Annotated in this window: 33 protein-coding genes; 11 read left to right on the plus strand and 22 right to left on the minus strand. The window is 61.0% G+C overall.

The genetic code is table 11. The annotated features are described in order from the left end of the window. The coding region (locus tag Q5Y75_RS26095) for a calcium-binding protein (protein WP_306203082.1) at positions 1-2,361 on the minus strand (2,361 nt) is incomplete at its 3' end. 368 nt (positions 2,362-2,729) lie between these two features. On the opposite strand from Q5Y75_RS26095, the gene Q5Y75_RS26100 reads away from it, so the two are divergent. Then, a complete protein-coding gene (locus Q5Y75_RS26100; RefSeq protein ID WP_306203083.1) occupies positions 2,730-3,404 on the plus strand; it encodes a class I SAM-dependent methyltransferase in 675 nt (224 codons plus the stop codon). 55 nt (positions 3,405-3,459) lie between these two features. On the opposite strand, the gene Q5Y75_RS26105 is transcribed toward Q5Y75_RS26100, so the two are convergent. The 4 genes from Q5Y75_RS26105 to Q5Y75_RS26120 form a co-directional block, all read right to left on the minus strand. Next, a complete protein-coding gene (locus Q5Y75_RS26105) occupies positions 3,460-5,397 on the minus strand; it encodes a calcium-binding protein (protein WP_306203085.1) in 1,938 nt (645 codons plus the stop codon). A gap of 242 nt (positions 5,398-5,639) precedes the next feature. Further along, the gene (locus tag Q5Y75_RS26110; protein ID WP_306203087.1) at positions 5,640-6,836 is read right to left on the minus strand and encodes a CAP domain-containing protein; all 1,197 of its coding nucleotides are present in this window, start codon (positions 6,834-6,836) and stop codon (positions 5,640-5,642) included. Positions 6,837-7,034: 198 nt separating this feature from the next. Further along, the gene (locus Q5Y75_RS26115; RefSeq protein WP_306203090.1) at positions 7,035-8,210 is read right to left on the minus strand and encodes a nucleotide sugar dehydrogenase; all 1,176 of its coding nucleotides are present in this window, start codon (positions 8,208-8,210) and stop codon (positions 7,035-7,037) included. 143 nt (positions 8,211-8,353) lie between these two features. After that, positions 8,354-9,682, minus strand: a complete 1,329-nt coding sequence (locus Q5Y75_RS26120; protein WP_306203092.1) for a capsule assembly Wzi family protein — start codon at positions 9,680-9,682, stop codon at positions 8,354-8,356. Between the two features lie 380 nt (positions 9,683-10,062). Between Q5Y75_RS26120 and Q5Y75_RS26125 the strand changes: the two genes are divergently transcribed. After that, complete coding sequence (locus tag Q5Y75_RS26125) at positions 10,063-11,106, plus strand: helix-turn-helix transcriptional regulator (RefSeq protein WP_306203094.1); 1,044 nt, start codon at positions 10,063-10,065, stop codon at positions 11,104-11,106. An 11-nt stretch (positions 11,107-11,117) separates the two neighbouring features. Here Q5Y75_RS26125 and Q5Y75_RS26130 read toward each other — a convergent pair whose 3' ends face one another. Next, a complete protein-coding gene (locus Q5Y75_RS26130; protein ID WP_306203096.1) occupies positions 11,118-13,763 on the minus strand; it encodes a Mur ligase family protein in 2,646 nt (881 codons plus the stop codon). A gap of 611 nt (positions 13,764-14,374) precedes the next feature. On the opposite strand from Q5Y75_RS26130, the gene Q5Y75_RS26135 reads away from it, so the two are divergent. After that, positions 14,375-17,824, plus strand: a complete 3,450-nt coding sequence (locus tag Q5Y75_RS26135; protein WP_306203098.1) for an SdrD B-like domain-containing protein — start codon at positions 14,375-14,377, stop codon at positions 17,822-17,824. Positions 17,825-18,310: 486 nt separating this feature from the next. Here Q5Y75_RS26135 and Q5Y75_RS26140 read toward each other — a convergent pair whose 3' ends face one another. Beyond that, positions 18,311-20,491: a calcium-binding protein gene (locus Q5Y75_RS26140; RefSeq protein WP_306203100.1), complete on the minus strand. Its 2,181-nt coding sequence runs from the start codon at positions 20,489-20,491 to the stop codon at positions 18,311-18,313. A gap of 255 nt (positions 20,492-20,746) precedes the next feature. On the opposite strand from Q5Y75_RS26140, the gene Q5Y75_RS26145 reads away from it, so the two are divergent. Then, on the plus strand, positions 20,747-21,097 hold the full coding sequence (locus Q5Y75_RS26145; RefSeq protein ID WP_306203101.1) for a hypothetical protein: 351 nt from the start codon (positions 20,747-20,749) through the stop codon (positions 21,095-21,097). A 128-nt stretch (positions 21,098-21,225) separates the two neighbouring features. After that, positions 21,226-21,891 carry a sulfotransferase gene (locus tag Q5Y75_RS26150; RefSeq protein ID WP_306203103.1) on the plus strand — a complete coding sequence of 222 codons (666 nt, stop codon included), beginning with the start codon at positions 21,226-21,228 and terminating at the stop codon, positions 21,889-21,891. A 2-nt stretch (positions 21,892-21,893) separates the two neighbouring features. Here Q5Y75_RS26150 and Q5Y75_RS26155 read toward each other — a convergent pair whose 3' ends face one another. The 12 genes from Q5Y75_RS26155 to Q5Y75_RS26210 all read right to left on the minus strand — a co-directional run bounded on the left by Q5Y75_RS26155 (position 21,894) and on the right by Q5Y75_RS26210 (position 35,942). Continuing rightward, positions 21,894-23,204: an HlyD family type I secretion periplasmic adaptor subunit gene (locus Q5Y75_RS26155; protein WP_306203105.1), complete on the minus strand. Its 1,311-nt coding sequence runs from the start codon at positions 23,202-23,204 to the stop codon at positions 21,894-21,896. Then, a complete protein-coding gene (locus Q5Y75_RS26160) occupies positions 23,201-24,940 on the minus strand; it encodes a type I secretion system permease/ATPase (RefSeq protein WP_306203107.1) in 1,740 nt (579 codons plus the stop codon). Before Q5Y75_RS26160 ends, Q5Y75_RS26155 begins: the two co-directional genes overlap by 4 nt. Before the next feature lie 319 nt (positions 24,941-25,259). Further along, on the minus strand, positions 25,260-27,134 hold the full coding sequence (locus Q5Y75_RS26165; protein ID WP_306203109.1) for a polysaccharide biosynthesis protein: 1,875 nt from the start codon (positions 27,132-27,134) through the stop codon (positions 25,260-25,262). Positions 27,135-27,346: 212 nt separating this feature from the next. Next, a complete protein-coding gene (gene galU, locus Q5Y75_RS26170) occupies positions 27,347-28,240 on the minus strand; it encodes a UTP--glucose-1-phosphate uridylyltransferase GalU (protein ID WP_306203111.1) in 894 nt (297 codons plus the stop codon). Between the two features lie 235 nt (positions 28,241-28,475). Further along, a complete protein-coding gene (locus Q5Y75_RS26175; protein WP_306203113.1) occupies positions 28,476-29,090 on the minus strand; it encodes a sugar transferase in 615 nt (204 codons plus the stop codon). Then, complete coding sequence (locus Q5Y75_RS26180) at positions 29,087-29,968, minus strand: NAD-dependent epimerase/dehydratase family protein (RefSeq protein WP_306203115.1); 882 nt, start codon at positions 29,966-29,968, stop codon at positions 29,087-29,089. The genes Q5Y75_RS26175 and Q5Y75_RS26180 overlap by 4 nt, the downstream gene beginning before the upstream one ends. A 44-nt stretch (positions 29,969-30,012) precedes the next feature. Continuing rightward, complete coding sequence (locus Q5Y75_RS26185; protein ID WP_306203117.1) at positions 30,013-31,266, minus strand: glycosyltransferase family 4 protein; 1,254 nt, start codon at positions 31,264-31,266, stop codon at positions 30,013-30,015. After that, complete coding sequence (rfbA, locus tag Q5Y75_RS26190; protein ID WP_306203119.1) at positions 31,263-32,135, minus strand: glucose-1-phosphate thymidylyltransferase RfbA; 873 nt, start codon at positions 32,133-32,135, stop codon at positions 31,263-31,265. The genes Q5Y75_RS26185 and rfbA overlap by 4 nt, the downstream gene beginning before the upstream one ends. Next, positions 32,132-32,983 carry a dTDP-4-dehydrorhamnose reductase gene (rfbD, locus tag Q5Y75_RS26195; protein WP_306203121.1) on the minus strand — a complete coding sequence of 284 codons (852 nt, stop codon included), beginning with the start codon at positions 32,981-32,983 and terminating at the stop codon, positions 32,132-32,134. The genes rfbA and rfbD overlap by 4 nt, the downstream gene beginning before the upstream one ends. A 118-nt stretch (positions 32,984-33,101) precedes the next feature. Continuing rightward, the gene (gene rfbB / locus Q5Y75_RS26200) at positions 33,102-34,154 is read right to left on the minus strand and encodes a dTDP-glucose 4,6-dehydratase (RefSeq protein WP_306203123.1); all 1,053 of its coding nucleotides are present in this window, start codon (positions 34,152-34,154) and stop codon (positions 33,102-33,104) included. Beyond that, positions 34,151-34,711, minus strand: a complete 561-nt coding sequence (gene rfbC / locus Q5Y75_RS26205; RefSeq protein ID WP_306203125.1) for a dTDP-4-dehydrorhamnose 3,5-epimerase — start codon at positions 34,709-34,711, stop codon at positions 34,151-34,153. The genes rfbB and rfbC overlap by 4 nt, the downstream gene beginning before the upstream one ends. Before the next feature lie 70 nt (positions 34,712-34,781). Next, positions 34,782-35,942, minus strand: coding sequence for a Gfo/Idh/MocA family protein (locus tag Q5Y75_RS26210; RefSeq protein ID WP_306203127.1), 1,161 nt, complete (start codon positions 35,940-35,942; stop codon positions 34,782-34,784). Positions 35,943-36,552: 610 nt separating this feature from the next. Here Q5Y75_RS26210 and Q5Y75_RS26215 point away from each other — a divergent pair. The 3 genes from Q5Y75_RS26215 (at position 36,553) to Q5Y75_RS26225 (ending at position 40,657) form a co-directional block, all read left to right on the plus strand. Then, a complete protein-coding gene (locus Q5Y75_RS26215) occupies positions 36,553-38,721 on the plus strand; it encodes a GumC family protein (protein ID WP_306203129.1) in 2,169 nt (722 codons plus the stop codon). 101 nt (positions 38,722-38,822) lie between these two features. Further along, the gene (locus Q5Y75_RS26220; protein WP_306203131.1) at positions 38,823-40,235 is read left to right on the plus strand and encodes a GMC oxidoreductase; all 1,413 of its coding nucleotides are present in this window, start codon (positions 38,823-38,825) and stop codon (positions 40,233-40,235) included. Further along, a complete protein-coding gene (locus Q5Y75_RS26225; protein WP_306203134.1) occupies positions 40,232-40,657 on the plus strand; it encodes a hypothetical protein in 426 nt (141 codons plus the stop codon). The genes Q5Y75_RS26220 and Q5Y75_RS26225 overlap by 4 nt, the downstream gene beginning before the upstream one ends. On the opposite strand, the gene Q5Y75_RS26230 is transcribed toward Q5Y75_RS26225, so the two are convergent. Further along, entirely contained in the window at positions 40,624-42,366 is a 1,743-nt protein-coding gene (locus tag Q5Y75_RS26230; RefSeq protein WP_306203136.1) for a hypothetical protein, read from the minus strand. The two genes, Q5Y75_RS26225 and Q5Y75_RS26230, sit on opposite strands and share 34 nt — an antisense overlap. Positions 42,367-42,961: 595 nt before the next feature. On the opposite strand from Q5Y75_RS26230, the gene Q5Y75_RS26235 reads away from it, so the two are divergent. Continuing rightward, the gene (locus Q5Y75_RS26235; protein ID WP_306203138.1) at positions 42,962-43,852 is read left to right on the plus strand and encodes a hypothetical protein; all 891 of its coding nucleotides are present in this window, start codon (positions 42,962-42,964) and stop codon (positions 43,850-43,852) included. Here Q5Y75_RS26235 and Q5Y75_RS26240 read toward each other — a convergent pair. Together Q5Y75_RS26240 and Q5Y75_RS26245 are read right to left on the minus strand one after the other, a co-directional pair. After that, complete coding sequence (locus Q5Y75_RS26240) at positions 43,763-44,851, minus strand: glycosyltransferase family 2 protein (protein ID WP_306203140.1); 1,089 nt, start codon at positions 44,849-44,851, stop codon at positions 43,763-43,765. The genes Q5Y75_RS26235 and Q5Y75_RS26240 overlap by 90 nt on opposite strands. Position 44,852: 1 nt before the next feature. Next, on the minus strand, positions 44,853-45,803 hold the full coding sequence (locus Q5Y75_RS26245) for a glycosyltransferase family 2 protein (RefSeq protein ID WP_306203142.1): 951 nt from the start codon (positions 45,801-45,803) through the stop codon (positions 44,853-44,855). Positions 45,804-46,507: 704 nt separating this feature from the next. On the opposite strand from Q5Y75_RS26245, the gene Q5Y75_RS26250 reads away from it, so the two are divergent. Beyond that, on the plus strand, positions 46,508-47,797 hold the full coding sequence (locus Q5Y75_RS26250) for a glycosyltransferase family 4 protein (protein ID WP_306203144.1): 1,290 nt from the start codon (positions 46,508-46,510) through the stop codon (positions 47,795-47,797). Between the two features lie 321 nt (positions 47,798-48,118). Continuing rightward, positions 48,119-49,039: family 16 glycosylhydrolase (locus Q5Y75_RS26255; protein ID WP_306203146.1), on the plus strand; the 921-nt coding region annotated here is incomplete at its 3' end.

The following is a 49,039-nucleotide window of genomic DNA, read 5'->3' on the forward strand; positions in this document are numbered from 1 at the left end:
GTGAGTGAAGGCCTCGCCCCGCCATGTGCCGGTGGCGGTGCCCGTGTTCAGATCCAGCGTCACCGCTTCGACCTGATTGCGGTCATAACGCAGCAGATCAAACCCGCCAGCGCCATTGACCGTGTCATTGCCGGCCATCAGGATCAGCGTGTCATCCCCGGCGCTGCCCCGCACGCTGTCATCCAGCATCGTGGCGCGCAGGCTGCCCAGATTCGCAACCCCGTTGATCGTGTCCTGCCCGCCATACCCGTCATCGCTGACAATGCCGGTCGCCAGATTGACGGTGATGCCATTATCGAGATCGGATCTGCGGAAATCGAGCCTGACATGTCCAGACCCGGCATTGATGTTGAAGCGATCATTGCCGCCCTCTCCGACGACGGCGATGAAGGCATTGGGGTTCGACCCCGGTGTGATGTTGAAGACGTCATTGTGAAAGCTGCCGCTGACATCAAGGCCCCAGTTGTTGATCGCCCTGGCAACATCGATGATCTGGGTTGTGCCGTTTGCCCCTTTGTTGACGAAGCCATTATTTGTGGCGCCGTTGATCAAGACGGTGATCCCGGCCTCCATATCCCAATGCTCCAGCCCGACGCCGCTGTCAGTTGTCAGGCTCGAGAGATTGATGGTGTCATTGCCGGCCCCGGCAAGCAGTGCATCATAGCCTTCGCTATTGCTGCCGGGGTTGAGGGAGTCATTGCCATCCCCGCCGCGCAACTGGTCCGACCCGGCACCGCCGAACAGCACGTCATTCCCGACACCGCCGTGCAGCTCATCATCGCGCCCGCCGCCGATCAGCGTGTCATTGCCCTCATCGCCGCGCAGCGTGTCGTCGCCCCCGCCGCCATTGAGCCTGTCATTGCCGCCCCGGCCCTCGAAGGCCTCGTCAGTGTCATTGCGTCCGATGATCGTGTCATTGCCTTGGCGCGAGCCGCGGACTTCCTCGAAATTGCTGATCGTGTGGGTAAAGGCCTCGCCGCGCCAGATGCCGGTTGCGGTGCCGGTTTGCAGATTCACATTGACCGCTTCGACCCCTGTTTGGTCATAGCGCAGCAGGTCGAAGCCGTCGCCGCCATTGGCGGTGTCATTGCCTGCCATCAGGATGACCCGGTCGCGGCCATTGCTGCCGGTGATGTTGTCATTCAGCATCGTGGCGCGGATTTCGTTCAGGTTTCCCCAGCCGTTGATCGTGTCCGACCCGCCATGGCCGTCCTGCGAGACGATACCGGTTTGCAGGTTAGCCACGACACCGGTGGTGGCATCCCACCAGGCTGAATCTATCCGGCCAGATATATCCGTTGAGTTGATATTGAACCTGTCATTACCACCGCGACCAGCGAGTGCAGTCCATCCGGTGGTTCCGGCCACGATGTTGAAGGTGTCGTTGTGATCTGTCCCCTGGAGGCCGAAGCCGCCTTCGCTGGCGGTCAGCGGGTTGTTCAGGTTGAGGATCGTGGTGGTGCCGTTGGCGCCCTTGTTGATGAAACCACTATTGGTGTTGCCGTTGAGGGTTGCGACCACCCCGGCATTGAGGTCATTCATGCCGATCTCGACATAGCTGTTCGCATTCGTGATGGCCGAGAAATCCACCGTGTCCTTGCCTGCGCCCGGCTCCAGGTAGTCATAATTGCTGTTGTTGCCGGGGTTCAGATAATCGTTTCCGTTCCCGCCAAAAAGCTCATCCGACCCGTTGCCGCCGCGCAGCGTGTCACTGCCATTGCCACCGCTCAGCGTGTCATCGCCCGCGAGCCCCACGATGCTGTCATTGCCGGCACCGCCATCGAAATCGTCGGCGCCGTTCGACCCGATGATGACGTCGTTTTCGCTGGAGGAGAAACTCAGCGCGCTCAGCAAGATATCCTTGTTGGGGCCAAAGGGGCTTGAGCCGGGGGGGATGTCATAGCTCTGCAGCGCATTGTCCACAAAATCGTTCCAGCCGCTCAGGGTGGTGATGTTGGGCAGTGGATCTCCCGCAATGACGAAGATATTGATGGCATCCACGGTGCCAAATGGGGGCCGGTTAACACCTTGATACTCAGATAGCAGGAAGATGGAGGTACGGGGAACATTCCCGGTGTCCAGCCAGTTGACCTGATATATCTGCTCGGCATCCGGTCCAATGTTATCACCTTGAACATTCTGGCCGTTCAAGCTGGCAGTGACGTTGTCAATTTCGATATCCACGAAAAGATCATCTGGTGCAGTCCCGCCGGGTTCCAACGGAAGGACAGAATAGCGCAACGAATTGACACCGTTTGCAGGTACGAATTCCAGCGTGGTACCGGCCTCGAAATCGATGTCCGTATCATTTGCATCTGCTGTGTTGAATACAGTGATGCCGGTTATGGAATAGGTTGTCATATCACGATCCCCCTTGGAACAAATCTGACTTTCCGGAGTCTGTACGGCCTCCGAAGCATTTGGTTTGAATGACTTTTGCCCTGGGCTGTCTTTGCGCAGCCTGAAATCAGCTCGACTAAACAAGACGGAATCTGCACCGTCAATGTCTTTGACGGCGGTTGATGCCGGCCCTGCCGGATGACCCTGGGCGCATCACGATCGTGGCTTGCGCGCAGAAAAAAGGGGCGCTCGGCATTATGCGTTCTGGCGCGCGCGGTGCAGACCGGTGGTATCCGGGAGTGGATCGCGTGCGCGAAATCGGTCATCATGCAGGCATACCGTTTACCTCTTAATTGATTTTTTAAAAATGTGACAAAGGAGTGCGCTCCATGGATGAACGAATGAATTGGGGGAACCTGACCTCGAATATTGAATTTCTGGATCAAACCGGACTTTTGGAGAGTCCTCGGCACATCCTTGAGATTGGATGTGGCCGCTGCCAGTTGATGCTCAAACTGAAGGCGGACGGGCATGACGTGGTTGCGATCGACGCCGATCAGGAGGTTGTGGATGCCGCTCCTGACGAGTTGGATGTGCGTCTGGCAGAAGGCAGCGAATTGCCATTCGATGATGACAGTTTCGATCTTGTGCTGAGTTTCGATGTCATCGAGCATATCCCCGATACCGATGCCCATCTGAAAGAGGTGCGCCGGGTGTTGAAATCCGGTGGGCATTACCTTTTGCAGACTCCCAACAAATGGACGAACATCCCTTTTGAGATGGTGCGCTGGTCAACCACCTACGGGGTGCGGCGGATGTTCGATTTCCTGAAACCTCCGCAGCATTGCGCGCTGCACAGCTATGGCCAGCTCAAGCGCCGCATGCGGGACAATGCCTTCTCGAGCCGGTTTTATGACATCCCGGTGGTCAACGAGTATTTCACCGAGAAGGTTCGCAAATATCTCGGGTCGGCAGGGGTTGCGGCGTTGAAGGTCCTCAACCCGGACAAGCTGCCGATCCCGATGCGGACGAATTTCTACGTGCAGGTGCAGCCGATGACATAGAAACGCCGCCCGCACTCGGATTGCATGGGCGGCGTTTGTCGGTGCTTTGAGGGGCTCAGAAGATGAAATCACCCTCATCAAGCGCACCCTCGGCCACGCCTACGAGTGTCATCGTGTTGCCCAGCCCATCGCTGATCACCGCCTCGGCGCCGCCTGACAGATGGCTGGTCTGCAGGTCTGCGAAATCACTGATCGCATCCACGCCGCTCAGGTCGATCCGGTCGCCGGGTCCGAAACCGATCACCTGATCGGTGCCGGTCGAGAAAACCAGCACATCCGCATCCACGCCGCCGTTCAACGTGTCATTGCCTGCACCGCCTTTCAGCACATCCGTTCCTGCGCCACCGAACAGAGCGTCATCTCCGTCACCGCCGCGCAGCGTATCCGCGCCGGTGCCGCCGAAGAGCCTGTCGTCGCCGTTTCCGCCTTTGAGGAAGTCATTGCCGTCGCCGCCCTCGGCCCGGTCCTCACCTTCGCCGCCGATCAGGGTATCGTTGCCGGCCTCGCCCCGGAGCGTATCATTGCCGGCGTCACCGGACAGGGAGTCCTCGCCCTCCCATCCGGCCAGTCGGTCATGGTCTGCGCCCCCCTTCAGGGTGTCGTTGCCCTTGCCACCCCAGAGAGTGTCTTCTCCGTCCTGGCCCAGCAGGGTGTCGTCGCCATTTCCGCCTTTGAGGAAGTCATTGCCGTCGCCGCCCTCGGCCCGGTCCTCACCTTCGCCGCCGATCAGGGTATCATCGCCCCCCTCGCCCCGGAGCGTATCATTGCCGGCGTCACCGGACAGGGAGTCCTCGCCCTCCCATCCGGCCAGTCGGTCATGGTCTGCGCCTCCCTTCAGGGTGTCGTTGCCCTTGCCACCCCAGAGAGTGTCTTCTCCGTCCTGGCCCAGCAGGGTGTCGTCGCCGTTTCCGCCTTTGAGGAAGTCATTGCCGTCGCCGCCCTCGGCCCGGTCCTCACCTTCGCCGCCGATCAGGGTATCATCGCCCCCCTCGCCCCGGAGCGTATCATTGCCGGCGTCGCCGGACAGGGAGTCCTCGCCCTCCCATCCGGCCAGTCGGTCATTGTCTGCGCCCCCCTTCAGGGTGTCGTTGCCCTTGCCACCCCAGAGAGTGTCTTCTCCGCCCTGGCCCAGCAGCGTGTCGTTGCCGCTGCCGCCGAACAGCGTGTCCTGGCTGTCACCACCTTCCAGCCTGTCATTTCCAGCCTTGCCTTCGAGCTCATCGCGCTGCCCGGTGCCCAGCAGAGTGTCTGCTCCGGCGGTGCCGGTGAACCGTGTTTGCGAGACCAGATCGCCAATGTCAAAAGTTCCGTCCGTCAGGTGGATACGTTCGATATCCCGGAGCGTGTCAGTGCCTTGTGAAGACCGGATGGTGAAAGCGTTGTTAAACTGGGTGACCGTGACATTCGCGCGCGACAGGCCATCGTAATGCACCGTGTCGATACCCGGGCCGCCGCCCAGGGTGTCATTTCCGGCACCGCCATTCAGCGTGTCGTTGCCGCTGCCGCCGAACAGCGTGTCATTGCCCGCATTGCCCCGGATCAGGTCATTGCCTCCATACCCGCTGATCATGTCATCGGAGTCGGACATCTCGAGCGTGTCATTGCCGGACAGGACGTCAGCGATGACGGCCTTGTCATCGCTCAAGGAGGTCGTCAGGGTGGCCCGATAGATGTCAGCGGCATCCAGGCTGACACCGGTCACAAACCAGACATCATAAATGTCGCCCAGGACGAGGACCACCTCACCGAGGAAGTTAATCTCGCCGCTGTCGGCCAGGGTGCCGGAGCCATCCAACCCGATATTCGAGCCAGCAAACACGACGGCTCTGGGGAAATCGCTGGTATATTCGACAAGCAGCAGGTCGTTGTAAGTGACGCCTTGGAACTCAAAACCCGAATTTTCCAGAAAGAGCGTATCCGTATGATCCCGGATTAGGGTGTTCAGATCGAAGTTATTAATGTCGAACGCAAAATAGGCCGTGAACTGGGCCATGAACTCTGTCTCCTGCTAATATACAATCCCCGGTGGATTCGAATGAAATCCGTATGTGTCTATCGTGGCAAAATCAGGGACTTTAAAGTCTGTTTTGACGTCAATTTTGCAGGAGTGGCGTATTTGCCGAAAAAAATGGCCCGGACACGGAATCCGGGCTGGTGCGGGTATCATCGCCAATGCCCTGGCGCAGGCCCGGGGCATTGGCGGTCAGGAATGTGCCGGGTCTGTCCCGCACTGCGTCAGAAAATGAAGTCTCCGGCATCCAGCGACCCTTCGGCCACGCCCACGAGCGTCATCGTGTTGCCCAGCCCGTCGCTGATCACCGCCCTGCTGCCGCCCGACAGGTGATTGGCCTGCAGATCGCCGAAGCCGGTGATCGACCCCACGCCGCTCAGGTCGATCCGGTCGCCGGGTCCGAAGCCGATCACCTGATCGGCACCGCCCGAGAAGACCAGAACATCCGCATCCGCGCCGCCGCGCAGCGTGTCGTTGCCCGCGCCGCCGAACAGGGTGTCGCTGCCGTTCCCGCCATAGAGAAGGTCGTTGCCATTGCCCCCCTTGAGATTGTCGCGGCCATCACTGCCGCCCAGCGTGTCATTGCCGCTGCCGCCAAAGATCGTGTCATTGCCACCATGTGCCCAGAGCGCATCGGCACCGTTGCCACCGCTAACCATGTCATTGCCGCTGCCGCCGAGGAGCACGTCTCTGCCGTTGCCGCCGCCGAGCTGATCGTCGCTGCCGCCGCCCTCAAGCTTGTCATTGCCGTCCCCGCCCCAAAGCGTGTCCCGGCCATCGCCCCCCTCCAGAGAGTCATTTCCGGTCTTGCCGTTCAGCGTATCGTTGCCGCCCTGGCCGACCAGGCGGTCGTTGCCGGCGCTGCCGGTGAGGGTGTTGGCACCGCCATTGCCGTAGAGCACCAGATCCTGCGGCGGCAGGGGGTCACTGCCACCGCCGCCGCCACCACCACCACTGCCGCCATTGTCGAGTTGCAGCGGCGCGCCGGTGCGGGCGAAGTTCTGGGTGACCATCACCGCGTCCCAACCGTTGTAGTTGCCGCGTTCGATGCCGATACCGATCACTTCGAAATTCGGGTTGAGGATATTGGCGCGATGCCCTGAGCTGTTCATCAGCCCCTCATGCAGGTCGGCCACGTCATCGGCGATGCCGGCGGCGCCGCGTTCGCTCTGCCAGGCGATATTTTCGCCCCAGGTCCAACTGCCGGAAAACTGAAACCCTGCATCCCGCATCCGATCGCCCGGGCTGGAACCGTCCTGTCCGGTATGCGAGAAGAAATCCTGCTCAAGCATGTCCTCGCTGTAATCTTCCGCCGCATCGTTGAGACGCAGTTCCAGTTTCAGGGGGGGTGCCCCCACTTTTGCGCGTTCCTGGTTGATCAGATCCAGCATCAACCGTTCGAATGAATCTGCCTGTGACATTTCAATGCTCCTCTGCCTGCCGGGGGGATGGCACGGGTCACCCGGCCGGCGCAATCGGGCCGGAATTTGCGGGAAATATCCCGCTCATATCAGGCGTGGGCTGGGCAGGAATTTGCCGCAAATGCGGCGTTTCTGCCCGGCGGCAGAGGATTGCGCACAGGAGTTGGAAAAAACGGCTGGAACGCGCCGTGACCCGGTTCAGTCGGCGCTGAACAGATCGCGGGTAAAGACCTTCTGCACCACATTGGTCAGTTCCGGCGCATGCCGGTTGGCGATGATCAGATCGGCCTCGGCCTTGAAGTGATTCAGGTCGCGGATCACGGTCGAGCCGAAGAAGTCGCGCTCTTTCAGCGCCGGTTCATAGACAATCACCTCGATCCCCTTGGCCTTGATCCGTTTCATGATCCCCTGCACCGAGCTTTGCCGGAAATTGTCCGAGCCGGTTTTCATCACCAGCCGGTAGATGCCGACCGTGCTTGGGGCGCGGGCGATGATCTGGTCGGCGATGAAATCCTTGCGGGTGCGGTTGGCGGCGACGATGGCCTGCATCAGGTTTTGCGGCACATTGGCGTAATTGGCCAAGAGCTGCTTGCTGTCCTTGGGCAGGCAATAGCCGCCATAGCCGAAGGAGGGGTTGTTGTAATGGGTGCCGATGCGCGGGTCCAGCCCGACCCCTTCGATGATCTGGCGCGGGTCCAGATCATGGGCCAGCGCATAGCTGTCCAGCTCGTTGAAATAGGCCACTCGCATGGCGAGATAGGTATTGGCGAACAGCTTGACCGCCTCGGCCTCGGACGGCGCAGTCAGCAGGATCGGCACCTCCTCGTCCAGCGCGCAATCGGCCAGAAGATCGGCAAAGCGCTGACCCCGCGCCGAGGGCTCGCCCACCACGATACGCGACGGGTGCAGGTTGTCATAAAGCGCGCGGCCCTCGCGCAAAAACTCGGGGCTGAACAGAATCCGGTCGGTGCCCAGCCGTTCGCTCAGATCACGGGTGAAGCCCACGGGAATGGTCGACTTGATCACGATCACCGCGTCCGAATTCAGCGCAAGCGCCTGTTCGATCACCGCCTCGACCGTGGACGTGTCGAAGAAATTGGTGGTCGGGTCGTAATTGGTCGGGGTCGCCACGATGATGTAATCGGCCCCCTCAAAGGCTTCGGCCGGATCGGTGGTGGCGCGCAGATCAAGCTCTTCCTCGGCCAGGTATTGTTCCAGTTCCGGGTCTATGATCGGGTTCTGGCGGGCATTGAGCATCGCCACCCGCTCGGTGCTGACATCCAGCGCCGTGACACTGTGTTTGCGCGACAGCAGGACCGCGTTTGACAGCCCGACATAGCCGATGCCAACAACGGCAATCTTTGACTTACCCATAACTAACTACCCCTCACACACTTTCTGGTCCGTCCTTGCGGCAAGTCAAAGCACAGACCGGCCCCGTCAACAAGACGCATCGCCCTTTCGGGCAGGCACTGTTGCGGCCTGTTCCACGGCGGGGCAGGGGCGGGGTCTCTGTTTCAGAACGCGACGGAAAGCCCGAGCCCGGCGCGCAGCCCTTCCTTCATGTCGGCGGTGTCCAGATCAAAGCCCTGATAGGCGACGATCCCGTCCACCCGCAGCCGGTCGAACTGCTTGCCGACCCCGATCGTGGCCAGCGTCCCGCTCTGGCGGTCGGTGCTGAGCCGGTGGTTGGGGTCTGAGTCCGCGTTGATCAGGTAATGTCCGACGCTCCAGTTGAGGTCGAAATCGGCAAAGTCGTGGCTGACATAAAGATTGGTGGATTGCCCTTCGGTATCGACCGCCGCGCCCAGCACCACGCCCTTGTTGGCGTAGGAATAGATATTGTTGTTATAGGCCGAGTTCGGCCCGCAGAACCCCGAACTGGACGTGTCGGTGCGGGTGTCCACGGTTTCCAGCGTGGCGATGGTGGGCACGCCGAAAAGCTGCGTGCTCAGCTCGGCCCCGGCCATGTAGAAGGTGCAGGAGGGCAGCCCGCCCGACTCGTCCTCGCCCGCGATCTGGCCATAAAAGCGCAGATTGCTGTCCTGAATATCGAACCCGTAGGACAGGCCCAGCCCGGCCAGCTGGTTGGCATCCGACGAGGGTCCCGAATTGGTATTCCCGATCAGCACGTCCCAGAAGGTGCCCAGGCTGCGCGAAAACCCTTCGCCACCCCATTGCGCGGTGCGGATGATCTCGATCTCCAGCCCTTTCACCGGTCGGATGGCCAGGCGCATCCCCATGAACAGCGCATCATCAGGCTGCCCGGAATCATCGGTGGTGCCGACAAGGAATTCGCCATCCCAGGGTCCCAGCCATTCCAGCACCGGCACGTCAAAGGCGGTGGGGGTGGTCTTGGCGATAGAGACCGCATGCATCGCGGGTGCGTTGCGCGACAGGAACAGCGAACTATAGCGCGATGGCCCCCAGTTGCGCAGCTTCTTGGCGACCCCGATCTCAGCGGTGTCCTGGGCAAAGCTATAGGCCAGCTCATAGCGCGGGATGGTGCTGTCGCGGCCATGCTGCAGCTCGGCGGCGGTGATGTCGAAATGGAACTGCCCGAAATCGCGCTGATAGCGGATTGCGGCGGAATTGAAGGCCAGATCGCCATAGCGCTCGCTCAGCCCGATGAAGGGATCGCTGATGGCGCCGCCGTAAAAGCTCAGCCCCGGCCCCTCCGGCCCCATTTCCTGCTGCGCCCGGGCCGGGTCTGCCGCAGCCCCCAGAACCGCCAGCGCCGCAGCGGCCCCCGCCAGCCAGCGGCGCGCCTGCCCGGTCTGTAAAAAGGACGGGGCGGTGGCGCTTTTGCGGCGCGACCGGGTGCTCAACACGCACGGCGTCATCATGGAATATGGCCTGTTTAGGTTGCTGCCTAGGGTTATGGAATCGTTAGATCATAGCCATCACAGAGAATCAATTCGGCGTGGGATCAGGGTCGGTTTGAGGCGGGAAAAGGCGGATAATCGCTAAAGTGGTTAGGGGGCCAAAAGTACAACCTCTAAATCAAAACAGTCATAGGGATTTCCCGGTCATTATCCACGTATTGGAAATTATGGCACAAGTTCCACTTTGAGAGAGAACCGTTTGCTTGTTCGGTTTCCGGCACCTTGTTAGGCTCGTGGGACGCTTTTAAGATAAGTTTTTTGTAGTGTGATTGGTTTAGGGGTGCTGGGGGGACATGTGTGCGGTTCATACCGATTTGGGAAGAGATGACTGTCGTGTAAAAATGGCGGAGCGGCTGGCCTGTACAGCCAATGTCAGCGCGGCGTGTCTGGGGATAGTGGACCTGTCCAGCCAGCATCTGGTGGATGTCTGGGTTGGGCGGGGAAAGGCCGGTTCGGATCTGCCACTGAGCGACACAGCGGCGTTGGTTTCTGATAAAGTGAAGACATTCCTGTCCCAGCGGCAGGCGCGCCCCGCGAGTACGCGTGCGCGCGCGCTCAGGGCTGCAAAGGGCGACAGCGAAACCTGGCTGCGCTCGCGCCGCTATCTGATCGGTATTGGCGCGCAGGTGGGGAATTTTGCGCCAATGGCCGCCTTCGTGAATGGTGCGATCGGCTCGGCGAGCCGGCCCGAATTGCAGCATCTGGCGCGGATTGGGCTGACCTATGCGGAGCAATTGCGCAATGAGCGGGCCGAGGTCGAAGCGGCAGGTGGCCTGAATGGCCTGCAAACCCAGATTCCCGACATCATCCTGGGCAGCCTGTCTTTTGGGGTTGCCGTGTCGGATGCCAGTGGTGGTCTGCGCTACATGACCAGCCTGGCCAGGACATGGCTGGAGGAGAATGACGAGCTGCATGTGGCGCATGACCGGCTGGCCGGTGGTTTGCCGCAGAACCAGAAAGCGCTCCAAGCCGCTTTGAGCGCGGCGACCGGGACACCGGGACAGGTCTCGGTGGTGCAGCTGGGCGGCGCGGAAAACCTGCCCAAGACGATCATTGTGATGCCGGTCAGCCAGTCGCCCGGTCTGGCGCTGGTGGTATTCGGCCATAGCCAGGGGGACCGGGCGTTGCGCGACCTGATGCTTGAGACGATGGGGCTGACCGTGGCCGAGCGGCAATTGGCCAAACAGCTTCTGGCGGGCAAATCCCTGGCGGCGGCGGCCGAGGAAAACAACCTCACGATCTCTACCGCGCGCAGCTATCTGAAACGGATCTTCGCCAAGACCGGTAGCCACCGGCAGAGCCAGTTCATCACGCTCTATCACCAGCTGATGCCACCGCTGCGAGTCGCAGCGCAGCCCCGGCCGGGTCCCGAGCGGCAACAGTGATGCTGCCGGGCTCAGCCCCTGGCGCCATGGTGTGTGCGCAGCCGATCCACATGGCCAAAAGCGTCCTGCGGCGCCATCATCAGCACCACCAGATCGTCGGGCCGGGCCGCGTGCATGACCTGTTCGACCAGCGCGTCGCTATCCGGCCCGGTCAGGATCTGGCCATCTGATGCGCCCCGCGCAATCAGCGTTTCCCGTGACAGCTGCCGCATCTCTTCTTCCGGGTCATCGCCGGTGAAATAACCGTATTTCCGGATCACCCTGAGATCGGGCAGCACCGCGATCCGGTCAAAACTCTCCAGCAGGTGCGCGGCGTTGTTCTCAAGCTTGTGTGGGCCGCTATTGCCCAGAATCTGCAGCGCCAGCAGCCGCCGGCCCGTCACCGGCAAGGCCCGCACCACCCGGCAGAGCTCGGCAACGGCGGTGTCGTTATGGGCATAATCCACCAGCACCGGGCAGGCGAAGCCGTCGATCATGTTGTAGCGGCCCGGGCTTTTTTCGCGCGTGTTGGCAAAGCTTGCCAGCGCCGTGCGGATCGCGTCGGCGGGCACGCTCTGCGCATCGGCCAGGGCAATGGCAAACATGGCATTCATCACGTTGAAATGCAGCAGCCCGCCCATCGTGGCCGGGATGTCCGCCACGTTCATCACCGGGACATGATGCGTCCCGCGCGCCATCACGATCCAGTCCGCATCGTCTTGCGTTGCCACAAAGACGCCATCACCGCCGCTCTCCAGATGGGCGGCCAGCGCCGGAGTGGTGGCCGCCATCGCCACCAGGATGCGGCGCGGCGCGGTGGTGGCTTCAAGGGCCTGCAGGCAGAGCGAGTCCTCGGCATTGACCACCACCGCCGTGCGTGCGTGCTGCAGAACGCTGGATTTCAGCCGCGCCATCTCTTCCAGCGTGTCGATCCCGTTCTGGCCCAGATGGTCGTTCTGCACATTCAGCAATGCCGCCACATCATAGCGGTCGCAGGCCTGGCCGAACCGGATCAGCCCCAACCGCGGCATTTCCAGCACTGCCGCTTCGACCGCCGGATCGCCCAGCAGCAACTCCGCCCCCGGCAACCCGCTGAGGTTCTGGGTGTCTACCTTGTCCTCGTCGATCCAGGTGCCCACGGTGGTGCAGACCCCGGCGGTCTTTCCGGCGTTCTGCCAGATATGGTGCAGCATCATGGCGGTGGTGCTTTTGCCATTGGTGCCGGTGATGGCGGCGGTCGGGATGCGGGCGGGCTGCCCGGCAAAGAGCGCATCCAGCACCTCGCCATTGATGTCGCGCTCCGGTGCGCTCAGCCAATGTGGCCGGAAGCCCGGCTGCCCGTTCACCTCGCAGATCGCGCCGCCGCCCACACGGTAGCTGACCGAGATATCACGGCAGAGGAAATCCACCCCGGCAATATCCAGCCCCACCAGCCGCACCGCGCGGATCGCCGCGCCCCGGTTGTCGGGATGCACAATGTCCGTCACATCCACGGCGGTGCCGCCGGTGCTGACATTGGCGGTGCGGCGCAGCGGCACGAAGCGGCCCGCCTCGGGGATGCTGTCGGGGGTCAGCCCGGCCTCTTTCAGGCAGGCGAGCGCCTCGTCATCGCGGCGGATCTCGATCAGCAGGTTGCGCGGGTCGCTGCCGCGCTGCGGGTCGGCATTGACCTGATCGAGCAGCGCGTCCACGGTCTGTTTCCCGTCCCCGGTGATGCCGCCGGGGATGCGCCGGGCCGCCATCATCATCTGCCCGTTCACCACCAGCAGCCGATGATCGTCGCCGGGCACAAACGCTTCGACCAGAACGCCGCGATCCTGCAGAGTGTTGGCGGCGTAAAAGGCCCCGACCAGCGCCTCCTCCGAGGTAATCCCCACATGCACGCCGCGCCCCTGATCCAGCGCCACCGGCTTCAGCACCACCGGCCAGCCCAGCTCTGCCGCGGCGACGCGGGCCTCATCGGGCGTGCGCACAAAGCGTTGCTCGGGTACTGGCAGGGCGGCCTGTTTCAGGCGCTGAAGGCTGAAATACTTGTCGCGGGCCAGTTTTTCGGCCAGCGATCCGGTGCGGTCGGTGAAACTGCTGCGCAGCTGCCGCGCCCGCGCGCCCCAGCCGATCCGCAACGTCTGCTGATTCAGCACCGTCACCGGCATATCGCGGGCCATGGCCGCCTGGGCGAACCGCATCGAATTGGGTGCCAGCCCGCCGCGCCGTTCCTGCTCCAGAAACCGGTCCAGCCGCCGGGACATCTCGATCTCGTCGGCCTCTGGTGTCAGCAAGGCGATCATCAGGTCGGTGGCGTTGCGAAAAAGCTGCTGGCGCCGCCAGGGCAGGGCTAGGCGAATTCGGTCGGAACGTGCGTCCAGCACCTGACCCTTATGGACCGGCATCCGCGCCCAGAGTTGCAGCAACACGATCAGGGCCGCCGCCATATCGGCCAGCCCGGAGCTGCCGCGCCCGCCGACCAGCAGCCCGGCCACCCAGTCCCTGTCTTGCGCAAAACCGGCCGCCTCTTGCGGTGAAAGCACCCTCAACCCGTCCGGCTGGTCCAGCTGCGCCAGAACCTGATCGGGCAAGGGGCCTGTCACCTTCAGATCAAGCAGGGCCGTCCGACCGGTGATCTCATGCTTGCTGCCGTGAAAGAACTGTAGGGACCGGACCTGAAGACATGTCTGCATGTGTCTGCTTTCGGTTACAGGGGCGAGACGCATAGTCAGGGTATTTTTCACGACGTGCTGCAGCAACGTCAAACCATCACAGGCGTCAACCGGTGCCCGTTTGGCGCAAGCGGTTTGATGGTCTGCTGCCGGTCAGATCAACGATGACAGGGTTTTGACGGCTTTCAGGGCATGAATTTTGGTGTGGCTCTCACATTCGGAACCCAAAAATTACCGGGAAACGGTATTTGGAATCTTCCGTGATTGTTTCCCTGGTAGCGCAAACTTGGGCGCGCTGCGGTTCGGGTGTATTAAAATTGGGCGAAAATTTGGCGAAAATATTGACGGGAGATGTCTCTCCATTCATTAATATCCATGTTGCCTGAAGCAAGGGGTTGTAACTCAGGCGGAATAGTTGGGGGATCAAGAAAGTATCTGTGAGTGACGGGTGAATTTCACCTATCGTTAAGAGTGTTGAGTGTGCTGGTTGAAAAATTTTAAGGCTTTCGACTGCCGTATTTTGTCTCATGCAGTCTTCATACAGATTGTTTTGATGTCCCCCCGGACACGGAATCCCGCCATTCGCGGGTGAAGTTTTGTATTTGGTAATGCTCACCTAGGGGGAAGCAACAGTGACTAATAATTATCAGGAATATGAGTGGACCGCTATCACTGAGGCCGATCTTCTGGATCAGGGCGGTAACGGTTCAAGCATCGGATGCGGCGATAGTTTTACAATGCCCGCCAGCGCAACCGTCTGCATGTCCACCAAGGATAACGACTATTCTCTGTCCGGTGACAGCTGCCGGAACGAAAATGCCAATGACTGGAGTGGTCAGCAGGCCTATATCGACGGTGAGGCCGTTGGCGGCCAGATGTATGCCGAAAGCTATCATGTGCTGAAAGGGTCGGACGGCCAGACCTATTACATGATCGAGATCGAGATCGAAGGGCATGACGCACCCGGGGCCGGCGATGATTATTTCACATTCTACGGCAAGGTGCCTCCGGCCGGAACTGAGCTGACCGTTGTCAACACCTGCAATGTCAAAGGCAACTGGGTTGATTACAAATGCCTGGGCGCCGGGGACAAGATCGAAACCGGTTCGATTTCGGGCACCGTTTTCTGTGACGAGGATTGTGACGGGATCAATGGTGAAATCACCGTCATCCCGGGATGTGATTACACGATCGAAGCCGAGGATATGTATAGCAGCGGCTTCAAGGTCGTTGAGGGTGCGCAGGCCTCGGGCGGCGAGCTTGTCAAGCTCTACTGCCCCGGCGATTACGCAGCGCTTTGCACCACCTTTGACGGGAAATCCGGTGTCTATGACGTCAAAATCCGCGTGCAGGATGAGAATGATGGCCAGAGCATCATCAAGCTGAAAATCGGCGGAGAGATCGTTGAGGCGATCCGCCTGGATGGTGACAGCGATGGGGCCGGATCGAATGATGGCGGCTTCTCGACCTATGTCATCAAGGATGTTCCGATCGAGTCCGGCCAGGACCTGACGCTCAAGGTGCGTGGCGATGGCGGTGAGTTTGTGCGCATCGACAATATCGTCCTCGAAGGTCAGGACACGCAGGAGGTTGTGTCCGAGCCGACCAAGGCCGGTGTCACCATCAAGCTGGTTGATCTGGACGGAAATGTCGTTGCCACGACCGTGACCGATGCGGATGGCAATTATCGCTTCGATGACGTTCTGGTCGGCGATTACAAGATCATGGGCGTCGCGCCGGACGGCACCGAATTCACCATTCAGGATGCGGGATCGGATGACACGATCGACTCCGATGTCGATGGGAACGGCATGTCGGGTGTCATCAGCGTGACCGCTGACAGCGAAAGTGATGTCGATCTGGGGCTCTGCGTGAAGGAGGAGTCGGGCTCGCTGTCGGGCCGCTATTTCTGCGATACCGACGATGACAGCCTAGACAACAACAATGGTGACGAGCCCGGCATTGGCGGGGTCCTGGTCACTCTGCTGGACGAAAATGGCGATCCGATTGTGGATGCGGGGGGCAACCCTGTCACGCAGGTGACCGCAGCTGACGGGAGCTATCAGTTCACCGATCTTGAGCCGGGTGTCTATGGCGTGAAGTTCGAGGATCCGGACGGGGTTCTGGTCGGCAAGGAACTGGTGGCCGCAAATGTCGGAACGGACGACACGTCCGACAGCGACGCGATCGGCGACACCACCATGTCGGTCATCGAAAATATCGAGGTCGTTGCCGATAATGATACCGGCGACAACGATGCCGGTGTGCGCGATTCCGACCCGGGAACGGCTGAGCTTGGCGACACCGTATGGCTGGATGTCTTTGGTGACGGCATCCTCAATGACGAGGCGCTCGATTCGTTCTTCTCGGGCCGCGAGCAGGGGGTGCAGGGCGTGACCGTGCATCTGCTGGCACCCGATGGCACGATCCTGGATCAGCAGGTCACTGATGCGGATGGCAAATACCTGTTCACCGGCCTGAAGGCGGGCGACTACAAGGTCGGCTTCATTCTGCCGGCTGGCTTTGCCTTTACGGCGGCCAATCAGGGGGCGGATGACGCTCGCGATTCCGATGCGGTCACCATGCCCGGTGACCCGGACTATGCGATGACCCAGGTGGTCTCGCTGGCTGAAGGTGAATCCAACCTGACGCTGGATGCCGGTCTGCTGCGCTGCGGGTTGATCGAAGGCACCAGCCAGGCCGACGAGAACTCGCCTGTTGGCGGCTTCGACCTGCTGGTGGGCTGCGAGACCAATGACACGATTATCGGGTTCTCGGGTGAGGACACGCTGATCGGCAATGGTGGCGATGATGTCCTGAACGGGGACAGCTATGACGATCTGCTGGAAGGCGGCGAGGGCAACGACGACCTCAATGGCGGCTCCGAAAACGACATCCTCATTGGTGGTGCCGGAAATGACGACCTCAATGGTGATGGCGAGGTCGACACTGCAGTCTTTGGTGGCAACTATGCCGATGCAACGATCGAGATCGTGGATCTGTTCACCGGCGAGCTGACGGTCACCTCCGTTGATGGTGTGGACCGGGTGCGCAATGTCGAGTTCCTGCAATTCGACGATGTCACGGTCGCGGTCGAGGCGCTCCTGCCCGGCGGTACCGGCGATGCGGTTACCGCACCGGCGCCCGGCGGGTCGGTCAATATCGACGTTCTGGCCAATGACATCGAGCTCAGCGAAGGCACGCTGTCGGTGGCACAGGTCAATGATGGCGGCTTCGGGACAGTCGTGATCGAGGGCGACGGTACCGTGACCTATACGGCCGGTGCCAATTTCGAAGGTTTCGACTTCTTCACCTATACCGTGACCAATGGCGTGGGCTTCGTCAGAACCGTCGAGGTCCAGGTCGGTGACGTGCCGACGCTCGATCCCGCTGATCCCGGTGTGACCGTTCTGGTCGAGGCGCCAGGTGACAATGGCGTCACCTTTGACGGGACTGGCGGCAGCGACAACATCCTCGGCACACGCGGCGAGGACGTGATCAATGGCCTGGGCGGCAACGATGTCATCGATGGCGGTCGTGGCGACGACAATCTGCGCGGCGCGGCGGGCTTCGATACGCTGCTCGGTGGGGAAGGCGACGACACCATCAATGCGGACGGTCAGGGGGATGTCGCCCTGGGTGGTATCGGTGACGACGTGCTGAACGGTCAGTTCGATGATGACATCCTGTTCGGTGGCCTCGGCGATGACTTCGTCCGCGGACTGCAGGGCTCGGACTTCGTATCGGGCGGTGCCGGTGACGATCGCTTCCAAAGCCCCAATAGCGGCGCGGATACGATCCTCGGCGGTTCCGGTTCGGATGAGTTCGTCTGGGCCGAGGCGACCGATGCCGGTGAGCGCGACTTCCTTGACGGGGAAAGCGGTATCGACACGCTGGAGATTTCGCTGGATGGCGCTGATGCGCTTGCGGTTCAGGCCGAGATCGATGTCTATCTGGCGATGGTCGATGCCAATGCTCCGGCGCCGGGCAGCATCAATGATGGCAGCGTGCTGACCGATACGTTCAGCTTCACAACCATCGATCTGGACATCCGCAATATCGAGGATGTGCAACTGATCTGATCCGCAGGGCCCTTCCGGGGCCCGCGATCCGAACGCAAACAGACATGCCCAGCCGCTCCGGCTGGGCATGTTTTTTTGTGGTTTCATCCGGAAAAACTGGTCGGAAGCGGGTAAGCGAGAACGCTGTTTATCGGTGGGAAGCTCCTGTGGACGCGTCAGGGAAAGACGGAGACCTGACAGCACATTGACCTGTGTGCAGGGGCTGCAACATGACACGGGCTGTGGTGTTGCCCGGTGAGGTTCATAAGCAGCGAGCCAGGCCGCTGCATCCTCTCTGGCTGCACTGAGGTGTGAACACGCGGTGCAGGCTGTTCCCAGCCTGTCGTCAAAAGGGTTTTGGGAGCGGAGGCGGTCCTGATGCAACATTGCAGGACCGCCTGAACAGAGAACACCGCCCCTGAAAGATCAGGGGCGGTGCCGGGGGACGAGTTCCAGGTCTGTTCGAAAACGGACCGGGTACTCGGTCCTTTCTCGTAAGCCGAATGATTATTCGGCCAACAGGTCCCAATTCAGTGAATCGGCCGCATACCAAACATTCTGGTCGTCATCGAGGTAACGGTCGACAAAGTCCGGAACTGTGGTGTTCGGCAGGGTGTCGCCGGCAAATCCGTCAAGCGGCTTGCTGCCCGCCGGATATTCCGGACGCGTGCCTTCCCAACCGGTATCCGGGCGGTCCGGGTCGCAGTTTTCGACGCCGATGCACTTGTCTTCGAAGTAGATGACACCTTTGCCTTCGCCGAAATCGGTCTTCTCGAGATATTCCAGAAGTGCCGCGTTATAGTCGGCCTCATTGCCAGGCACATCTTCCGCCGGCAGCAGATCCAGGCCCAGCTCAGACCACAGATCCTCGACCACAACGGTATCACCGGTCAGGTTCGAAATGATCTCGATGTCGTCACCATTGACAACACGGGCTTCCAGCTCGCCTTCATGCGCCGTGTGGAACACCAGCCGGTCATTGTTGATGTAGCTGAAGTCCGTCACCACGTTGCCTTCGCCGAAGCTGGCATAGGCTGCGAGCACCTCGGGCCCGTCGCAGACCTGATAGCCGAAGACAAAGTCGTCGCCATCCGCACCACCGGTCAGGGTGTCTGCGCCCTGGTCGGCGATCAGGCAGTCTTCGTCCTTGTTGCCAAACAGCGCGTCGTCGCCATCGCCACCCAGCAGGGTGTCGTTGCCCAGGCCGCCATACAGGCCGCCAAACGCTGCATCCGGGTTAACGGTTGCGCCGCGATAGTCATCGCCAGCCTGACGGTAACCCGCTTCACCAGCGGTCATGTTGGCATCGTCGCCACCACCGCCGAACAGCATGTCATCACCGGTACCGCCGCGCAGATCGTCGGTATAGCCGACCTGCTGACCCACGGAGAAGAAGACGTTATCGTCATCGCCGAACAGCACGTCATTGCCGCCCGAGCCGCTGACATGGTCTTCGTCCTCGCCGCCGCACAGCGTGTCTTCGCCGCTGCCGCCATTCATCTTGTCATCGCCGGAACCGCCATCGGCAAGATCATTGCCGCTGCCGCCAACGATGTTGTCTTCACCTTCGCTGCCGTGAATCTGGTCGTCGCCGGAGCCACCCCAGATGCGGTCGTCGCCGCTGTTGCCGTCCATGATGTCATTGCCGGAATTGCCGCTGATGTCATCATCATCGTTGCCACCATTGATGTGGTCGTCGTCATCGCCACCAAAGATGGTGTCATTGCCGTTACCGCCATCAATCTTGTCTGCAGCCAGCTCGGTCGAGGCCTTGCCGCTGGCATTGTCACCCCAGATGATGTCGTTGCCGTCGCCGCCGTCAATGCAGTCTTCGTTGTCATTGCCCTGGATGTTGTCGTCGCCATCGCCACCCGAGATCGAGTCGTCGCCGCTATTGCCGCGAATGGCGTCATCACCGCCGTCACCATAGAGCTCGTCATGGCCACGCTGACCAGCGATGAAGTCATCATCTTCGCCACCCGAAATCCAGTCATCGTCGTCATGACCGCGCAGCGCGTCCTTGCCGGAGCCACCCCACATGGTGTCTTCGCCTTCGCCGCCGTTGAGCGCATCCATGCCCGCATTACCGGCCATGATGTCATCGCCGTCTTCGCCGTACATCTCGTCATTGCCGTCGCCGCCCGACATGGTGTCGTCGCCAGCACCGCCAAGCATGTAGTCACGGCCGCCCTGGCCGAACATCAGATCATAGCCAGCGCCGCCATACATGCGGTCGTCGTCGGCCCCGCCGATCAGGCAGTCATCGCCGGTGCCGCCATAGATCTTGTCGTCTCCGGCATTGCCCATCAGCAGGTCGTTATCGGCCCCGCCGTTCAGGGTGTCGTCGCCGCCATTGCCGGCGCCCACGTCATTGCCGTCTTCACCGATCAGGCAGTCGTCACCAGCGATCAGGTCAGAGACCGCACCGTCGCCGAGCATCACGTCATCGCCCTTGCCGCCACCCAGCGTGTCGTCGCCAAGCTCGCCGCGCAGATAGTCGTCGCCGTAATTTCCGAGCAGCACGTTGTCGTTGCTGTTGCCCAGGATATAGTCGTCGTCTCCCAGACCTTTGGCCTTGTTGAGGCCAGCATTGTCAGGATGCTTCAGGTTAAGATTGTCCGATTGCGGCGTGCCGATCAGGGCGGCGCCAGGAATCGAGTTCCATGCTTTGATTAGCTTACTAGACATGTTTTACCCCCGGTAAAAAATGAACACTATTGCAATGAACAGGCCGGGCTTATCGGCCCTAATGCAAAACAACACGTCGGCATAAATTCGCCGAGCGCCTCTCCACTGAGCCATTGATAGGGGAATCCTCGCTACCCCCATTTGGGGGCAATCAGAGGTGCCAAACCGGAAACAAAGCCGGAGGATTGTCTTTCCGCAGGTCAGACGCGTCCCTGGGGCGGAACGGGGAGGGCCGGGGCCCCCTCCGGGACAAGCATGGACGGTGATCCTGCCGATTTCAGGAAAGAAAAAGGGCAAAACGATGGTGCGGGGCGCCTGGTGGAATGGTGCGGGCCGCGCCATGACGGGCTGCCATGGCCCGCCCGCGCCGTTGATATGCGGCCGTCATGGGCCTTTTTGCCGCACCAGCCTGTCAACAGGGTTATGAGCGTCTCCGCAGAGCGAAACCCGAAATATCTCCCGTCGGATATTCGAAGCCGGGCGGCACAGGCCCAGGATCTTGTTCTGATGCGCCGTTTGTTTGAAAACCGTTTCATACGTTTCCGATTGCGTTTGGTTGTCGTATACCTTTGCTCAGAGCATGATTTGTTTAGTGAATTGCAATGACTCCGGCGCGCGCTGCATTGATCAAGGACTGTCTTCACGCATCCGCAGGGCGGGTCTGTGATGCTTTTTTACCAGAGCTGAAAAAATACGTGGTCCTGTCCGCCGGGCGATCGGGATCCAACCTTCTTGTGTCCTTTATAAAGAGCATCCCGAAAAACATTCAGCACGGCGAGATCATCGGCGAGTTCCAGTTGCAAAGCATGGCTGTGCGCCAACGCGTCAACAAGACCGGTCCCGCAGCATATCTCGACCGCCGGTTAAGCCGGATGACGACCGAGACCCTCACGGGCGCCAAGCTACTCTACAGGCATCTAGAGGATGATTACGGCGAGAAATTCGGCATTCCGGGAACCGGTGGCCTGCTTGATCATCTGCTGTCGCGGGACGATATCCGCATTGTCCACCTGAGCCGCCGGGACAAGCTGGCGGTGCTGATCTCTACGCGCCTGGCCTATGAGACGGGGGAATGGGTCGGCGGGTCTTATGGGGACAGAACCGTGCACCTGCCGGTGGATTGGGTGCGCGACCGGTTTGCCTGGCTGGAAGGGTGGGAGGACAGGATTGCCGCGACCTTCCCGGCGCAGCGCGTCCTGCAGATGACCTATGAAGAGCTTGTTTCGGACACCGGGGGCGAGATGCAGCGCCTGTTCCGGTTTCTCGACGTCCCGGCGGCCCCAGTGCATTCCAGCATGTCGAAGCAGAACAAACGCCCCAAGCCCGAGGTGATCGAGAATTACGCCGAATTGAAAGAGGCGTTCTCAGGCACGCCCCATGCCCCTTTGTTTGACGCGTAATATCAACCGTCCCGGAACGCCTTGCTGAAATAGCTTGTCAGCGGGTTTGCCAGATAGGCCAGCGGCGTGCGGTCCTGAGTCCGGATAAAGGCGTCGACGGGCATGCCGGGGATCAGGATCTGATCCTCACCCAGCTTGCCCAGCTCCTCTTCGGGAAGCTCCAGTTCCACACGATACCAGGAGGCCCCGGTCTGGTCATCGACAAAGGAGTCGGGTGAGACCAGGGTCACCGATCCGAACAGATCCGGCGAGTTGCGCTGATCGAAGGCGGCCACGCGCATCACCACTTCCTGTCCCGGATAGACCTGATCCACATGGATCGGATCGATCCGCGCCTCGATGATCAGTGGCCGGTCTTGCGAGACCAGGAACAATGTCGGGTCGGCGGGCCGGATCACCGATCTGCGGCCAAAGACCTGCAGATCATAGACCACGCCCGAGATCGGTGCCCGTATGTCCAGACGGCTGAGACGCTCGATGAGGGACCGGCGCTGTTCGGCTAGTTCCAGCTCGTTGAACTGCAGGTCGCGCAGGCGGGTGATGGCCTGCTCGCGGCGGGCGGAATAAAGCTGCAGCTCTTCGATCTCCAGCTCCGCAATCCGCTCCAGGGTCTGGGCCCGCTGCGCCACGAGGTTGCCGACCGTGCCGGCCAGCTGCGCCTCTTCGCGCTGCAGCGCCATCACCCGCGAGGCCTGCGCCAGCCCCTTGTCCAGCAGCACCTGCTGGCTTTCCAATTCGCTTTCGATCAGCTCCTGCTGGCGCGTGAGCGCATCCATCTGGGCATCGACGCCCTCGATCTGGTTGTTCAGCTGGGTCCGCTGGGCGCGCAGCTGTTCGATCTCCTTGGCCTGCGCCTCTCTGCGGGCCTCGAACAGGCGCACTTGTCCGGCGGCCACCGCAGCGATTTCGGGGCGGCGTTCGACATTTTCCAGCAGCATCCGGTCAAAGCGGACCTCATCGGTGCTGTCGCGCTCGGCTTCGAGCCGTCCGCGCCGGGCCATCAATTCAAACAGCTGGCCTTCCACGATGGTCAGCTCCGATTTCAGCAGCGTGGGGTCGAGCTTGACCAGAATGTCATCCTCTTTGACCACATCGCCCTCTTCGACCAGCACCGCTTCGACCACGCCGCCATCGGGATGCTGGACAACCTGCCGGTTCTTGTCGACGACAACCCGGCCCGAGGCGACCACCGCGCCCGAGATATTGGCCAGAACCCCCCAGGCGCCGAAGCCGCCGATCAGGATAACCAGGGTCAGCACCCCCACCATCAGGGGGCCGGTCGAGGGGAAAAGCTTGGGTTTCTTGGTACTCATGTCACACCGGTCGGTTTGTTGGCGGCTTGCTGGATCTGGGCGTGGTTCTTGACCACCTCGGCCAGAACGCGTTCGCGCGGGCCCCAGGCCTTGCGCACGCCGTCTTCCAGCATCAGCAGCATGTCGCATTCCTGAATGGCGGCGGGGCGGTGCGCCATGATCAGCACCGCATGGTTGGCCTCTTTCATCTGCCGGATCGCCGTGTTGAGCGCATTGGAGCCCTCATTGTCGAGATTGGAGTTGGGCTCGTCCAGCACCAGGATCGCCGGGTCGCCATACATGGCGCGCGCCAGACCGATGCGCTGGATCTGGCCGCCGCTCAGCTGCCCGCCGGTGGTGCTGACCTGCGTGTCATAGCCGTCAGGCAGTTTCAGGATCATTTCATGGGCGGCGGCCTTCTTGGCGGCGGCCACGATCTTTGCGTCATCCGGATTGGTGCTCAGGCGGGCGATGTTTTCGGCAATGGAGCCGTCAAACAGCTGCACGCGCTGGGGCAGGTAGCCGATATATTGCGCCAGCCTTTCGGGGTCATATTGCTCCAGCGAAGCGCCATCAAGGCGGATCTTGCCGCCAGCCGGGGCCCAGACCCCGGTCAAGGCGCGCGCCAGTGTCGATTTGCCCGAGCCGCTCGGGCCGATCACGCCGATGGCCTGGCCGGGGGCGACGTCGAAATTCACCAGCCGCAGCGAGGCCTGCCGGGCATTGGGCGGCACCACGGTCAATTGCTGCACCGCAAGCTTGGCCTTGGGTTTGGGCAGCTCGACACGGGTCACATCGGGCGGGATGTCGGACAGCAATTCGGTCAGGTTTTCCCAGCCGCGCTTGGCGCGCTGCACCATGGTCCACTGTCCCACCACCAGATCGACCGGGGCCAGGGCGCGGCCCAGCAGGATCGAGCCGGCGATCATCGCGCCCGGGGTCATCTCTCCCTGCAGCACCAGATAGGCGCCAAGCGCCAGCATCGCCGATTGTAAAAACAGCCGGAAGGTCTTGGTCGTCACCGAGAAGGTGCCGCCCATGTCGCTGGCATGCAGCCCCTGTTCCAGTGCCCGGCCGCGGGCCTTGTGCCAGCGCTCGAAGGCACTGCGCTGCATGCCCAGACTGCGGATATGTTCCGCCTCGCCATGCAGATGCTCGGCCATCCGGTCCGAGGTGTAGCTGGCCGCGGTCGATTGCAGCACCGCGCCCTTGGTTGTGATCTGATTCAACACCGTGATCAGGATCAGCAGCGTGCCGCCGCCGATGGCGAGCACGCCCAGCAGCGGGTGGAACAGCGTGATCCCGGCCAGAAACACCGGCGTCCAGGGAATGTCGAAAAGCGCCGCAAAGGTCGGCGAGGCATAAAAGCGCTGCACCGATTCAAGATCCTTGAGCTGGTTCTCGGATTGCTTTTCATCCCGGTTCAGAGAGGCTTTTGTCAGCATGGCGCTGAACACCCGCCGATCAAGCCCCGCCTGGAACCGCGCGCCCATCCGCGCCAGCAGCCGTCCGCGCGACCAGTCCAGCAACCCCATGGCGAGGAACAGGAAGGCCATCAGCGCAAACAGCGCCACCAGGGTTTCCTCGGACCGGCTGCCCAGCACCCGGTCATAGATCTGCAGCATGAATAGCGGGCCGGTCAGCATCAGCAGGTTCACGAAGATGCTGAAAATTCCCGCAGTCCAAAGCAAGCCGCGATTTTCGCGCCGCACATCACGCAGTTCGGCCTGCCCTGCCGCGCGATCAGAATTCCGCATCTGTTTTCTCCATTCCCCAATGCCGTCGGCGCACCGACCGCCCAGCCCAAAATATCATGTTTCGTTATGACAAATAAACTTTGTGAATCGTCTCAGAAGGGTAGCGGTCGGAACCCATGTCGTCACCATCAGATTGCGCCATGCCGGACGGTTGTTTTTACGGGATCAGCATATAGAGGACGCGCAGGGGCAAGGCCACCTCATCTGGCGGCCACTTCGGGCGGAGCTTTGCCGCTTGTCCCTTTTGTTGCCGAGACTGTCGCGGATTTCCGCACAATGGGCGCATAAGTGCGCCATTGTGGTGCGGGGTCGTGGCGGATCAGGAGGTTTTCGCCGCAGGTTCGGGGGCCTGATAGCCCTCGACCCAGTGCCGGATCAGGGCGCGTGCCCCGGCCTCGTCACCGCTGGACAGGGCCTCGCGCAGCCCACGCAGCACGCTGGCGATCTCGATTTCCGACAGGGTCTCCTCGCGGGCGCAGAAGATTTTGGGGTTCCGGGTGCCGGTCAGGTCGCCCGAGAGCGTCAGTTCCTCTTCGATCTTTTCACCGGGGCGCAGCCCGATCACCTCGATCTCGATATCGCCATCGGGGGTCGTGGCGTCGCGCACCGTGTATCCGGCGCTTTCAATCACCTGCCGGGCCAGTTGCATGATCGGCACCGGCTTGCCCATGTCGAGCACGAAGACCTCGCCGCCTCGGGCATCGGCCCCGGCCTGCAGAACCAGTTGCACGGCCTCCGCGATGGTCATGAAATAGCGCTTCACGTTGCGGTCGGTCACGGTGACCGGCCCGCCGCGGCTGACCTGTTCCTGAAACAGCGGCACGACCGAGCCGCTGGAGCCCAGCACATTGCCGAACCGCACCATGGTAAAGACGGTCTGCCCGTGCCGCGTGGCCAGATCCTGCACCACCAGCTCGGCCAGCCGTTTCGAGGCGCCCATCACATTGGTCGGGCGCACCGCCTTGTCGGATGAGATCAGGATGAAGCGTTCGATCCCTGCCTGCGCCGCCTCTCGGGCCAGCGTCCGGGTGCCCAATACGTTATTGGCCAGCCCCGGCAGTGGGTTGGCCTCGACCAGGGGCACGTGTTTATAGGCTGCCGCATGCAGCACAACCTGCACCCCGTGATCGGCCAGCACCCGGCTGACCTGGCGCGGGTCGGTCACCGAGCCCAGAACCGGCACGATCTCGATCTCGCTATCCTCACAGAGCTGGGTCAGTTCCTGATGCACGTTATAGAGTGCCAGTTCACTCAACTCATAGAGCACCAGCCGCGTCGGGCGGCAGGCCAGTATCTGGCGGCAAAGCTCTGAACCGATTGAGCCACCGGCCCCCGACACCAGCACCGACCGTCCGGCATAGCTGTTGCAGGCCTCGGCCAGCGTCATGTCCCGCGCCGCGCGCCCCAGAAAGGCCTGCGGTGCAATCGGCGTCAGCTTGTCGACCAGCTCCTCTTCGCCGATCAGTTGCGCGAAAGAGGGCAGGGCCTGCACTTCAAGCCCCATCTTCTGCAGCCGCCGGGCGATCTGGGCCTGTTTGGGTTGGCTCAGAGACGGCATCGCCAGCAGTACGCGGTGAATGTTGCGCCGCTCCACAAGCTCACCGATCCGGGCCGGGGAAAACACCGGCAGTCCCGCCAGCAACACGCCTTGCAGCGAGGCTTTGTCGTCGATGAAGGCAACCGGGGTGATGCTTTCATGGGCCCGCAGCGCCTGAACTAGCTGGGTTCCGGTGGTGCCGGCGCCATAGATCAGCACGCGGCAGCTATGTTCGCCATGCCGATAGATCGCGCTGACCACCTGAAACAAGATGGCGCGGGTTGCCGCCATGATCAGGAAATAGATCAGGCCAAAAATGACATGGGTGCCCATCGGCACATGTATCGCTGCTATCCGGGTCAGCAGGGCGCTGAGGCAAACCATTGCCACCGCATGCAGCGCGGTCAGCCCGACAGCATTCTGCTCATAGGCCTTGAGCTTGATGTTGGGCAGCCCCAGCCCGAGCGACAGCAATGCCGCGCCCGCGATCATATAGGGCAGTACCGGCAGGAACCGGACCAGCGTGTCGAACGGCGTGCCGGGCAGAGGAAGCACGGCGAAGGTCAGCAGCAGCGCGATCGGGATCAGCAGCAGATCAATGGCCAGGAAAATCCTGGCTTTCTGTTTGCGGGTCAGGGCATTGACGAAATCCAGCACGTCAGCCTTCCCGAGACCGCTTCGGCCCCCATGAAAATGCTATCGGCTGTTGGTGTGATCTACAACGCATGGTTGCTGTTGGTCTTTTGCTTTCTACTCGCCAGCCTTCGCACGATATCGCAAGCACCGCCAGCCCCCAAATTAAATTATGTTAAGCCGTGAGCGTAGCGAAAAACCGCTCACGGAAAATGTGCAGGTCTGTATTTGTCTTATTATTCAGCGGCCTGGCTGGCGTGAATTGTTTCGGTGAGATAGCGGCTGAGATCATCACGCAACTCGTCGCGGGCCAGTGCGAAGGCGACGGTGGCCTGCAGGAAGCCTGATTTCGAGCCACAATCGAAACGCTGACCGCGGAACCGGTAGCCATAGACCGGTTTGCCGGCATTGATATCCTCGGCGATCGCGTCGGTCAGTTGAATCTCACCGCCCGCGCCCTGCTTCATCTTGTTGAGATTGCGCAGCACCGAGGGTTCGAGAATATAGCGCCCGATCACCGCCAGGTTCGACGGCTCGGTACCGGGGGCGGGTTTTTCGACCATACCTCGGGCATTGACCACCGCGCCCATATCTTCGGCCACGTCCAGCACACCATAGGAACTGGCCTTCTCGGGTGGCACCTCCATCGCGGCGACCATGTTGCCGCCGGTTTCTTCATAGGACTCGACCATCTGCTGCAGGCAGGGCTTTTCCGCCGCGATCACGTCATCGGGCAGCATCACCGCAAAGGGCTCGTTGCCGATCAGACGCCGCGCGCACCAGACCGCATGGCCCAGACCCAGCGCCCGGTGCTGCCGGATATAGGCAATCGCGCCGCTTTCCATATTGGTCGACTTGAGCGTTTCGAGCAGGTCGTCCTTGCCCTTCTTGCGCAACTCCTGCTCGAGGATCGGATTGTGGTCGAAATAATCCTCCAGCGCCGACTTGCCGCGCGAGGTGACGAAGATGAATTCCTTGATCCCGGCCGCGCGCGCCTCGTCAATGGCGTATTGTACCAACGGACGGTCGACCAGCGTCATGATCTCTTTGGGGACCGATTTCGTCGCAGGCAGAAATCGTGTTCCCAGACCGGCAACGGGAAATATTGCCTTTGTTACCTTCTTACGCATGTAAACCTCAATTCGTCACTATAATCCAAGATGGCCATCATGCAGCCGTTCCTTCGACCATAATCTTTTCCGCTCTGCAGCATAAGCGCAATGGGAAAACCTGATTTTGTCAAAAACAACATATTTCTTCCCATTACGAGACACAAAATGCCTGCCAGACGCGGTTTGCCGCCGATCCAGGGGGTAATTCGCCGCTCGCACGCCGCTGCGCTGAGTCTGTTGTGGTGGCCCGCTGTCAGCGGCGACGGATAAACAGATTGCCGATCGTCTCGAAGACCAGGGCAAAATCGTAGCACAGGCTCCGACGTCGCTGGTAGATCAGATCCAGCCGCGCCTTGGCCGGCACGCAGATTCGGTCATAGACCGCGTCGGTTTCCTCGGGTGTCGCGCAGCGCGCCAGCAGTTCCGCCTCGTGCCGGTGATAGGTGATCGAGGCCAGCCCGGTGACGCCGGGGCGCGATTTCAGCACCTGCCCGTAAAGCGCCGGGTGACGTTCGACATATTGCCGCAGCGGCGGGCGCGGGCCGACAAAGCTCAGATCGCCGCGCAGGATGTTCCAGAGCTGCGGAAACTCGTCCAGCCGGGTGCGGCGCAGCCAGGCCCCGGCGGGGGTGATACGGGCGGCCTTGTCGCCGCCCGAAACACCGGCATCGCGATCCACCACCGTCATGGTGCGCAATTTCCACAGGTTGAACCCCTGCGTGGGCGTTTTCATCCGTTCAGCCACATAAAACAGCGGCCGACCCTGACGGATCAGCAGCCAGAGCAGCAGCCCCAGCAGCAAGGGCCCCAGGATCGCCACCAGAAGGGCTGCAAAAAACAGATCGAAAAAGCGCTTGCTCCAGGTCATGCGCGCCCCGTCTCTTGGGTCAGTGTCCCTTCGGTCACATACGGCTCTAACAAACGCCATTGTGCCGCCATCTGTACAGGGTCAGCCTGCTCTGCCGGCACCGGGGCGATCTGTTGCAGGGCGCGTGTGTCCAGCCGGACCTCGGCAATGGCGCTGTCCGGCGCCGGTCGCGGGGTCCAGCGCCGCCCGGCAGCGTCGAGCAGCGCGCCCATCTCGACCACCTCCGGGGCGGCGATGTTCAGTATCTCGGGCAGGTGCGGCGCAGCCAGAAGGCGTGCCAGCACGTTGGCCAGGCTCTGCACCCCGATATAAGAGCGGCGCGGGCTGCGCCCGTTGCCAAACACATCCAGTTCAAACCCGGGTTGCCAGCCGCCCAGAATGGCGTCCAGCCCGGCGATGTTGCCGATCCTGAGCACGCAGAGCTCCACCCCCAGCTTGCGCGCCAGCGCGCTGCCGCGCGCCTCCATCTCGGCCTTGGCACGGCCATAGTCACTCACCGGCTGCGGCGGCAGATTTTCAGGGAGCAGCCCCGCCCGGTCGCCATAGACCGCTGCCGAGGAGGCCAGCAGAACCCGTGCGCCGACCCCCGCCGCTGCACGAATGGCGGCCTCGGCCAGAGTGGTGTTCTGGTGCAGATCCGCGCCGCGGCCCGGGATTACCCCTGCCAGGCAGAGCAGGGCCGATCGCCCCTGCATGGCCTCGCTCAGGGCGGTCGGGTCCTGCAGCGGATCAAATCGGGCCCAGTTCAGCGCCGGGTTCGGAGCAGATACCCGGCGAGTCTGCCACAGGACCGGTGCGGCATCGGCCTGCCAGCCCTGTTGCAGGACCCGGCCGATCCGGCCCGTTGCGCCAAGCACCAGGGTTTCGGGAAGGGACATGACGCTCCTTTGCTCAGATCGATCTTTCCCGCACTATCCGCACCCTAGCCGGGCAGCGAAATCCAGCGGTCATTCGGCACCAGGCTGTTCATCTGCCTGATATGTTCGGGCAGGCAGCGGGTCGTGAAATCATATGTGCTCACCACATGCGCGCGTGCAGCCGGACCGATATGGGCGTAATCGCCCGGATTGGCCAGCACGTCGATCACTTGGGTCGCCAGCGCTCCGGGGTCGAAGAAATCCACCAAGAGCCCGGTCTCGCCATGGGTGATCGCCTCGCGCACCGAAGCCACATCCGAGCTCACCACCGTGGCCTGCATCGCCATGGTCTCCAGCAGTGACCAGGACATCACAAACGGCATGGTCAGCGCCATATGGCAGCGGCTGAGCTGCACGATCCGGCAATATTCCGTATAGGGCACCCGACCCAGGAAATGCACCCGGTCCCAGTCGAGCATGTGACCGACTTCCTCCTCCATCTCGCCGCGGAACCCGTGTTTATGGGTGCTCTTGCGCCCATAGGACACCTCGTCGCCGCCGATCACCAGCACCCGCGCCTTGGGGCGTTCGGCAAGGATTTTCGGCAGCGCCCGCATGAAGATGTGAAAACCGCGCGCGCGTTCCAGGTTGCGCGCCATATAGGTAAAGACCTCATCCTCGCGGGTCAGTGGCCGGTCGAGGCGGCCCAGGCTCAGGCTGGCCTTTGGATCGGGACCCAGCAGATCGGTGCGGATGCCGTCATGGCAGGTATAGAATTTCGAATGGAAACTGGTCGGGAAGGTATTCTTTTGCCATTCGGTGGGCACATGGCCCAGATCCACGCTCTGGATATTGGCGAAGGGGACCATGTTGCGGGCGTGGTTGATGAAAGGCGCATGTTCCGAAACCGGGTCGTCCGGGTCGAAGCCCACCAGCCCACCTTCCATGTTGTAGAAATACTCAAAGAACCCCAGGATCGGCACATCCGGCCAGATCTGCTTGAAAAATGTCAGCTCTCCCCAGCCGGTATGGCCCAGCACCAGATCCGGTTTGAAACCATGCGCGCGTTCCAGCTGCCGGGCCGCCATCGCCGCGCCAAAGCCTGCGCCGGCGGCCTCCTCCCAGACCTTGCTGAGCCCATAGGCATCCTTGGCGGGGTGGTGATGGGGCTTGTACTGGACGGTTTTCACCCCCGCGAGCTGTGGCGCCGGGTTGCGCTGGGTCAGAAACACCAGCTCATGCCCGCCTTGTGCGGCCAGCCACTGGATCAATTCGCGATACTGGCCCGGCATGTTTTGATGCACGAACAGAATCTTCATTTCAAAAGCCCCTCCAGATAGGTGCCATAGGCGTTCTTGGAAAACATCTGCGCCCGGGCGCGCAAGGCGTCGGTGCTGATCCAGCCCGCCTCATAGGCGATCTCTTCGGGGCAGCCGGTCTGCAGGCCCTGGCGTTCTTCCAGCGTGCGCACGAAATTGCCCGCATCCAGCAGGCTGGCATGGGTGCCGGTATCAAGCCAGGCATAGCCGCGCCCCATGGTTTCGACCCTGAGCTGACCCTCTTCGAGATACATCTGCAACAGATCGGTGATCTCCAGCTCGCCACGCGGCGAGGGCGTGACACCGCGCGCGCGCTCCGGCGCGGTGCCGTCCAGAAAATACAGCCCGGTGACCGCATAGTTCGAGGGCGGATGTTCGGGTTTTTCGATGATTTCCCTGGCCCGGCCATTGCTGTCGAAATCCACCACACCATAGCGTTCGGGATCGGCCACGTGATAGCCAAAGACCGTACCGCCGCTGATTTGCGCATCCGCTGCTGCCAGCAGTTTCGGCAAGCCGTGGCCAAAGAAGATATTGTCCCCCAGCACCAGCGCGCTGGGGGCGCCTGCCAGGAACTCTTCGGCCAGGATAAAGGCCTGCGCCAACCCGTCGGGGCTGGGCTGCACAATATAGGTGAGGCTCACCCCCCACTGGCTGCCATCGTCGAGCGTGCGTTTGAACTGGTCCTGATCCTGCGGCGTGGTGATCACGCAGATCTCGCGGATGCCCGCCAACATCAGCACGCTGAGCGGGTAATAGATCATCGGCTTGTCATACAGCGGCAGGAGCTGCTTGCTGACGGCCATGGTGATCGGATAGAGCCGCGTGCCGCTGCCGCCCGCCAGAATGATCCCCTTGCGTGTGCTCACCCTGTCTCTCCCAAATCGTTCAGAATATCGCGTAAACCGGTTTTCCAGCCTGGACGGCTAATGCCAAAAACGGTCTGGAGTGAGGAACAATCGAGGCGGGAATTGAGCGGTCGGCGCGCCGGGGTCGGATAGGCGCTGCTGGGAATGTCCTCGACCGCGCAGGTGAGCCCCGCCTGGGCAAAAATCTCGCGCGCGAAACCGGCCCAGCTAACATCCGGGGTGCCTGCGAAGTGATAGATCCCCGCCTTGCCCGGATCAGCGGCCAGTTGCTGCACCATGTCCAGACAGGCTGCCGCGATGGCGCGCGCGGGCGTCGGGCCGCCGATCTGGTCCGCCACGATGGTCAGGTGGTCGCGTTCCGCCCCCAGCCGCAGCATGGTTTTCACGAAGTTGTTGCCATGGGCCGAAACCACCCAGGAGGTGCGTAGAATGGCATAAGCCCCGCCCGCCGCCACAATCGCCTGTTCACCGACCAGTTTCGAGCGCCCATAGGCCCCCAGCGGTCCGGTTGCATCCTCGGGGGACCACGGGGTCTCGCCGATCCCGGAAAACACGTAATCCGTCGAGAGAGAGACAAACGGAATGCCCAGAGCGGCACATTCCTGCGCCATCTCACCCGGGGCTGTGCCATTGATTGCACTGGCCAGCGCCTCTTCCTCCTCGGCGCGGTCAACAGCGGTATAGGCGGCGGCGTTGATCACCGCCTGTGGCCGCGCCGCCCGGATCGCCGCCGCGCAAGTGCCCGGCTTCGACAGGTCCGCCGCCGCCCGGTCCAGGCAGGTCACGCCCGCATGGCGCGCCAGTTCCCGCGCCACCTGACCGGTTTTACCAAAGACCAGAATGCTCATGAGTGTGGCCTCTTAACTCCGGACAGTTGACAAGACCTGCGGGTACGCGACTTTTTGGCAAAAACTCTGAGTCTTATGCCTCCGGCGGGGATATTTTTGGCCAGATGAAACATGCGGATCAGGCTTTGACCCCCAGCCGCTCGCCCACGCCCGACCGGTTTTGCAGTGCGCGCCACCAGGCCTCGTTGTCGAGATACCACTGAACGGTTTTTTCCAGCCCCTGTTCCAGCGTCACGCTGGGCCGCCAGCCCAGCTCGTCGCGGATGCGACTGGGGTCGATGGCGTAGCGCAGATCATGGCCGGGACGGTCGGTGACAAAACTGATCTGCTCTGCATAGGGTCTGTCTGCGGGTTTCTTGCGGTCGAGGATGGCGCAGATCATCCGTACCAGATCGATATTCTTCACCTCGTTCTCACCGCCGATATTGTAGCTGCGCCCCAGCGCGCCTTTTTGCACCACGGTCAGCAGCGCCTCGGCGTGATCCTCGACATAGAGCCAGTCGCGCACATTCTCGCCCGCGCCATAGACCGGGATCACCTTGCCCGCCAGCGCGTTCAGGATCACGACGGGCACCAGTTTTTCGGGGAAATGATAGGGGCCGTAATTGTTGGAACAATTACTCAGCACCACCGGCAGCCCGTAGGTCTCATGCCAGGCGCGCACCAGATGGTCGCTGGCCGCCTTGGAGGCCGAATAGGGCGAGCGCGGATCATAAGAGGTGTCTTCGGTGAACTGGCCGTCGCGGTCGGGATCGGGCCCCAGCGAGCCATAGACCTCATCGGTCGAGATATGGTGGAAGCGGAAGGTTTGCGGTTTTCCCTGACCCACCCAATAGGCGCGCGCGGCCTCCAGCAGCGTATAGGTGCCGGTCACATTGGTCTCAATGAACGTGCCGGGCGCGTCGATCGAGCGGTCTACATGGCTTTCGGCGGCCAGATGCATCACCGCATCCGGTTGATGGTCGGCAAAGACCGCATCGAGGGCGGCGCGGTCGCGGATATCAGCCTCTATAAAGGTATAACCGGGCGCATTGGCCACGGGGGCCACATTGTCCAGACAGGCCGCATAGGTCAGCGCATCCAGATTGACCACGCGGTGCCCGTCGCGGATTGCGCGACGCACCACCGCCGATCCGATGAACCCGGCCCCGCCGGTGACCAGCAGCTTCATGCCGCGCCCTCCCAGACAAAGGGGCTGTCGAAATCGGCCAGCGCAGGAGCGAGCGTATCCTTGTCGCTCAGGACCGGATCACCGGTAAAGCCCCAGTCGATGCCGCAACTGTCCCAGCGCACCGCGCCGTCACATTCGGGGGCGTAATAATCGGTGCATTTATAGCAGATCTCGGTCTCGGGCTGGCGGGTGACAAACCCATGCAGGAAGCCGGCCGGAACCAGCAACTGCTTGCCGTTCTCGGCGCTTAGCTCCACCCCTGTCCACTGCCCGTAGGTGGGGCTGCCCTTGCGGATATCGACCACCACGTCGAACAGCGCGCCGCGCCCGCAGCGCACCAGCTTGTCCTGAGCAGCGGGTGGCGCCTGAAAATGAAGGCCCCGAATGGTGCCCACCTGCATGGAAAGCGAATGGTTGTCCTGCACGAAATCCAGCGTGATCCCATGCTCGGCCAGCAGGCGCTTGTTCCAGCTTTCGCTGAAGAATCCCCGCGCATCGCCAAATCGTGCGGGGGTCAGAATCCGCACACCCGGAAGGGCGGTCTCGTCAAAGTTCATTTTCCGGGACCCTTCTCGAAACCCCTCCGGTTTTCATAACAACGCATATACGGGATGTCACCGCGCCGTTTCAGATCTTTGTCATGGGCTCCACCGGCCCAGGCGCGGTGGTCGGGATATACTCGGCTCCGAAAATCTCCGGATGCTGGATGGCCAGCGAGACTTCGGTAATGTGCAGCGAAAACTCTCCGGCCAGTCGCGGCGCGGTGCCCTGCCGTATCGCCGTGGCCATTTCAGCGATCCCCAGCGCGAAATCCATCGGATAACCCCGCTTGGCCGTTGATATCTCGCGCGAGGGTTCAGGGCTGATCCGTCGACCGAAATCAAGCCCGAACAGCTTCTTGGCCCCGCGACGCAGCCGGGTTGCGGGCACCGGCGAGGAGCGGACGCGGGCAGAGAAATTCCAGGTCTCGTCCAGGCTGAGCACCCCATCCTCGCAAATGATCCGGAACTGGTGATCATGCGGTGCCAGAATGCTGTTGGTCAGCCGCGCGGCCAGACCGTTGTCAAATTCCAGACAGGCGGCGGTGAAATCCGGGGTCGCATAATCCGGCGGCGTGTGCGGGCCCTTGTCGCGGATCAGGCAACTGGCAAAAGAGACCATGCGGCGCACCGGCCCGAACATGCCGACCATCCAGGTCAGCGCATAGCCTGCATGTTCCAATGTGCATCCGGTCTGAAATTCGTTCTCGGCTGGCCAATAGGCACCTGATGCGGTTTTCCAGTTCTCATAGCCGATCCGGTGCACCATGCCATCATCCATCTCGGCATAGATCAGGCGCGGTGTACCCCGCTCGCCGCGGCGCACCGCCTGATACAATGTCTGCGCCGCAGGCCCCAGGAAACTGGAGGGCGCCGAAACCACCTGAAGCCCCCGTTCCTCGGCCAGTTCGACCAGGTGACGCGCTTCGCCCAGGTCAAGTGCCAGGGGCTTTTCGGAATACACATGCCGCCCCGCTTCCAGGCATTGTTTGGTGATTGCGTAATGTTGATCGGGCGGTGTCAGGTTGACCACGATCTCGACACCGGGATCGGCCAGCACCGCGTCGAGGCTGGCATATTCCGCAAGGCCATAATGTTTTGCGAATGTTTTCTGTCGCGCAGGATTGATGTCATGGATGCCGCGCAGGTGCAGCAACTCGGTCCAGTTGGCAAGCGTCGCCTGGTACAGATCGGCCACATATCCGCAGCCGACAAACGCAATCCCGACATGTTCTGAATCGCTGGTCATCGCTGTGGACGCCTCTTGCCGTTCTGGAAACGGGAACTCTCTGAAGCAGTCAATTTATAAACACGTAAAAAATGCACCGTCACCCGAACAACCCCTTGCGGTCAGCAATTATGACCATTTCATCCGATGTTACAATCTTTGCCGGAGGGGGGTGCAACTTGCGCTGATCCGGATGTCTTCCGCTTACGCTGTTTTGTCCGGGTGTTTCAAGTTTGAAAAGCGAGACAGGCGCGCGTGGGCGCGTTTGCGGTGCCGGGGGCGCAATGAGGGTTTGCCCGATAATGTCGCGGATGCGGCCCGCCTCCCCTGTTTTTGATGAACAATGCCCTGATTTGGGCCAGATTACCCTTCCTTCTGTTGACAGTGCTCGCTGGTGAGGCGCAAATCCCTGTGCAACCAGCGTCCTGACTTTTCAAAGATTTAAATCGGATGTAGTCTCAGAAGCTGGAACCTGGCTGTTTCGGTCGATAATCTTCGCCCATGAGTGGTCTTTTGGGCGTAGGATCGCTTCTGTAGTGTGTGAAAGAAGTTGTGTGAACGTTTTGGTGTTGTTCTCGGAAGCTGATGAAGACGTATGAATAAAGTTATACCGCCTGACAGAAAACTGGATATGCGCTTGCCCAAAGCTGCGGAATCCCAACCCAAGACGCTTGAGTTCTTGGATGTGGTGCAGGCGTTCCGCCGTCGCATGGTTCTGATTACGATGACGGGGGTGCTGTGTCTGGCACTTGCCGTATATTACCTCACGACGATCACGCCGACCTATACATCCGGCGGCCAGCTTCTGCTGGGTGGCCAGGGGCTGAGCGAGCAGAACTCGTTTGATCTGGTCGAGGCCCAGGTGCTCAGCAATGCGGTGATCGAAGGCGAGATCGCGATCATGCGGTCCAACGACATCCTGATCAACGTGGTGCGCAAGCTGAAGCTGGATGAAGATCCGGAGTTCAACCCCAGCCTTCGAGAGCAGAGCGTGCCGAACCCGGTGATCACCTGGCTCAAGACAACGGCGAAATCCATTCTGCGACCGGAGCGGTCCCAAAGCGACACTGTGGCCATCACAGGCGGGGCGGGGAATCTGGAAATTCTCGAGGCGGCATCGCTCAATGAGCAGCTGGTCGGGGATCTGGGCGCTGCTGTCGGCATTGTCCGAAGAGGGTTATCCATCCGCCAGCAGGGCACATCCTTTCTGATGTCGGTGCAGGCCACCTCCGAGAGCTCGCAAAAGGCGGCTGCCATCTCGAACACGGTCATGAGCGAATATATCCGCTTTCTCGCCGATAAGCGTTTCCAGGCGGCAAGCCGGTTTACCGGCTGGCTGGAAGGGCGCGTCGAGGAACTGGCCAATAATGTCGAGGAGTCGGAGCGGGCGGTTCTGGAATTGCGCAGTGCCATGGAAGCGGATGCCGATAACGGCGCGCGCCTTGACCAGCAGATGCAGGAATTCACCACAAAGCTGGTAAATGCGCGTGCCGAGCTGGCCCAGGCCGAAGCTCAGATTCGCCGCGCCACGCTGGTGAACGATGCCGAAGGCCCGCTTGCGACCGCCAATATCCTGACCAGCGATGCCCTGGTCGATTTTCGCCGGACACTTGTGGAACTGAGGCGCGAGGAAACCGCAGCAGCTTCGGGCTTTTCTGACGAATCCGCGCAGGTTGCCTCGATTCGGCGTGCGATCGCGCGCACCGAGGCGGATCTGGCCACCGAGGTGGAAAACCTGCTGTTGCAGCTGAACAACCGCGTGGAGACCCTGCGGCTCAACGTGAGAACGCTGGAGATCAGCCTGCGCAGTTTCGAAGGCCTGAATCTGGAGCGTTCCAGGCAGCTGATCGAATTGAACCAGTTGCAGCGCGTGGCCGATATCAACCTGCGTGTCTACGAGGATTTTCTTGGCCGCTACCGGGAGATCAGCGAATTCCAGAAAATCCCGATCTCGGATGCAAGGGTCATCCGCTACGCAACCCCGCCCAGCAGTCCCTCGCATCCGCGCAAGAAGGTTGCCGCGGTGCTGGCCCTGATTGGTGGCCTGACGCTTGGTGCGGCACTGGCATTGGCACTGGAATGGAGGCCCAAGAGGCTTTCGGCGCCCCGACAGATCTTCAGCGCGACAGGGCTGGCCGTTTTCGGCAGCACGCCGCGCCTCAGGAAAACCGGTTCGGTGCAGGATCTGCTCCGGCGGTTGTCGCAGGATGAGGATCTGGCCCGGGCCGCCCTGAACCTGGCCGACAATATCAATCTGCATAATGAGCAGTCCCTCAGGTCCATCTTCTTCACGTCCTATAATGCAAATGACAGCAAGACGCTGTCGGCCGTGTTGCTGGCCTGGGCGAGCGCCCAACGCGGCAAGAAATGTGTGCTGGTGGATGGGGACTTCCGGACCGCACAGCTGACCGCAAGCCTCGGCGTGTCGGACAGGGCCAGTTTCCTGTCGGCAATCCACAGCCAGAAACCCCTGAACGAATGTGTGGTCGCCACGAATTCCGAGGGTGGTTTCGATTGTATCGGAACCCAGACATCCGCGGCGGATCCGTCGATCATCTACAGCGCCGAGCGGGTTCAGGACCTGATCTCATTGCTGCGCAAGGCCTATGATGTCGTGATTATCGACGCACCTGGCCTTGACGATGTTTCAAACAGATTCGCCACTTTGAACTCCCAGGATCTGGGTATTTTCACCATTGAGGCCAACAAGGTCACCCTGGGCAGAATCACCGATAATCTGAATATATTCAGGGACATGAAGCTTGGCGGCGCCGGTATTATCCTGAACGGACCCGCCTGATCCATCTGCAGTAGAGCAACCGGCCTGCACGCGGCGCAGGCCTATATTTTCGGGTGCGGTACCGGAGCACGCCCCGCAACAGGAACAGATAGGACCGAGATTTGAGACCCATATCCGCGGAAGACGCTCAAAAGACCGGCTGGGACGTTATCCTGGTCGGGTCGAGCTTTGCGGCGTGCTTTTTTGCCTACAAGCTGAAGGGCAGGGAGCTGAAGGTCCTCTTTGTCGAACGCGGCCCTTTTATCGATCACGTCACCCAGCTTGAAAACCGCCTGGCCCCGTCCTTTCCCGGCGTTGCGCAGGAGAACAGTTCCGGGCAGCGCAAGGACTGGACCGTGCGCCATCAATTCGGCGGCTGCTCGAACTGCTGGTGGGGGAATACGCCGCGCCTGCAGCCCAGCGATTTCGAACTGCAATCGCGCTATGGCGTGGGTCAGGACTGGCCGATCTCTTATGTCGATCTTGAGCCGTATATGGTCGAGGCCGAATATCTGATGGACATCGCCGGCTCGGATGAGGCCGGATATGCGCCGCGCAGCGCGCCCTATCCGTTTCCGCCGCATGTGCCGACCCGCGCCGAACGCAAGCTGTTTGCCGCCGAACCGAGCTGGCAGCCAATGCCCTGCGCGCGCTCCAATGGCGGTCGGCGCGCCAATTGCTGTGTGTCGGGGGCCTGCAACCTGTGCCCCATCGATGCGAAATTTACCATCCTGAATGCGCTGGACCTGTTCGAGGATGAGGGGTTCCATTTCCTGCTTGATGCGGAATGCCGGACCGTCGAAACCGCAGCCGGTCAGGCGACGGGCATTGTGGCCAACACCGCCGGGGCTGGTCCGATCACGCTGCGCGCCGATTTCGTCGGTCTGGGGGCCAACCCGATCTACAATTCCGCCATTCTGCTGCGATCGGGCATCGGCTCCGATCTGGTCGGGCGCGGCATTCATGAACAGCTGGGCCAGTTCGTCTGGGTCGATATCCCGTTCGACAATTATTATGGCGGCACCTCGCTGACCGGCATGGGCTATGGGTTCTATGATGGTGATTTCCGCCGCGAGGCGGCCTCGGTGATGATCGAAAGCTGGAACGCGCCACAATCGCTGCGGCTGGAGCGTGGAAAATGGCTGCACCGGCTGAAGCTCAAACTGGTGGCCGAGGATCTGCCACTGGCCGAAAACCGGGTGGTTCTGAAAGAGGATGAGCCGGTCATTCAGTGGACCGGGCATAGCGACTATGCCTATGCCGGTCTGGCCCGTGCGCGCGACATGATCTCTTCTCTGATCCCGTTTGAACATGAGATCGTCCGGTTTGGTGGGTTCGAGCCGACCGAGGCGCATATTGTTGGTGGCACGCCGATGGCCACGGACAGTGCGGGCGGGGTCGTCGATAAATCCTGCCGCGTCTTCGGGGTTGCGAACCTGGCCTGTCTCGGGGCGGGCGCCTTCACAACAGGGGCCGCCGCCAACCCGACGCTGACGCTGTCGGCGCTGTCTCTTTATGCGGGGGAAACGCTATGACCATGCGCCGCCGGATGTTCCTGATCGGCGGGGGCGCCGCCGCCGCGCTGGTGGCGGTGCCGCTATCCCTGGGCGGCACAACCGCGTTTCTTCGGCGCACGCTGCGAGATCATTTCGGACCCGAGGTTCTGCAGCTTGACGGTATCGATGATTTCGTCACCGAATTTGCCTCCCTTGCCGGAGAGGGCAGCCCGGCCAAACGGCTGGCCGCAGAGATGTATTTTGCCTGGTACGGCGACCGGCTGCGCATGATCGGCCCCGCAGCCGCGCTGAAGGACCGGTTTCTGTATACGATCCTGACCAGAAGCAACATTATCGCCATCCAGCAGCAGCGTGAGACACAGTTTGATTATGGCTCCGTCGACCCCTGGCTGCCGGAATGTGATCCCTACCTGTCTGCCGTGGCTGACGAGACGCTCTGAGGTTCGGATTGGCCCGACAGAATCCGCCCGGCAGCCGAAGGCGTGCCGAAATCCGGTAGCCGGTCGCAGTCGGCAGGCAGGCTCATGGTCTCGCCATGCCGCCAGCCAACCAGCGAGGACCCGCTTCCTGTCTGCAGCGTAAAATGCAGATCCGCATCCCGGGTGTCCTGCAGAAGCCGGGTTATGTTGGGGTGCCGGACACCGGGCTGGTTGGTTATGAAAACGCCCACGGGGGTACAGCGGACCGTCAGTTCAAAATCCGAGAAATCTCCGATCAGGGGTCGACCGGTCCTGTGATCAACGCTGAACGACGGCATATTCGTGCCGCGGGAATACAGAAATTCCGAAAACCGTGGTCTGTTATAGGCCAGATCGAAATCACCCAGCCATTCGACAGCGCGCATTTCCTCTTCAGTCACGATGAGCGCATTGTCTGCCAGCCATGGGGCAAGCAGGGTCTCTGCATCCGTCCATTGCCAGCGGGTTTTGCCTAGCAACGTGTTTTCGTCCTTCCCCAGCATCAGCTTGGTGCTGCGGATGAAGGCCGGATTGGCAAAGACGAGAAATCCTGCCGCGACGATCAGCACCAGCCAGGCGAAGGGTTTCTTCAAAGAGGCGGGCAGCAGGAACGACATCGCCTCAGCCGCGCCGTCTTTCAGAAACCGCCACACGGCGGGAAACACCGCCTGCAGGCCGATGCCCCAAAGCACGAAGAAGAACGGCATTGTCGGATAGAGATAACGGATATTCTTCAGCCCGCCGAAGGATTGCAGCACGAAGGTTGTTGCAAACAGTATCAGACAGAAAGAGGCTGGCAGGAAATTGGCCCGCAACGCGATAATGGCGATAACAGGGAACAGCGGCCAGAATGTGGGATAGTTGTCCCGGAAATCCCGGTGATAGAAGGTCGTGTCATTCTGGGCAGGCCAAGGTTCCCAGGTATATGTGGCCCAGAGCCATTTCAGTTCCGCGGCAAAAACACCGCTCACCAGGATAGCCACGACCACGGCCAGCACGAGGCCGACCCCCCACCACAGTCGCGGATATGCCCGCAGCCAGCCCGGCGCAAAGACCAGAAGCACCCAGAGCCCGACCGCGCCCACCCCCACGGCCGTCAACACCTGCAGGTCGAGGGCAAGCAGAAAGAGAACAGCCGCAGCAGCCAGGGTGACCAATTGCCATGCCAGCGACCTGAACTCGACAAGGGCGACATAGACCAGCAGGGCTCCGGCCACAAAAAGCACGCCCTGCAGCGAATAGAAGCGGATATATTGCGCAACCTCGATGCCGTTCGGCCAGAACAGCAGGAAAACCAGTGCAATCAGGGCGGTCACAACTCCGCTGACACGATAGGCCCAGGCCACGACCAGCGACACCAGAAGCGCACCGGGCAGGATCGACGGAATCAGACGCGCGGCACTGGCCGATTGCTCCCCCATGATCCCGAAGCTCAGCGCGATCAGCTGGCTGAAACGGGCGGCCCGGTCATAGATGCCGTCCAGAACGGCAAAGCTCTGGTTCTCCTGCCAGCTGACAGAGGGCAGATACTGATAGAGCTCATCATAGATCAGCGGGTGATCGATCATGCCGACCCGGGTGAGAAGAGCTGCGGCAAACGCAGCCACACCGATCAGCACAAGCGCAACGAGGCTTGTTGCGGGATGATCCTGGCGGGTGAGAACGCGGTTCTGTTCCGGTTTATCGGTCACTGACATTTCCCTATGGGCCGTGCGGGCTTGTTCAAACACTCAGATGTGCCAGGCCCGCGCAGACCCGACCGGCAAAAAGCCGATATCGGACCTGCTTGAAGCTGCGGGGAACGGTATGTCCCGTCAAAGCACCATCTAACTGTGTGATTGCAAATTGCGGCCAAACTCCAATTCCGTCTGCCGTCCCCCGGTATGTGCCATCACACAAGCAGGCGACCGCCTATAATGGACAAGTGAAACAGGGCCTTCGCCATTCGTCAATTCGAAGCAGGCAACGCCGCTTTTCGACAGCCTCAATGGCGCGCGACGCGGAACAATGTACCAGCAGGGCAGGGAATGACCGCGTGCTCAGGCAGACGGATCCGTCAATTTCGGCCCGAACCGGCAGCGATATCACCGCGACATCCCGAATCAACTATTCGCACTGGCGGGTTTTGTTGTCGATTCCGGACCGGGGCGTTGATATGAAACAGGGATTCAGGGGTGGTATTGGGAAAAGAGGATGGTTTTGGACAGCGCCTGTCGCAACAGGGGGCTGACCGGCTTCGTGCCATATCAAGCGGCCATGCAGGTCAGAAAGCGCCTGGGCTGAGCCGTGCCCGCAACGCTTGGCCATATTGGGTTCCAGTATTTGGCAACCAAGGCATGCCTGCCCAAAGCCGATGCGAAATGGATATTGGCCGGGTGTGTGCTGCCGGATGTGCCGTGGATTCTTCAGCGGGTCGTTGTCGGCGTGACCGGCGCCTCATCGGTGGAGGTGCGGCTTTATGTGATCGCCCAGAGCAGCTTGCTGGTCACCTTGATCCTCTGTGCCTGTCTGGCCCTGTTCAGCAGGGCGCCCCGATCCGTTTTTGCCGTTCTGGCGCTTGGCGTGCTGCTGCATCTGGGTCTGGATGCTTTGCAGACGAAATGGGCAAACGGGGTTGTTCTGCTGGCGCCGCTACGGTGGGATCTGGTGAATGTCGGCTTGTTCTGGCCGGAAGACTGGCCGACCCATGCGCTTTATGCCCTGTCGGCGGCGGTCGGACTGTGGATCTGGATAAAGGAACCCAGATCCGGCGAGGACCTGCAATGGCCCCGCGGCTGGCGGGCGGTGGCTGCGGCGTTGCTGTTGCTCGCATATGCCGGTCTGCCGGTGCTTATGACAGAGGGCGCGCGGGCAGCGGATCTGCATTTTGCGGCAACGCTGGATGATGTGGAACACAGGGCAGGCAAGCCAATCGAATTCGACCGCAGCCGCCTCGACATCCGGCCTGAGGGCGCCCATCTGCAGGTCTGGACAGGAGAGGAGTTCCGGCTGCTTGCACCGGCATCGCTTCGGGGCGAGGTGGCCTCGATCCGGGGACGGTTCGAAACGCCAACGACGATCCGCGTCGCCGAGTTCCATCTTCACCCGTCAGGCGTCCGTAGCATCGCCTCTTATGTGGCTCTTGTGATGATCATCCTGTGGTGGGGCCTCTGCATCGTGGACCGCCTCAGGCTCTGATCCGGGCGCGGTCGAGGGGCGGCCACGCAGGACCTCTTCGATTTCATAGCTGCGCAACCTTCGGCTGGACGAGAAGATGATGATCTCGCCCACCAGACCCAGGGCCACGATCTGAATCCCCAGAACCAGCATCAGCACGGCAAAGACCAGAGCCGGGCGGTCTGCGAGAGGCGCGCCGAAAAAGAGCCGCTCGATCACCAGATAGGCGGTCAGCAGCGCCCCGATCAGAATGAGCGGCACGCCGACAGAGCCGAAGAACCGCAGGGGCCGCCTGAGGTATTTCAGGCCGACAAACAGCGTCAGAACATCGACCAGGGCCCCTACATGGGCATTCGGCTTGAACTTGTAGATATTCTGAACGTCGACATCCTTCACGACGGGCAGGTCCACCTCCTGAACGTCGTAGCCTTCCGAGGCGGCGATCAGCGGCAGGAAATGCTGCCGGACACCCAGTTCGGCCACCCGCAGAAACACATCCCGGCGTCCGGCCCGGGCGCGGCAGAAGACATCTTCGAATTTCTGCTGGAACAGCGTGTTCAGCAGGCCATGCGTGGCCCGGGCGCGGATCTTCTGCATGCCATTCCGGTTGAGCTCGGTCCGCCGTCCCACGGCCATGTCGGCCGGGCCGACCGCTTCGATCAGGCTGCCAACGGAACCGGGGTCAATCTCGGGCCAGCAGGGCAGGGTCAGGATGATGTCACCAACCGCCAGACCGATCCCCTGCTTGATCGCGGCATCCTCGCCATTCCACGGTCGCTGCGGAAAAAGCCTCAGGTTCGGCCATTGCGCGTCCAGCGGCTCCAGCACGGCACGGATGCCCGAGGAGGCATGTTCGAACACGATGATCATTTCATATGGTTCGGGCCGCGCGTCCAGGACGGTGCGATACGCGGTCAGCAGATCGGCCAGGCCTTTGCCGTCGCCTTCGGCGCTGACGATGACCGAGATCAGCCCGGGTGCGGTTGCTTCGGTTGCGGTCGGGTTCTGGTCGTGAATCATCTCAATCCTTCTCCGGCAGGGCGCGCGGAATGCCCCCCAGCCAATACAGTTCGGCAGGTCCGATCTGGCGATGTATCAGGGCACACACCACGCCGATTAAAAACAAAAACAACGTCAGAGAGCCGCAGAGCATGGCAACCGACGTATACACCATCACACTGCCCGATCCGGTCGCCCCCGTCCCGAACAGGATCGGCCAAGCGGACAGAAGCGCCATAATGGCGGCGGCGGCGGCAAGCCCGGTAAAGCGGCGCATCGGCCGGCGGGCAAAAAGCAGCAGGGTCTTGATCGCGATCAGGTCCAGCAGAACTTTGAAGATTCGCGACAGCCCGTATTTCGATTCTCCGAACTGGCGGGCGTGATGGCGCACGCCAACCTCGGCGATCCGGGCCCCGACGGGAAGCGTCATGGCGGGGATGAACCGGTGCATGTCGGAATAAAGCGGCACCCGTTTTATGATATTCGCCCGGTACACCTTGAGCGAACATCCATTATCCTTCACCGGCAGGCCCGTGACCTTGCCGATCAGCCGGTTGGCGATCATCGAGGGCAATTTGCGCGACAGCCATTTGTCTTGACGGTTGATCCGCCAGCCTATCACCATGTCATAACCTTCGTCGATCTTCGCCAGCATCATCGGGATGTCGCTGGGATCGTTTTGCAGATCGCCATCCATGGTCACCAGGACCGAGCCACGCGCATATTCGATACCGGCGGTCATCGCGGCGGTCTGCCCGTAATTCTTTCGGAATTTCAGCACAACGACCCGTGGATCCGCAGCGGCAAGCTCTGACAGTTTCTGAAAGCTCGTATCCGTCGATCCGTCATCGACGAAGATCAGCTCGAACGGCAGCCCGGCGCCATCCATTGTGTTGGCGACCTTGCTATAGAGCAAACCGACGCTGTCTTCCTCGTTCAATATGGGAACTATTATGGAATATCTGACGGCCAATGCCTTACTCCCGCTCGAACACCTAACAATACAAAGCCTTAAACACGCTACCAATATGGGCAGTTACTTCCGGGCGCGGGTTGACCCTAGCAATGGGGGGAGGTGAAAGCAATTCTCGAAAAGAGCGTGATCCTTAGACAGCCAATCACAAAAAACCTGAATCTGTCATGGCTGCGGCACGGTGCCGTGTGCACGGCAGGTGCGGAGGGCTCGAATATTTTACGGATTTAGGGGTAACAATTTGATTTATATAGAGATACTTTAACAAAGCGTATTCGCCTCTTTTTGGGCCTGTCCCCTGTCCCGGTCCTCAGTTTTTTTGGGAAGACTTGGGAAAACGCCTGTTCGACATCGAACAGCCCAGAACTAATCCGGCCTGCCACATGAAATTGTTCGCAAGACTTGCGCAGTCCGGGTTGCATCAGGCCCATGCAACGCATCAGGTGTCAGTGCGCACGGGGCCAGGCGTTTTGGTCGTTACAAGAAACGGCATCCCGATACCGGGTGCGGCCATCTTTGCGCCTTGGAAATACGCGCTTCACCTCAGTATCGCACTTTATACACATACAACTACTTGACCAAAGTAATTGGCGCGCGTTTGATGCGCCGAAAATGCAGGCACATACCGGGTACGGGCATCTTTGCACCAGCAAAGACGGGCTTGCGGACACAGTGGATTGGTATGTCAAAGAGGGATAGCTCTGATGGATGACCGGCATGCAGGGCAAACCCGGCGGCGCGCGGATATGCTTGTCGTTGCGCCACACCCGTTCTTCACGCCCCGCGGCACGCCGTTCAGCGTCTATTACCGCACGCTGGTTATGGCCGAGGCCGGGGTTCAGATCGACCTGCTGACCTACCACCCCGGACAGGATGTGGATATTCCGGGCGTTCGCATCGTGCGAATCCCACGTATCGGGTTTCTCGAACCGGTGCCGGTCGGTCCCTCCATCAAGAAGCTGTTTCTGGATGTGTTCGTTCTGTTCTGGACCATCGGCATGCTCATCCGGCATCGCTACGGGCTGGTGCATGCCCATGAGGAATCGGTGTTCTGGTGCCGGGCCCTGAAGCCATTTTTCCGATTCCGGCTGATCTATGACATGCATTCCAGCCTGCCCCAGCAGCTGGAGAATTTCGGGTTCACGAAATCGAAGATACTGATCGGGATTTTCCGCTTTCTCGAAGACAGCTGCCTGAAGGCAGCCGATGCGGTGATCACGATCTGCCCCGATCTGCGGGATTATGCGCTGCAGCAGGGCGTTGCCGAGGACAAGCATTTCCTGATCGAGAACTCGATCTTCGACGATGTCAGGCTGGCGGCGTCCCCCAGCGCCCCCGTGGCGGTGGATTCGAACGCTGAGGACGTCGTGTTTTCCGCAGATATCCCAACGATGGTCTATGCCGGAACATTCGAAAAATATCAGGGCATTGACCGGGTCATCAAGGCGTTTGCCCAGATCACCAATCAACACCCGAATGCCCGGCTGGTGCTGGCCGGCGGCACGCCCGAACAGGTGGCCGCCATGAAGGCGGTGGCCGCCGAGGCGGGGCTGTCAGATCAATGCGTGTTCACCGGCCGGGTATCAAAAACAACCGCGCTGCGGCTCAACAGAGAGGCGGATGCGCTGCTGTCGCCCCGCATCGACGGCACCAACACGCCGCTGAAGGTCTATGAACAGCTGGCCAGCGGAAAACCCCTGATTGCAACACGGATCTGGTCGCATACGCAGGTTCTTGACGATGAGTATTGTTTTCTGGTCGAGCCGACGCCGGACTCGATCGCCGAGGGCATGTGCGCGGTATTGGACAACCCGGAGGAGGCCGGACGGCGCGCCAGCAATGCCCGCGTGCTCTATGACCAAAAATACGCCCGCCCGATCTATGAGACCAAGATACGTGCGCTGTTGAGCGCGGTTGGTTTCAGGGATGCCACCCCGATGACACATACCCCGCAAGAGGGCCAGGCAGAGCCGGTTTCTTCGAGGCCGGACTGAGGGGCAACGGGCCTGCCGCAAGGGCGGCAAATGCCTGAATTTGTTTCACATTGATTCCATTTTCCGCCCCGGGGGCGACAGCGGGGCAGATTCAATCGGCGCGCGCCCGGGACACGAATCGCGCCGCTTTGAACCACCGTTGCAACTGCGGAAACAATCTCTGTGAGTTTATGGCACAGAGTTGATTTGCGCTCGGGGTCGTCTTACCTGTAAAGATAGTGTTTGGGGGGCTAAGATTGTTTGTCTATTTTAGCCATCAGTAGAGGTGTGGAATCGTCCTGGGGGGACTCTGCGCCGTTTGTTTTGTAGTGGGTTGGGGTTATGTCGACATTTTTGGAAGAATTTGACGGTCCGTTGGAGGCCGGTGTCTGGTTGGTATCAGATTACGCGTTGCCCGGGGGATGGATCGATACGGCCTGGTCCCCGTCCAATGTAACGGTTTCAGCCGGTCAACTCACCCTCACACTGGATGATCAGCCACTGGATGGGAAATCCTTCACCGGCGGTGAAATACGCACGATCGAGGATTACAGCTTCGGCAGCTATACCGTCACGATGCAAACCGCGGTCGGCAGCGGTGCCAACTCGACCTTTTTCCTCTATTCCCCCCAGACCGAGATCGATTTTGAATTCCTCAGCAGCGACCCGACCCAGGTCTTGCTGACCTATCACTTTGAGGGCGAGAGCGTCGGCACCCTTGTTGATCTGGGCTTTGACTCTTCTGCCGGGCTGCATGACTACACGATCGAGTGGGGTCCGGATTCGATCTCATGGTATGCAAACGGGGTCCTGCTGCATTCGGTGACCGACCCGGTCGACCTTGATGTACCAACTGCTGATGCGCAGATCTTCCTGAGCCTCTGGCACGGGACGCCAAGCTGGATGGGGGATCCCGATTTCGCCCCGTCCACATCCGCCATCTACGAATCCGTGAGTTTTACCGCGCGCACCGCCCCGATCGCACAGGACGACTGGGTGGTGCTGGCTGACGGCAGCCCGTTCGAGCTCGACCTGCTGGCCAATGACACGGATCCCGACGGCCCGGCACTTGCGGACAGCGATATCGTCATCACCCAGGCACCGGCCTTCGGAACGCTGTCGCAGGATCCCGGAACAGGCGCGTTTACATATACCCCCGACGACGCAAATTTCGTGGGCATAGACCGGTTCGAGTACAGCGTTTCGGATGCGAATGCCGAAATCTCCAACACCGCATGGGTGACCGTCCAGGTCGGGCTGGAC

It is taken from the genome of Ruegeria discodermiae, assembly GCF_030758345.1.
Classification (GTDB): Bacteria; Pseudomonadota; Alphaproteobacteria; order Rhodobacterales; family Rhodobacteraceae; genus Ruegeria_C.

What these genes read in the sequence shown, in the direction of transcription:
- Q5Y75_RS26120 (WP_306203092.1), bottom strand. Translation starts at nt 9,682, where the DNA reads ATGATGACGCCGTGCGTGTTGAGCACCCGGTCGCGCCGCAAAAGCGCC.
- Q5Y75_RS26145 (WP_306203101.1), top strand. Translation starts at nt 20,747, where the DNA reads ATGGACGGTGATCCTGCCGATTTCAGGAAAGAAAAAGGGCAAAACGAT.
- Q5Y75_RS26115 (WP_306203090.1), bottom strand. Translation starts at nt 8,210, where the DNA reads ATGGGTAAGTCAAAGATTGCCGTTGTTGGCATCGGCTATGTCGGGCTG.
- rfbC (WP_306203125.1), bottom strand. Translation starts at nt 34,711, where the DNA reads ATGAACTTTGACGAGACCGCCCTTCCGGGTGTGCGGATTCTGACCCCC.
- Q5Y75_RS26210 (WP_306203127.1), bottom strand. Translation starts at nt 35,942, where the DNA reads ATGACCAGCGATTCAGAACATGTCGGGATTGCGTTTGTCGGCTGCGGA.
- rfbD (WP_306203121.1), bottom strand. Translation starts at nt 32,983, where the DNA reads ATGAGCATTCTGGTCTTTGGTAAAACCGGTCAGGTGGCGCGGGAACTG.
- Q5Y75_RS26180 (WP_306203115.1), bottom strand. Translation starts at nt 29,968, where the DNA reads ATGTCCCTTCCCGAAACCCTGGTGCTTGGCGCAACGGGCCGGATCGGC.
- Q5Y75_RS26105 (WP_306203085.1), bottom strand. Translation starts at nt 5,397, where the DNA reads ATGGCCCAGTTCACGGCCTATTTTGCGTTCGACATTAATAACTTCGAT.
- galU (WP_306203111.1), bottom strand. Translation starts at nt 28,240, where the DNA reads ATGCGTAAGAAGGTAACAAAGGCAATATTTCCCGTTGCCGGTCTGGGA.
- Q5Y75_RS26155 (WP_306203105.1), bottom strand. Translation starts at nt 23,204, where the DNA reads ATGAGTACCAAGAAACCCAAGCTTTTCCCCTCGACCGGCCCCCTGATG.
- Q5Y75_RS26100 (WP_306203083.1), top strand. Translation starts at nt 2,730, where the DNA reads ATGGATGAACGAATGAATTGGGGGAACCTGACCTCGAATATTGAATTT.
- Q5Y75_RS26225 (WP_306203134.1), top strand. Translation starts at nt 40,232, where the DNA reads ATGACCATGCGCCGCCGGATGTTCCTGATCGGCGGGGGCGCCGCCGCC.
- Q5Y75_RS26185 (WP_306203117.1), bottom strand. Translation starts at nt 31,266, where the DNA reads ATGAAGATTCTGTTCGTGCATCAAAACATGCCGGGCCAGTATCGCGAA.
- Q5Y75_RS26110 (WP_306203087.1), bottom strand. Translation starts at nt 6,836, where the DNA reads ATGTCACAGGCAGATTCATTCGAACGGTTGATGCTGGATCTGATCAAC.
- Q5Y75_RS26250 (WP_306203144.1), top strand. Translation starts at nt 46,508, where the DNA reads ATGGATGACCGGCATGCAGGGCAAACCCGGCGGCGCGCGGATATGCTT.
- Q5Y75_RS26125 (WP_306203094.1), top strand. Translation starts at nt 10,063, where the DNA reads ATGGCGGAGCGGCTGGCCTGTACAGCCAATGTCAGCGCGGCGTGTCTG.
- Q5Y75_RS26130 (WP_306203096.1), bottom strand. Translation starts at nt 13,763, where the DNA reads ATGCAGACATGTCTTCAGGTCCGGTCCCTACAGTTCTTTCACGGCAGC.
- Q5Y75_RS26240 (WP_306203140.1), bottom strand. Translation starts at nt 44,851, where the DNA reads ATGATTCACGACCAGAACCCGACCGCAACCGAAGCAACCGCACCCGGG.
- Q5Y75_RS26160 (WP_306203107.1), bottom strand. Translation starts at nt 24,940, where the DNA reads ATGCGGAATTCTGATCGCGCGGCAGGGCAGGCCGAACTGCGTGATGTG.
- rfbB (WP_306203123.1), bottom strand. Translation starts at nt 34,154, where the DNA reads ATGAAGCTGCTGGTCACCGGCGGGGCCGGGTTCATCGGATCGGCGGTG.
- Q5Y75_RS26175 (WP_306203113.1), bottom strand. Translation starts at nt 29,090, where the DNA reads ATGACCTGGAGCAAGCGCTTTTTCGATCTGTTTTTTGCAGCCCTTCTG.
- Q5Y75_RS26140 (WP_306203100.1), bottom strand. Translation starts at nt 20,491, where the DNA reads ATGTCTAGTAAGCTAATCAAAGCATGGAACTCGATTCCTGGCGCCGCC.
- Q5Y75_RS26215 (WP_306203129.1), top strand. Translation starts at nt 36,553, where the DNA reads ATGCGCTTGCCCAAAGCTGCGGAATCCCAACCCAAGACGCTTGAGTTC.